Source organism: Kitasatospora sp. NPDC002522, from assembly GCF_053595195.1.
Genome location: NZ_JBSFXE010000010.1, coordinates 55,775 through 109,613, shown reverse-complemented (window position 1 = coordinate 109,613; position 53,839 = coordinate 55,775). Strand labels below are relative to the sequence as shown.

56 protein-coding genes (2 of these 56 cut by a window edge) are annotated in these 53,839 nt (G+C 74.4%); 23 read left to right on the top strand and 33 right to left on the bottom strand.

Annotated elements, in window-relative coordinates; translation table 11 throughout:
* The 3 genes from ACWD4U_RS11195 to ACWD4U_RS11185 all read right to left on the bottom strand — a co-directional run.
* Window positions 1-517, bottom strand: the 5' portion of a protein-coding gene (locus tag ACWD4U_RS11195; protein WP_363457118.1) for a hypothetical protein. The gene continues 194 nt to the left of window position 1, outside the view; the window shows 517 of its 711 coding nt (coding positions 1-517); it begins with the start codon at window positions 515-517; the stop codon falls past the left edge of the window.
* A gap of 160 nt (window positions 518-677) precedes the next feature.
* Entirely contained in the window at window positions 678-1,262 is a 585-nt protein-coding gene (locus ACWD4U_RS11190; protein WP_363457115.1) for a TetR family transcriptional regulator, read from the bottom strand.
* A gap of 10 nt (window positions 1,263-1,272) precedes the next feature.
* Complete coding sequence (locus ACWD4U_RS11185) at window positions 1,273-2,277, bottom strand: aldo/keto reductase (RefSeq protein ID WP_363457112.1); 1,005 nt, start codon at window positions 2,275-2,277, stop codon at window positions 1,273-1,275.
* A 127-nt stretch (window positions 2,278-2,404) separates the two neighbouring features.
* Here ACWD4U_RS11185 and ACWD4U_RS11180 point away from each other — a divergent pair, with 127 nt between their 5' ends.
* Together ACWD4U_RS11180 and ACWD4U_RS11175 are read left to right on the top strand one after the other, a co-directional pair.
* On the top strand, window positions 2,405-2,659 hold the full coding sequence (locus ACWD4U_RS11180; protein WP_363457109.1) for a lipopolysaccharide assembly protein LapA domain-containing protein: 255 nt from the start codon (window positions 2,405-2,407) through the stop codon (window positions 2,657-2,659).
* A 70-nt stretch (window positions 2,660-2,729) separates the two neighbouring features.
* The gene (locus tag ACWD4U_RS11175) at window positions 2,730-3,278 is read left to right on the top strand and encodes an LURP-one-related/scramblase family protein (protein WP_363457107.1); all 549 of its coding nucleotides are present in this window, start codon (window positions 2,730-2,732) and stop codon (window positions 3,276-3,278) included.
* Window positions 3,279-3,325: 47 nt separating this feature from the next.
* On the opposite strand, the gene ACWD4U_RS11170 is transcribed toward ACWD4U_RS11175, so the two are convergent.
* The 12 genes from ACWD4U_RS11170 to ACWD4U_RS11115 all read right to left on the bottom strand — a co-directional run bounded on the left by ACWD4U_RS11170 (window position 3,326) and on the right by ACWD4U_RS11115 (window position 15,722).
* Window positions 3,326-4,426 carry an LLM class flavin-dependent oxidoreductase gene (locus tag ACWD4U_RS11170; RefSeq protein WP_363457105.1) on the bottom strand — a complete coding sequence of 367 codons (1,101 nt, stop codon included), beginning with the start codon at window positions 4,424-4,426 and terminating at the stop codon, window positions 3,326-3,328.
* Window positions 4,417-4,932 (bottom strand): flavin reductase family protein, encoded by a 516-nt coding sequence (locus ACWD4U_RS11165; protein WP_363457102.1) that lies wholly within the window; start codon window positions 4,930-4,932, stop codon window positions 4,417-4,419. Before ACWD4U_RS11165 ends, ACWD4U_RS11170 begins: the two co-directional genes overlap by 10 nt.
* Before the next feature lie 57 nt (window positions 4,933-4,989).
* Entirely contained in the window at window positions 4,990-5,970 is a 981-nt protein-coding gene (locus ACWD4U_RS11160) for an alpha/beta hydrolase (protein ID WP_363457099.1), read from the bottom strand.
* The gene (locus tag ACWD4U_RS11155) at window positions 5,967-7,103 is read right to left on the bottom strand and encodes an LLM class flavin-dependent oxidoreductase (RefSeq protein WP_363457096.1); all 1,137 of its coding nucleotides are present in this window, start codon (window positions 7,101-7,103) and stop codon (window positions 5,967-5,969) included. Before ACWD4U_RS11155 ends, ACWD4U_RS11160 begins: the two co-directional genes overlap by 4 nt.
* A 53-nt stretch (window positions 7,104-7,156) precedes the next feature.
* Window positions 7,157-8,341: an acyl-CoA dehydrogenase family protein gene (locus ACWD4U_RS11150; protein ID WP_363457093.1), complete on the bottom strand. Its 1,185-nt coding sequence runs from the start codon at window positions 8,339-8,341 to the stop codon at window positions 7,157-7,159.
* An 85-nt stretch (window positions 8,342-8,426) separates the two neighbouring features.
* Complete coding sequence (locus ACWD4U_RS11145; RefSeq protein WP_363457090.1) at window positions 8,427-9,383, bottom strand: ABC transporter ATP-binding protein; 957 nt, start codon at window positions 9,381-9,383, stop codon at window positions 8,427-8,429.
* Between the two features lie 72 nt (window positions 9,384-9,455).
* On the bottom strand, window positions 9,456-10,436 hold the full coding sequence (locus tag ACWD4U_RS11140; RefSeq protein WP_363457087.1) for an ABC transporter ATP-binding protein: 981 nt from the start codon (window positions 10,434-10,436) through the stop codon (window positions 9,456-9,458).
* Window positions 10,411-11,310: an ABC transporter permease gene (locus ACWD4U_RS11135; protein WP_363457084.1), complete on the bottom strand. Its 900-nt coding sequence runs from the start codon at window positions 11,308-11,310 to the stop codon at window positions 10,411-10,413. The genes ACWD4U_RS11140 and ACWD4U_RS11135 overlap by 26 nt, the downstream gene beginning before the upstream one ends.
* Window positions 11,307-12,338, bottom strand: a complete 1,032-nt coding sequence (locus ACWD4U_RS11130) for an ABC transporter permease (protein WP_363457081.1) — start codon at window positions 12,336-12,338, stop codon at window positions 11,307-11,309. The genes ACWD4U_RS11135 and ACWD4U_RS11130 overlap by 4 nt, the downstream gene beginning before the upstream one ends.
* Window positions 12,335-13,885, bottom strand: coding sequence for an ABC transporter substrate-binding protein (locus ACWD4U_RS11125; protein WP_363457078.1), 1,551 nt, complete (start codon window positions 13,883-13,885; stop codon window positions 12,335-12,337). Before ACWD4U_RS11125 ends, ACWD4U_RS11130 begins: the two co-directional genes overlap by 4 nt.
* Before the next feature lie 518 nt (window positions 13,886-14,403).
* A complete protein-coding gene (locus ACWD4U_RS11120) occupies window positions 14,404-15,288 on the bottom strand; it encodes a hypothetical protein (RefSeq protein ID WP_363457075.1) in 885 nt (294 codons plus the stop codon).
* Entirely contained in the window at window positions 15,285-15,722 is a 438-nt protein-coding gene (locus ACWD4U_RS11115) for an RrF2 family transcriptional regulator (protein WP_363457072.1), read from the bottom strand. The genes ACWD4U_RS11120 and ACWD4U_RS11115 overlap by 4 nt, the downstream gene beginning before the upstream one ends.
* Window positions 15,723-15,921: 199 nt before the next feature.
* Between ACWD4U_RS11115 and ACWD4U_RS11110 the strand changes: the two genes are divergently transcribed.
* Both ACWD4U_RS11110 and ACWD4U_RS11105 read left to right on the top strand, forming a co-directional pair.
* Window positions 15,922-16,473 (top strand): cupin domain-containing protein, encoded by a 552-nt coding sequence (locus tag ACWD4U_RS11110; protein WP_363457069.1) that lies wholly within the window; start codon window positions 15,922-15,924, stop codon window positions 16,471-16,473.
* Window positions 16,474-16,613: 140 nt separating this feature from the next.
* Window positions 16,614-17,525, top strand: coding sequence for a UTP--glucose-1-phosphate uridylyltransferase (locus ACWD4U_RS11105; RefSeq protein ID WP_363457067.1), 912 nt, complete (start codon window positions 16,614-16,616; stop codon window positions 17,523-17,525).
* Between the two features lie 67 nt (window positions 17,526-17,592).
* Here the strand turns inward: ACWD4U_RS11105 and ACWD4U_RS11100 are convergent, their stop codons facing one another.
* The 3 genes from ACWD4U_RS11100 to ACWD4U_RS11090 all read right to left on the bottom strand — a co-directional run bounded on the left by ACWD4U_RS11100 (window position 17,593) and on the right by ACWD4U_RS11090 (window position 21,034).
* Window positions 17,593-19,002: a hypothetical protein gene (locus ACWD4U_RS11100; protein ID WP_363457064.1), complete on the bottom strand. Its 1,410-nt coding sequence runs from the start codon at window positions 19,000-19,002 to the stop codon at window positions 17,593-17,595.
* A gap of 200 nt (window positions 19,003-19,202) precedes the next feature.
* A complete protein-coding gene (locus tag ACWD4U_RS11095; RefSeq protein ID WP_363457061.1) occupies window positions 19,203-19,865 on the bottom strand; it encodes a response regulator transcription factor in 663 nt (220 codons plus the stop codon).
* On the bottom strand, window positions 19,862-21,034 hold the full coding sequence (locus ACWD4U_RS11090; protein ID WP_363457058.1) for a sensor histidine kinase: 1,173 nt from the start codon (window positions 21,032-21,034) through the stop codon (window positions 19,862-19,864). Before ACWD4U_RS11090 ends, ACWD4U_RS11095 begins: the two co-directional genes overlap by 4 nt.
* A gap of 324 nt (window positions 21,035-21,358) precedes the next feature.
* Between ACWD4U_RS11090 and ACWD4U_RS11085 the strand changes: the two genes are divergently transcribed.
* Window positions 21,359-22,849, top strand: a complete 1,491-nt coding sequence (locus tag ACWD4U_RS11085) for an alpha/beta hydrolase family protein (RefSeq protein ID WP_363457222.1) — start codon at window positions 21,359-21,361, stop codon at window positions 22,847-22,849.
* On the opposite strand, the gene ACWD4U_RS11080 is transcribed toward ACWD4U_RS11085, so the two are convergent.
* Both ACWD4U_RS11080 and ACWD4U_RS11075 read right to left on the bottom strand, forming a co-directional pair.
* On the bottom strand, window positions 22,818-23,486 hold the full coding sequence (locus ACWD4U_RS11080; protein ID WP_363457055.1) for a hypothetical protein: 669 nt from the start codon (window positions 23,484-23,486) through the stop codon (window positions 22,818-22,820). The genes ACWD4U_RS11085 and ACWD4U_RS11080 overlap by 32 nt on opposite strands.
* 177 nt (window positions 23,487-23,663) lie before the next feature.
* A complete protein-coding gene (locus ACWD4U_RS11075; protein WP_363457052.1) occupies window positions 23,664-24,992 on the bottom strand; it encodes a D-arabinono-1,4-lactone oxidase in 1,329 nt (442 codons plus the stop codon).
* A gap of 246 nt (window positions 24,993-25,238) precedes the next feature.
* On the opposite strand from ACWD4U_RS11075, the gene ACWD4U_RS11070 reads away from it, so the two are divergent.
* The 4 genes from ACWD4U_RS11070 to ACWD4U_RS11055 all read left to right on the top strand — a co-directional run bounded on the left by ACWD4U_RS11070 (window position 25,239) and on the right by ACWD4U_RS11055 (window position 28,497).
* The gene (locus ACWD4U_RS11070; RefSeq protein WP_363457049.1) at window positions 25,239-26,432 is read left to right on the top strand and encodes an amino acid deaminase/aldolase; all 1,194 of its coding nucleotides are present in this window, start codon (window positions 25,239-25,241) and stop codon (window positions 26,430-26,432) included.
* Between the two features lie 231 nt (window positions 26,433-26,663).
* A complete protein-coding gene (locus ACWD4U_RS11065) occupies window positions 26,664-27,263 on the top strand; it encodes a TetR/AcrR family transcriptional regulator (RefSeq protein WP_363457046.1) in 600 nt (199 codons plus the stop codon).
* A gap of 10 nt (window positions 27,264-27,273) precedes the next feature.
* Window positions 27,274-27,927, top strand: coding sequence for a hypothetical protein (locus tag ACWD4U_RS11060; RefSeq protein WP_449787163.1), 654 nt, complete (start codon window positions 27,274-27,276; stop codon window positions 27,925-27,927).
* Window positions 27,928-28,020: 93 nt separating this feature from the next.
* The gene (locus tag ACWD4U_RS11055; RefSeq protein WP_363457040.1) at window positions 28,021-28,497 is read left to right on the top strand and encodes a hypothetical protein; all 477 of its coding nucleotides are present in this window, start codon (window positions 28,021-28,023) and stop codon (window positions 28,495-28,497) included.
* Between the two features lie 144 nt (window positions 28,498-28,641).
* Here the strand turns inward: ACWD4U_RS11055 and ACWD4U_RS11050 are convergent, their stop codons facing one another.
* From ACWD4U_RS11050 to ACWD4U_RS11040, 3 genes are all read right to left on the bottom strand, one after another.
* Entirely contained in the window at window positions 28,642-29,334 is a 693-nt protein-coding gene (locus tag ACWD4U_RS11050) for an SMI1/KNR4 family protein (RefSeq protein ID WP_363457037.1), read from the bottom strand.
* A 63-nt stretch (window positions 29,335-29,397) separates the two neighbouring features.
* Window positions 29,398-30,564: a magnesium and cobalt transport protein CorA gene (locus tag ACWD4U_RS11045; protein ID WP_363457034.1), complete on the bottom strand. Its 1,167-nt coding sequence runs from the start codon at window positions 30,562-30,564 to the stop codon at window positions 29,398-29,400.
* Window positions 30,565-30,886: 322 nt separating this feature from the next.
* Window positions 30,887-31,582: a hypothetical protein gene (locus ACWD4U_RS11040; protein ID WP_363457031.1), complete on the bottom strand. Its 696-nt coding sequence runs from the start codon at window positions 31,580-31,582 to the stop codon at window positions 30,887-30,889.
* A gap of 147 nt (window positions 31,583-31,729) precedes the next feature.
* On the opposite strand from ACWD4U_RS11040, the gene ACWD4U_RS11035 reads away from it, so the two are divergent.
* The 5 genes from ACWD4U_RS11035 to ACWD4U_RS11015 all read left to right on the top strand — a co-directional run bounded on the left by ACWD4U_RS11035 (window position 31,730) and on the right by ACWD4U_RS11015 (window position 36,832).
* Window positions 31,730-31,939 (top strand): DUF6011 domain-containing protein, encoded by a 210-nt coding sequence (locus tag ACWD4U_RS11035; protein ID WP_363457028.1) that lies wholly within the window; start codon window positions 31,730-31,732, stop codon window positions 31,937-31,939.
* 196 nt (window positions 31,940-32,135) lie between these two features.
* Window positions 32,136-34,928, top strand: coding sequence for a discoidin domain-containing protein (locus ACWD4U_RS11030; protein ID WP_363457025.1), 2,793 nt, complete (start codon window positions 32,136-32,138; stop codon window positions 34,926-34,928).
* Between the two features lie 117 nt (window positions 34,929-35,045).
* Window positions 35,046-35,717 (top strand): TetR/AcrR family transcriptional regulator, encoded by a 672-nt coding sequence (locus ACWD4U_RS11025; RefSeq protein ID WP_363457018.1) that lies wholly within the window; start codon window positions 35,046-35,048, stop codon window positions 35,715-35,717.
* 152 nt (window positions 35,718-35,869) lie between these two features.
* The gene (locus tag ACWD4U_RS11020) at window positions 35,870-36,070 is read left to right on the top strand and encodes a DUF1918 domain-containing protein (protein ID WP_363457016.1); all 201 of its coding nucleotides are present in this window, start codon (window positions 35,870-35,872) and stop codon (window positions 36,068-36,070) included.
* A gap of 36 nt (window positions 36,071-36,106) precedes the next feature.
* Window positions 36,107-36,832, top strand: coding sequence for a DedA family protein (locus tag ACWD4U_RS11015; protein WP_363459188.1), 726 nt, complete (start codon window positions 36,107-36,109; stop codon window positions 36,830-36,832).
* A 21-nt stretch (window positions 36,833-36,853) separates the two neighbouring features.
* Here ACWD4U_RS11015 and ACWD4U_RS11010 read toward each other — a convergent pair whose 3' ends face one another.
* Window positions 36,854-37,816, bottom strand: a complete 963-nt coding sequence (locus tag ACWD4U_RS11010) for an NAD-dependent epimerase/dehydratase family protein (protein WP_363459186.1) — start codon at window positions 37,814-37,816, stop codon at window positions 36,854-36,856.
* 201 nt (window positions 37,817-38,017) lie between these two features.
* Between ACWD4U_RS11010 and ACWD4U_RS11005 the strand changes: the two genes are divergently transcribed.
* On the top strand, window positions 38,018-38,905 hold the full coding sequence (locus ACWD4U_RS11005; protein ID WP_363459184.1) for a TIGR03619 family F420-dependent LLM class oxidoreductase: 888 nt from the start codon (window positions 38,018-38,020) through the stop codon (window positions 38,903-38,905).
* 102 nt (window positions 38,906-39,007) lie between these two features.
* Here ACWD4U_RS11005 and ACWD4U_RS11000 read toward each other — a convergent pair whose 3' ends face one another.
* Window positions 39,008-39,766 carry a PIG-L deacetylase family protein gene (locus tag ACWD4U_RS11000; RefSeq protein WP_363459182.1) on the bottom strand — a complete coding sequence of 253 codons (759 nt, stop codon included), beginning with the start codon at window positions 39,764-39,766 and terminating at the stop codon, window positions 39,008-39,010.
* Window positions 39,767-39,959: 193 nt separating this feature from the next.
* The gene (locus ACWD4U_RS10995) at window positions 39,960-40,616 is read right to left on the bottom strand and encodes an NADPH-dependent F420 reductase (RefSeq protein ID WP_363459181.1); all 657 of its coding nucleotides are present in this window, start codon (window positions 40,614-40,616) and stop codon (window positions 39,960-39,962) included.
* 350 nt (window positions 40,617-40,966) lie between these two features.
* On the opposite strand from ACWD4U_RS10995, the gene ACWD4U_RS10990 reads away from it, so the two are divergent.
* Both ACWD4U_RS10990 and ACWD4U_RS10985 read left to right on the top strand, forming a co-directional pair.
* On the top strand, window positions 40,967-41,497 hold the full coding sequence (locus ACWD4U_RS10990) for an RICIN domain-containing protein (protein ID WP_363459179.1): 531 nt from the start codon (window positions 40,967-40,969) through the stop codon (window positions 41,495-41,497).
* Window positions 41,498-41,829: 332 nt separating this feature from the next.
* Window positions 41,830-44,076 (top strand): ATP-binding protein, encoded by a 2,247-nt coding sequence (locus tag ACWD4U_RS10985; protein WP_363459177.1) that lies wholly within the window; start codon window positions 41,830-41,832, stop codon window positions 44,074-44,076.
* Window positions 44,077-44,083: 7 nt separating this feature from the next.
* Here ACWD4U_RS10985 and ACWD4U_RS10980 read toward each other — a convergent pair whose 3' ends face one another.
* Complete coding sequence (locus tag ACWD4U_RS10980; RefSeq protein ID WP_363459175.1) at window positions 44,084-44,539, bottom strand: MarR family winged helix-turn-helix transcriptional regulator; 456 nt, start codon at window positions 44,537-44,539, stop codon at window positions 44,084-44,086.
* Between the two features lie 65 nt (window positions 44,540-44,604).
* Here ACWD4U_RS10980 and ACWD4U_RS10975 point away from each other — a divergent pair, with 65 nt between their 5' ends.
* Both ACWD4U_RS10975 and ACWD4U_RS10970 read left to right on the top strand, forming a co-directional pair.
* Window positions 44,605-45,027 (top strand): VOC family protein, encoded by a 423-nt coding sequence (locus ACWD4U_RS10975; RefSeq protein ID WP_363459173.1) that lies wholly within the window; start codon window positions 44,605-44,607, stop codon window positions 45,025-45,027.
* Window positions 45,028-45,055: 28 nt separating this feature from the next.
* Complete coding sequence (locus tag ACWD4U_RS10970) at window positions 45,056-45,661, top strand: DUF6629 family protein (RefSeq protein ID WP_363459171.1); 606 nt, start codon at window positions 45,056-45,058, stop codon at window positions 45,659-45,661.
* Between the two features lie 39 nt (window positions 45,662-45,700).
* Here ACWD4U_RS10970 and ACWD4U_RS10965 read toward each other — a convergent pair whose 3' ends face one another.
* Complete coding sequence (locus ACWD4U_RS10965; RefSeq protein WP_363459169.1) at window positions 45,701-46,015, bottom strand: DUF2568 domain-containing protein; 315 nt, start codon at window positions 46,013-46,015, stop codon at window positions 45,701-45,703.
* A complete protein-coding gene (locus ACWD4U_RS10960) occupies window positions 46,012-46,362 on the bottom strand; it encodes a hypothetical protein (RefSeq protein WP_363459167.1) in 351 nt (116 codons plus the stop codon). Before ACWD4U_RS10960 ends, ACWD4U_RS10965 begins: the two co-directional genes overlap by 4 nt.
* A 59-nt stretch (window positions 46,363-46,421) precedes the next feature.
* Here ACWD4U_RS10960 and ACWD4U_RS10955 point away from each other — a divergent pair, with 59 nt between their 5' ends.
* Window positions 46,422-46,868 carry a MarR family winged helix-turn-helix transcriptional regulator gene (locus tag ACWD4U_RS10955; RefSeq protein ID WP_363459166.1) on the top strand — a complete coding sequence of 149 codons (447 nt, stop codon included), beginning with the start codon at window positions 46,422-46,424 and terminating at the stop codon, window positions 46,866-46,868.
* 45 nt (window positions 46,869-46,913) lie between these two features.
* Window positions 46,914-47,315 (top strand): barstar family protein, encoded by a 402-nt coding sequence (locus ACWD4U_RS10950; protein WP_363459165.1) that lies wholly within the window; start codon window positions 46,914-46,916, stop codon window positions 47,313-47,315.
* On the opposite strand, the gene ACWD4U_RS10945 is transcribed toward ACWD4U_RS10950, so the two are convergent.
* Window positions 47,296-47,703 (bottom strand): hypothetical protein, encoded by a 408-nt coding sequence (locus ACWD4U_RS10945; protein WP_363459163.1) that lies wholly within the window; start codon window positions 47,701-47,703, stop codon window positions 47,296-47,298. The two genes, ACWD4U_RS10950 and ACWD4U_RS10945, sit on opposite strands and share 20 nt — an antisense overlap.
* A gap of 134 nt (window positions 47,704-47,837) precedes the next feature.
* Window positions 47,838-49,262 carry an MFS transporter gene (locus ACWD4U_RS10940; protein ID WP_363459161.1) on the bottom strand — a complete coding sequence of 475 codons (1,425 nt, stop codon included), beginning with the start codon at window positions 49,260-49,262 and terminating at the stop codon, window positions 47,838-47,840.
* Between the two features lie 108 nt (window positions 49,263-49,370).
* Here ACWD4U_RS10940 and ACWD4U_RS10935 point away from each other — a divergent pair, with 108 nt between their 5' ends.
* Window positions 49,371-49,949: a helix-turn-helix domain-containing protein gene (locus tag ACWD4U_RS10935; protein ID WP_363459160.1), complete on the top strand. Its 579-nt coding sequence runs from the start codon at window positions 49,371-49,373 to the stop codon at window positions 49,947-49,949.
* A 22-nt stretch (window positions 49,950-49,971) separates the two neighbouring features.
* On the opposite strand, the gene ACWD4U_RS10930 is transcribed toward ACWD4U_RS10935, so the two are convergent.
* Window positions 49,972-50,820, bottom strand: coding sequence for a polysaccharide deacetylase family protein (locus ACWD4U_RS10930; protein WP_363459158.1), 849 nt, complete (start codon window positions 50,818-50,820; stop codon window positions 49,972-49,974).
* 79 nt (window positions 50,821-50,899) lie between these two features.
* On the opposite strand from ACWD4U_RS10930, the gene ACWD4U_RS10925 reads away from it, so the two are divergent.
* Window positions 50,900-52,003: a calcium:proton antiporter gene (locus ACWD4U_RS10925; protein ID WP_363459157.1), complete on the top strand. Its 1,104-nt coding sequence runs from the start codon at window positions 50,900-50,902 to the stop codon at window positions 52,001-52,003.
* 69 nt (window positions 52,004-52,072) lie between these two features.
* Here the strand turns inward: ACWD4U_RS10925 and glmS are convergent, their stop codons facing one another.
* Window positions 52,073-53,839 carry the 3' portion of a glutamine--fructose-6-phosphate transaminase (isomerizing) gene (gene glmS, locus ACWD4U_RS10920; protein WP_363459155.1) on the bottom strand. Its footprint extends 75 nt past the window's final position, so only the last 1,767 of its 1,842 coding nucleotides appear in the window; its start codon lies beyond the right edge, outside the window; it ends in the stop codon at window positions 52,073-52,075.

Sequence of the window (53,839 nt, the reverse complement as noted above, 5' to 3'; positions counted from 1 at the left end):
AGGTCGACGCCGACGGGCTCGAGTGCTGGCTCGGCGAGGCGCTCGCGGACGAGCTCGGCGAGGCACTGGCGGACGGGCTGGGCGAGGGGCTCGGCGAGGTGCAGTCGACGGTGAAGACCTTGTGCTTGGCCTCGCCCTGCTCCCCGGCGAACGTCCAGTCCAGCTTGTAGTGCCCGCTGGGCAGGCTGTAGTTGGCGGTGTGCCCGACCCCCGTGGTCAGCACGATGCTGCCCGACTGGACGAGCGCGGTGCCGGTGGGCGGCTGCTGGCTGATCTGCCAGCTCACCAGCTGGATGGTGTCGAAGTTGAAGGCGTCCAGGTAGAACTGACACACCTTCGGGTCGTCGCGCTGGTTGTCCACCGCGGTGGTCGAGTCGTGGATCTTCACGTCGCCGTTGTCGCCGGGCGCCGCACTGGCGGGCCCGGCCAGGGCGAGCGGGGCCACCGCCAGGGCGGCGGCACACGCAAGGACCGAGCCCTTGCTGACGCGTCGGCGGGTGGACGAGGCGATGGACATACGGGGCTCCCAGTGGCGACGGCACAACCGGTCAGACGGGTTGCGGCCATCGTCACTCGCCCGGGCCGCCGTCGCCGGACGCGCGGCCCGGGCGGGCCCCACTTTCACCGCTTCGGCCCACCACCGCCGGGTTCTGACGAACCCTCAGCATCCAGCCGGGTCAGCGCGGGGCGAGCCCCGCGAGGATCAGGTCGACGACGGCGTCGAGGTCGGCGTCGTTGCCCGGCAGGGTCCAGTCGGCGGAGTGCGCCGGGTGGTGGAAGCGGGCCGTGGCCTGGAAGACCGCGCGGCCCGCGGTGGCCGGGTCGGCGGCGGTGAGCTCGCCCGCCGCGACGCCCGCCGCGATGATCCGGGTGAGCTGCCCGGCCAGCTCGTCCTCGTGCGCGGTGACGATGCCGGTCTGGTCGCCGACCAGCTGCCGGAACGTGTGGTGCAGCTCCGGGTCGTCGGCGGCGTAGCGGCGCTTGGTCGCGTTGAGTGCGCGGACCCACCGACGCAGCCGCTCGGGGGCCGGGACCGACGCGTCGTCCGCGATCGCGGCCATCGGCACCGAGGTGCGCAGCAGCCAGCGTTCGGCGACCGCCTCGCGCAGTGCGGCCTTGGTGGCGAAGTGCCGGTAGACGGTGCCGTGGCTGACGCCGAGCGCGCGGGCGACGTCCACCACGGTCGCCTTCGCGGGGCCGTAGCGTCGCAGGACGTCCTCGGCGGTGTCGAGGACGCGCTCGGCGGTCAGCTGTTCGGTCATGGCCCCGAGGTTATCGTTCACCGTCTCGTCGTTCGCTGTCGAGCATGCGCATCTGGGCCGGGTCGTAGCGCTCGCCGATCGCGGCGTCCGCGGGGACCGCCGCCTCGATGGCGGCGAGGTCGGCCGGGGTGAGCGATACGTCGAGGGCGCCGAGCGCCTCGGTGAGGCGGTCGCGGCGGCGTGCGCCGATCAGCGGGACGAGGCCGTCGCCGCGGCCGAGCACCCAGGCGATGGCGAGTTGGGCGACCGTCACGCCCTTCTCCGCCGCGATCTTCCGCAGCGCCTCGACGAGGGCGAGGTTGTGGTCGAGGGCGTCGCCGCTGAACCGCGGCAGGTGGGAGCGGAAGTCGCCGGCCGTGGCCTGCGGCTTCCAGTGCCCGCTGATCAGGCCGCGTGACAGCACGCCGTAGGCGGTGACGGCGACGCCCAGCTCGTTCGCGGTGGGCAGGATGTCCTGCTCGATGCCGCGCGAGATCAGCGAGTACTCGATCTGGACGTCGGTGATCGGGTGGACGGCGTGGGCGCGGCGCAGCGTCTGCGCGCCGACCTCGGACAGGCCGATGTGGCGGATCCAGCCCTTGTCGACCAGCTCGGCGAGGGTGCCGACGACGTCCTCGATCGGGAACTCGGGGCTGATCCGGGCGGGCCGGTAGACGTCGATGTGGTCCACGCCGAGCCGCTGCAGGCTGTACGCCACGAAGTTCTTGATCGCGGCGGGGCGCAGGTCGACGCCGTGGAAACCGCCGTCCGCGTCGCGCAGCGCACCGAACTTGACGCTGATGACCGCCCGGTCGCGGTCACGGCCGCGCAGCGCCTCCTGGAGCAGCATCTCGTTGTGCCCCATGCCGTAGAAGTCGCCGGTGTCGAGCAGCGTCACGCCTTGGTCGAGGGCGGCGTGCACGGTGGCGATGCTCTCGGCCCGGTCGGACGGGCCGTACATGCCGGACATCCCCATGAGTCCCAGGCCCAGCCGTGAGACGGACGGACCGGCGGTGCCGAGCTTCGTGTTCTCCATGGCTCCACCGTACGACAATGGACTGACAGATTTCAATATCTGTCAGTCCATCTCTCCTCGAGACCTTCCCGCACGGGCCCCTCCCCTGACCGGGCCGGAGGCGGACATTGCTCACATAATGGTCCGTATGGCTGACAAGACGAGCAGTTCGGGGCGTCCGCCGACGGTCAACGTCCGCGGCCGCGACGTCCGCATCCGCACCATCGCGTTCGCCGTGCTCGCGGTGCTGGCGATCTGGTTCATCGCCGTCAACACCGCCTCGGTGCAGATCCGCCTCTGGATCCCGACCGTCACCCTCCCGCTCTGGCTGGTCCTGCTGGTCACGCTCCTGGTGGGCATGGCCCTGGGCTGGCTGCTCGCCCGCCGCCGCGCCAAGGGCTGACCGCGCCGGCAGCCCGCCGGCCCGGGAACGGGAAGGGGCGCAAGCCCACCGCCGAGGAGAGGACGCCAGGATGTTCGAGGAACGACGGGCCCGTCGACAGGCCAACGACGCGTTCGAGCACGGCGAGGGCGTGACCCGCTACCGGATGCGGCAGAAGGTGCTCGCGATCGGTGACGACTTCTGGATCGACGACGACTCCGGTGACCACGTGTACAAGGTCGACGGCAAGGCGCTGCGGATGCGCAAGACCTTCGCCATCAAGGACCGCACGGGCCACAAGGTCGCCACCGTGCAGAGCCGCCCGCTGCGGATCAAGGACTCGATGGAGATCGAGGACGCCGACGGCCATCGCGTCGCCATGGTGAAGAAGGCCCTGGTCGGCCCGGTCCGCGACCGCTGGCGGATCCAGCAGGAGGACGGCCCGGAGCTGCGGTGCCACGGCAACGTGCTGGACCACGAGTACACGATCGAGCGCGACGGCATCAAGGTCGCCGAGGTCTCGAAGAAGTGGTTCCGGGTCCGCGACACCTACGGCATCGACGTCGGCCCCGACACCGACCACGCGACCGTGCTGGCCGCCGCGATCGCCATCGACACCATGTCCCACCCGGGCGACTGACGGCCGGCCGACGCGGCGGACCGGTCAGCGGTCCGTCAGCGCTCCGGTCAGCGGTCCGCCGCGAGCAGGCCCCGGTCGGCGAGCACCGGGAGCAGGCCCTCGCCGACCCGGTAGGCCTCCTCCAGGTGGGGCACCCCGGACAGGATGAACTCGTCGACGCCCAGCCGGTGGTACTCCTCGATCCGGTCGGCGACCTCCTGGTGGCTGCCCACCAGCGCGGTGCCCGCGCCGCCGCGCACCAGGCCGAAGCCGGCCCACAGGTTCGGGTACACCTCCAGCCGGTCGGCCGACCCGCCGTGTAGTTCCCGCATCCGCCGCTGACCTTCCGACTCGCTGCGGGCGAGGGCGAGTTGGGTCTCGCGGATGCGGTCCGGGCCCATGCCCGCGAGCAGCCGGTCGGCCTCGGCCCAGGCCTCGGCGGAGGTGTCCCGGGTGATGGTGTGCAGCCGGACGCCGAACCGGGGGGTGCGCCCGTGCGCGGCCGCCAGCGACCGGATCCGCTCGTTCTTCGCCGCCACCTGCGCGGGTGGCTCCCCCCAGGTGAGGTACACGTCGGCGTGCCGGGCGGCGACCTGCTCCGCCGCCGCCGACGAACCGCCGAAGTACACCGGCGGCACCGGGTCCGGCAGCCGGGTCAGCCGGGCGCCCGCCACCCGCAGGTGCGGGCCCTCGTGGTCGACCCGCTCGCCGCGCCACAGCCGCCCGGTCACCGACAGGAACTCCCCCGCGCGCGCGTACCGCCCGTCCTTGTCGAGGAAGTCGCCGTACGCCCGCTGCTCCTGCGACTCGCCGCCGGTCACCACGTTCAGCGCCAGCCGGCCGCCGGACAGGTTCTGGTAGGTCGCCGCCATCTGGGCCGCCAGGGTCGGCGAGACCAGGCCGGGCCGGAACGCCACCAGGAAGGTCAGCCGTTCGGTCTGGCCGGTGAGCATCGCGGTGGTCAGCCAGGCGTCCTCGCACCACGGCCCGGTCGGGGTCAACACCCCGGTGAAGCCGAGCTGTTCGGCCGCCCGGGCGATCTGGCCCAGGTAGCCGAGGGACGGCGGCCGGTCCGAGCCGGACGCCCCCGGCGTGGAGCCGTGGCCCCCGCCGACCACCTGGCGGCTGTCGCCGGTGGTCGGCAGGAACCAGTGCACGGTCAGCGCCACGTGCCCTCCCCCGAGGACGGTGCGAACCCGCCGAACCCGCCGTCGTGGTGCAGCAGCGGATCCCCGCCCGGCGCGTCCGCGGCGACCACCTCGCCCACCACCAGCAGGTGGTCGCCGACCTGGTGCAGCCCCACCCGACGGGCCGTCAGCCACGCGGCGGCGCCGTCCAGCAGCGGCGTGCCGTGCGGTCCGGTGCTCCACGGCACCCCGGCGAACCGGTCGGTGCCGCTGCGGGCGAACGCCCGGGCCAGCTCCTCCTGCTCGCGGCGCAGCACGTGCACGGTGAACGCCTCGGCCGCACGCACGGCCGGCGCCGTGGACGCCCCCTCGGCGAGGTAGAAGGAGACCAGCGCGGGCTCCAGGCTCACCGAGGTGAACGAGGTGGCGGTGAACCCGGCCGGTCCGGGCACGGTGATCACCACCACCCCGGACGCGTGCCGGCGCAGGGTGCGGCGCAGCAGGTCGGCGGGCGTCGCGGTGGACGGTCGTTCGTCGAGCGTCGTCATGATCGCGGTCCTTTCCGGGGACGGACGGGGACGGTGGGGACGGGGTGCGGACGGGTGTCAGACGGGCGCCGCGGCCGGGTCGGGGGTGAGCGGGGTGAGCAGGTGGGGCGGGGCGGGCGGCCGGTCGAGGCCGGCCCGCAGCTGCTCCAGCCACAGCACGGTGCGGGCGGCGACGCTGCGGTGGGCGGCGTCGTTGAACACGTCGTGGCGACCGTCGGCCACCACCACCGCGTCCACGAACGGCAGCCGCACCGCGAGTTCCCGCAGCGCGCCGACCGGCGCGACCGGGTCGGCCAGCCCGTGGAACGCCAGCACCGGGACCGCCGGACGGCTCTCCGCCGCCGCGGCGGCCAGCGCGGCGGGCACCGGGTCGAGCAGCGCGCCGGGCCGGAAGGCGGGATCGGCGGCCAGCAGCCCGCGGTGGACGGGGCACGCGGTCCGCGCGGACAGCTCGTCCCCCGTCCAGTCGGACGCTCCGCCTCCCGGCAGCCCGCCCAGCAACAGCCCGTCCGGGCGGACCGCCTCGGCGAGCACCAGCGCGAGCAGCGCCCCGAGATCGGACCCCGCCAGCACCACCGGCCCCCCACCCGCCTGCTCGGCCCGGGCCCGCGCGAACACGGCGGCCGCGCGCCCGGACGCAACGCCTGCCGGGACCGGGACATGACGGTCCGTCGGCGCCGGGCTCCGGGACGCTCCGGGTCGGTGAGCGCGCGCCGCATACGCGGAGCCGGGGCCGGAATCGGAACCGTCCCCGTGGCCCACGCCGGAGCCGGAGTTCTGACGGTCCGTCGGCTCCGTGCCCGACGGGGCGTCGTGGCGCGGGTCCGCCGGGGACGGCCCTGCGGTGGCGGGGACGAGCAGGCGGTAGCCGTCGAAGGCCAGCCGTCGGCCGAACCGGGCGTACACGCCCGGGTGTTCGCCTCGGCCGGGGAGCAGGACCACGGTGCCCCGGACGGCCGTGCCGGGGGCGGGCTCCCAGTGGCCGTCCGGCACCGCCGCCGGGCCGGGCCCGGCGGCGGTGGGAGCGGGCGCGGTCATCGGGCGCCGGCCGTGGCCGGGACGGCGGCGGTCGCGGCGGCGTCCCGGCGGGCGACCTCCTGGCGGACCAGCGGCAGCAGTTCGCGGCCGTAGTCGATCGCGTCGTCCAGCGGGTCGTAGCCGCGGATCAGCAGCGTGGTGGCGCCGATGTCCACGTAGTCCAGCAGGGCCTGCGCCACCGTCTCCGGGGATCCCACCAGCGCGGTGGAGTTCCCGGCGGCGCCGGTGGCCTTCGCGGTGGCCGTCCACAGCGCCCGGTCGTGCCGGTCGCCCTTGGCGGCGGCGGCGAGCAGCCGCTGCGAGCCGACGTTCTGCGGCGCCGCGCCGGGGCCGACCGGCAGCACCGCCCGCAGGCCGCCGAACGCGTCGCCGCGCCGCTCGATGGTGCCCAGGATGCCCCGGGCCCGCTCCCACGCCTCCTCGTCGGTGCGGCCCAGGATCGGCCGGAAGGAGACGCTGATGCCCGGCACGTCCTCGCGTCCGGCGGCCGCGGCGGCGGCCCGCACCCGGTCGATCTGCTCGGCGGTCTCGGCGAGCGGCTCGCCCCACAGCGCGAAGGTGTCGGCGTGCTTGCCGCCCACCCGGTAGGCGGCCTCGGAGGACCCGCCGAAGTACAGCGGGATGCGCGGTTGCTGCACCGGCCGCACCTCGGAGTGGAAGTCGGCGAGCCGGTAGTGGGAGCCCTCGTGGTCGAACGGCGCGTCCTCGGTCCAGGCCTTCTTCACCACCGTCAGGTAGTCGTCGGTGCGGGCGTAGCGCTCGTCCTTGGTCAGGTAGTCGCCGTCGCGGCGCTGCTCGGCGTCGTGGCCGCCGGTGATGATGTGCACCGCGACCCGGCCGCCGGAGAACTGGTCGAGGGTGGCGAAGGTGCGGGCCGCGACGGTCGGGGCGAGGAAGCCGGGGCGGTGCGCCACCAGCAGGCCCAGCCGCTCGGTGTGCGCGGCGGCGAACGCCGCGACCTGGTTGGGGTCCGGGCTGGCCGAGGACTGGGCGATCAGGATCCGGTCGAAGCCGGCCTGCTCGTGCGCCTGGGCGAACCGGCGGGTGTAGTCGACGTCCACCACCGGGCCGGCGGCCGGGCGGGTCTCGGAGACGTCGTGGGTGGAGATCATGCCGACGAACTCGACGGGCATGGCAGTGGTCCTCTCGGTTGATGCGGTTCGGGGGAAGGGAAGTTGGTGGCCGGTCAGACCGGGCGGCTCCGGCCGAGGGCGGTGCGGTCCGCGGCGAGCAGCACCGAGTCGTCCTGCGGGGTGTGGACGCGGGCGCACAGCACGTCGCGCAGGTGGCGCTCCAGCGGGTGACGGCGGGTCAGGCCGTGGTTGCCGACCAGGGCCACCGCCTGCTGGACGGTGTCGATCGCGGCCCGGGTGCCGAGGACCTTCGCGCCGCCCGCCTGCTCGGCGGCGCCGGGCTCGCCCGCGTCGACGGCCGCGGCGAGCACGTCGACCAGCCGGTTCGCTCCGGCCAGCGCGACCTCGATCTCGCCGACGGCGCTATGGAAGCGGGGCAGCGAGGCCAGCGGCGCGCCGAGCGCGCTCGGGGTCCGCTCGTGCAGGAAGCCGAGCAGCCAGTCCCGGGCGGCGCCCGCGACGCCCAGGTACAGCGCGGCCAGGCCGAGGCTGTTCCAGGCGCCGCCGACGGGGTCGCGCCCGCCGTCCGCGCCGGGGCGGGACAGTCCGGCGACCCGGTCGCCCGGGACGGGGACGGCCTCGAACCGGACGTCGTCGCTGCGCGAGGCGCGCAGGCCCAGGTGGTCCCAGACCGGGTCGACGGTGACGCCCGGGCTGCCGGCCCGGACCAGGAACGAGCCGACCCGGGGCCGTTCCTCGTCGGTGGCGGCCCACACCAGCAGCCAGTCCAGCAGGCACGCGCCGGTCGAGTAGATCTTGCGGCCGGTCAGCTCCCAGCCGTCGCCGCGGCGCCGGGCCGTGGTCGCGGGCAGGCCGCCGCGGACCGGGCTGCCGAGTTCGGGTTCCACCCGCAGGGCGTTCACCAGGACCGGGCGGCGCGCGGACTCGGCGAGCAGGTCGGCGAGCGGTCCGGCCGGCCAGTGCGGGGCGCGGGCCTCCGCGGCGTGGGTGAACAGCGTCATCGCGGCGATCAGCGCCACCGCCGGGTCGCCCGCGCCGAGCGCCCGCAGGATCCGCACGGTGTCCGCGAGACCGGCCCCGGGGCCGCCGTGCCGGGCGGCCACCGTCGCGGTCAACAGGCCTGCCCCGTGGACGAGTTCGAAGTCCGCGAGCGGCAGCTCGGCGTCCCGGTCGTGCGCGGCGGCGCAGGCGGCCAGGGCCGCCGTCAGCTCCGGCAGCCGGTCCAGCGCGGGGGCCGGGAACCCGGGCGGGGCGACGGGCGGGGCGAAGACGGTCATCGGGCGGCCCTCCGGGGCGGGGTGTGGGTCGGTGCGAGACGGACGGACTGACGGGCCGTCAGGTACGACGGGGCGGGACGGGCCGTCAGGACGGCAGGTGCGCACGCCAGTCGGCGGCTCGGTGGCAGGCCACGGTCCGGCCCGGGAGCGGGGTGGTGTCGGTCGGGCGGGGTGCGCAGGCGGCGTCGGCGAACGGGCAGCGGTGGGCGAAGGCGCAGGCGGAGCGGTCCGGCCGGTCGGGCGCCGGGCCGCGCAGCACGGCGAGTTCGGCGCGCCGAGCCGCACCGCCGCCGGGGGCGGAGGCCGCCAGCAGCGCCGTGTAGGGGTGCAGCGGGCGGCGCAGGACCTCGGTGGCGGGACCGCTCTCCACGATCCGTCCCCGGTAGAGCACCGCCAGCCGGTCGGCGACGCCGGCCAGTGACTCCAGGTCGTGCGAGATCAGCACCACCGCGAGGTCGAGTTCCCGGCGCAGGTCGTCGAGCAGCCGCAGCACGTGGTTGCGGTTGGACGCGTCCAGTGCGGACACCGGCTCGTCGGCGAGCAGCAGCCGTGGACGGGTGACGATCGCCCGGGCCAGCGCGACGCGTTGGCGCTGGCCGCCGGAGAGCAGTCCCGGCCGGCGGTCGGCGAGCGCGTGGTCCAGGCCCACCAGGTCGAGTGCCTCCAGCACCCGCGGCCGGCGTTCGGCGGCCCGGACGCCGGCCACCGCCAGCGGCTGGCCCACCAGCCGGAGCACCGTCAGGTCCGGGTCCAGCGAGCGCAGCGGGTCCTGGAACATGTACTGCACAGCCCCGGCCCGCCGGACCTCGCGCAGCGCCCGGCCGCGCAGCCCGGCCCGGTCCCGTCCGTCCACGGCGATCCGGCCCGCGACGACCGGCGCCAGCCCCACCACCGCCCGCGCCAGGGTGGTCTTCCCGGAGCCGGTCTCCCCGATCACCCCGAGGATCTCCCCGGCCCGCACCTCCACGTCCACCCCGTCGAGCACGGGCACGCCCCGGTCGAACTCCACTTCCAGGGACCGCACTTCTAGCAACGCAGTCATGACTCGGCACCTCCGGGACGGTTGGGCGGAACGGATCTTGGGGAGCCAGGCCCCGATCTCGCTGACGGGTCCTCACTTCGCGTGCAGACAGCGGACCTTGCGGCCGTCGGCGCGCGGGATCAGGGCGATCGGGGCGAGGCGGCAGGCCTCGGTCGCGTACGCGCAGCGGGGGGCGAAGCGGCAGCCCGGTCCGGCGGTGCCGGGGGCGGGGGGCCGGCCGGGGATGACCGGGAGGTGGCCGCGGGCGTGGCCGCCGAGTCCGGCCACGGTCAGCAGGGCCTCGGTGTAGGGGTGGGCGGGGGCGGCGACCACCTCGGCGGTGGGGCCGTCCTCGACCACCTCGCCGGCGTAGAGGACCAGCAGGCGGTCGGTGGCGTCGGCGACCACCGCCAGGTCGTGGCTGACCAGCAGCAGGCCGAGGCCGCGTTCCTCCCGGAGCCGGGCGAGCAGGTCGAGCACCTCGGCCTGGACGACGGTGTCCAGCGCGGTGGTGGCCTCGTCGGCGACCAGCAGCTCCGGGTCGCCGCTGACCGCGATGGCGATCAGCACGCGTTGCAGCATGCCGCCGGACAGCTCGTGCGGATAGCGGTCGTACACGGTCTCCGGATCGCGCAGCCCCACCGAGTCGAGCAGTTCGACGGCCCGGCGGCGGGCCTCGGCCCGGGACAGGCCACCGACCAGCCGCAACGGCTCGGCGAGTTGCCGGCCCACGGTGAGCGACGGGTTGAGGAACGACCCGGGGTCCTGGAACACGGCGCCGAGCCGGCTGCCGCGCAGCCGCTGCCAGCCGCGCCCGTCCAGGCCGCGCAGGTCGGTCCCGCCCAGCGCGAGCGTGTCGGCGTCGGCCTCGACGCCCGCGACCGGCAGGCCGAGGACGGCCCGGCAGGTCAGCGTCTTGCCGCTGCCGGACTCGCCGACCAGCCCGACGGCCTGGCCGGGGCGGACGGTGAAGGACACCTCCCGCACCGCCTCGGCCCGCCCCCGGCCGACGGTCACCCGCAGGCCCTCGACCTCCAGCACGGGACGCTCAGACCCGGACGGCGCGATGGTCATCGCGGTCCTCCTCGGACTCTCGCAACGGCGCCGGGACGACGGTGTCCGACGGGGCGTCAGGGGTGCGCTCGGCCGGTTCGGCGTCCCGCAGCGCGTCGGCCAGCAGGTTGAGCGCCCCGACGGTGAGCATGATCAGGGCGGTGGGCACGGCCGGGGCCCAGGGCTGCTGGGCGAGGAAGCCCAGGTCGCTGGCGAGCATCCCGCCCCAGGTCGGGGCGGGCGGCTGGACGCCGATGCCGAGGAAGGTCAGCGAGGCGACCGTGAGCAGCGCGGTCGCCAGCGCGTGCGCCGCCGTCACCGCGACCGTCGGCAGGACCTTGCGCCACACGTGGGTGCGCAGCACGGTCAGCCGTCCGGCGCCCATCAGTTCGGCCGCCTCCACGTACTGGGCGCGGTCCAGGCCGAGCGCCGCCGCCCGGGTGACCCGGAAGAACAGCGGGGCGAGCAGCACGCCGAGCGCCAGCATCGCCTGGTGCAGCCCGTTGCCGAGGACGCCGACCGCGGCGATGGCGAACAGCGTGAACGGCAGCGTCATCAGGGCGTCGACGGCGCGCAGCGAGACCCAGGCGAGCGGGGCGGAGAAGCGCACCGAGGCCAGGCCCGGCAGCACGCCGAGCAACAGGGCCGCGCCGACCGCCTCCGCGGCGGCGGCGACCGACAGGCCGGTGCCCGCGAGCAGCCGGCTGAGCACGTCGCGGCCCAGGTAGTCGGTGCCCAACAGGTGGGCGGCGCCCGGTCCTTGGAGCAGGTGTGCGGTGTCCTGGGCGAGCGGGTCGAGCGGGGCGAGCCGGCCGCCGAACAGCGCGAGCAGGGCGACCGCGGCGAGCACCGTCAGCGATCCGCGGACCACCGGGCGGCGCGGCGCCGGGCTCACCGCGCACCCGCCCCGGCCGGGCGCCGGCGGGCGGCGGGGTTCAGCGCCAGCAGTCCGGCGTCGACCGCCAGGTTGGCGACCAGCACCACGGCGACGGTCACCAGCAGGGTGCCCTGGATCACCGGGACGTCGTGCTGTTCGGCGGCGCGCAGCGAGAGTTGGGCGATCCCCGGCAGGTTGAAGATCCGCTCGGTGACGACCGCGCCGCCGATCAGCATCGGCACGCTCATGCCGAGCACCGTCACCGCCGGCCCGGCGGCGTTGCGCAGCACGTGACCGAACAGCACCCGGCGGCGCGACAGCCCGCGCATCGTGGCGCCGGTCGCCCAGTTCTCGCGCAGCGCGCCGACCAGCGAGGTGCGCAGCTGCCGGGCGATGCCGGCCGCCGCGTCCAGGCTCAGTGCCAGTGCGGGCAGCAGGGCGAACCGCAGCCACTGGAGCGGGTCCTGACCGAGCGGCAGGTAGCCGCCCGAGGGCAGCAGCCGCAACTGCACGGACACCAGGGTGATCAGGCCGATGGCGACCACGAACGCGGGCAGCGTGCCGAGCAGGGTGCACAGCGCGGTGACCGCCCGGTCCAGCCGGCCGCCGGGGCGCAGCGCGGCCGCGATGCCCGCGGCCGAGCCGAGCAGCACGGCGAACAGCAGCGCCAGCCCGGCGATCGACAGGTCCACCGGCAGGGCGGCGGCGATCGAGTCCCCGACCGGCAGGGTGGTGAACCAGGACCGGCCCAGGTCGCCCTGCACGGCGTGCCCCAGCCAGCTGCCGAACTGCGCCCACAGCGGCCGGTCCAGGCCGAACTCGTGGTCGAGGCGGGCGATGTCGGCGGGCGTCGCGGTCTCGCCGAGCACCGCCGCCGCCGGGTTGGCGTCGGAGACCGCGCCGAGCGCGAAGGTGAGCAGCGAGGACAGCAGGAACACCGTGGCGGCGGAGGCCAGCACCCGCCCCAGCGACCGGGGTGCCCGCGCCGCCCGGCGGACCACCCACCCGGCGGTGCGCCCGGCCGGTACGGGGAGCGCCGCGCTCATGCGACGCTCACCCCTTCGAACCGCTGCACCACCGTGAACACCGGGATCGGCGACACCGACCGCCGCCGGGCCAGCAGCCGGGGCACGCTGTACAGGAACACGTTCGGCATCGTGCGCACCGCCAGCGCGGTGGCCGCCCGCAGCACCTTCGGGTAGTCCGGCGAGTCCAGCGGGGTCCGCGACACCTGCTGCACGGCGGTCAGCAGTTCGGGCGGAGTGGTGCGGCCCGGGTTCATCAGCCCCTGCTCGCCGAACAGCACCTGGAACGCCTGGGCGGCCGAGTCGCGGCCCGCGAACTGGTCGGTGAACAGCGCCTTGGAGTGCTGCACGTAGACGATCTGGGTGGCCTGCGCCGCCGGGATCACCTCGATGTTCACCCGGATGCCGACCTGCTTCAGCTGCGCCTGCAGCTGCTCCGGGAGGCCCTGGGCGGCGGTGGTGGTCAGCGTGAGGTCGATGCCGTCCGGGTGGCCGGCCTTCGCCAGCAGGGCCCTGGCCTTGTCCGGGTCGTAGCGGAACAGGTCGTCCGACCCGGGGTCGTGGCCGACGTAACCCTGCGGGAACGGCTGGTAGTTGACCTCGCCGTGGCCGAACAGCTGGGTCTTCACCAGCGCCTCGCGGTCGATCGCGTACTTCAGCGCCTCGACCACGTCCGGGTTGTCGAACGGCGCCTTGGTGGCGTTGACGTCCAGCACCGCCACCACCAGGGACGGGATCTCCTGCACCTCCAGCCCGGCCGCCTTCGCCGCCTCCACCTGGCTGCCGGGGATCTGCGCCACGTCGAACTGCCCGGACTGCAGGCCGCTGACCACGGTGGCGGCGTCCGGCAGCGGGTAGACCTCGAAGTTCTCCAGCTTGATCGCCCCGGCGTCCCAGTAGTGCGGGTTGCGGCGCAGCACGGCCTTGCTGTTCTGGACGTACGAGACCAGGCTGAACGGGCCCGCCCCGGCCGGCTTGGAGGCCAGCCCCGCGGCGTCCGACTCGAACGCCTTCGGGTTCACCACCAGCCCGGTCTTGCCGGCCAGCAGGTTCGGCAACTGGTAGTCGGGTGCGGCGAGTTCGAGCACCACCGTGGCGGCGTCCGGGGCCAGCACCCGGGCGACCTGGGTCAGTTGCGGGGCGACCAGCGACTTCGGCTCGGTGCGGCCGCGGTCCAGGCTCTTCTTCACCGCGGCGGCGTCCAGCGGCGAGCCGTCCTCGAAGACCAGCCCCGGCCGCAGGGTGAACGTCAGCTTCGTGCCGTCGGCGCTGTACGTCCAGCCCGTGGCGAGCGCGGGAACCGCCTTGCCCGCCTCGTCGAGCTTGGTGAGTCCGGCGTACACCAGGGACAGCGCGTGCACGTCCCAGCCCGCCGAGGAGAACACCGGGTCCCAGGAAGTGGGCAGCGCCCAGCCCCACTTGAGGGTGCCGGCGGCGCCGGCCGCACCGGTCTGCGCGACCGTGGCGCCGCCGCACGCGGCGAGGGCGAGCGCGGTGCCCGCGCCGAGGCCGAGGCCGAGGAACGAACGTCTGGCGAGGGAGGAGGAGGGCAGGGCGGAGCGAGTCATGGCTGTGCGTCACCTTTCGTGGCGCGGCGGGTGCCCGGGGCGCACCGGAGTCGACGCGGACGGACCGCGGACGGCGGGAGCGGGGCACGGCGGCGCGACAGGACACCGGCAGGGGAGGAAGGTCGGCAGCCGTCGCCGCCCGGTCACGGGCGGGGCGGTGCCTTGGGGAGGAGGCCCGGAGACGGCGGCGAGAGCCAGCCGTCAGGCGCGGCGGGGAACCGCGGTCCGGGGTGCGCGGGCGGCCGTGCCGCCGGCGGAGGGGGCACTCAGAGACAGAGGTCGCTGCTGGTGCGCCGGAAGTCCACGTAGCGGCACACCACGTTGGGGTGCGTCGAAACCATGCCGCCATCCTGTCGGGCGGCAGGGCCCGGTGTCAATGGACACCAAGAGGTGTCCATTCCGCGGCCGGCTGCCGATCCGCCCCGGAGGGCGGTTGCGGACGCCGACTCGCCATCGCCGCACCGGAACTGACGGAGCATCGGAAGCCGGGGGCCGGGTCCAGGAGAGTGCGGAGCGTCTCAGGATGCGGCGAGCACGGGCGACACCGCGGCCTCCTCCGGCGACAGGTGCAGCGGGCTGCCCCCGGTGGCGACCGTCACCGCGCCGGGCGGCGGGCCGCCGGGAACCTCCGGCGCCGTCAGGCTCCCGTAGCGGTGCAGCAGTTCGGCCGGGTCCGGCCCGCCGGGCGGCGACTGCGCCGGGGGCAGCGCCGGGCAGACCGCCCGGGCCGCCGCCAGGTACTCCGCCAGCGGGCGCCAGCCCGGCACCACCCGGCACCCCGCCGGGCCGCGGAACAGCAGCGTGGGCAGGGCGTAGCGGTGCCCGTCCTCGAGTTCCTTCGCTCCGCCCGGATGCGGGCCCGGTCCGCGCAGGCCCAGCACCTCCGGCCGCGGCGCCCGGGTCTCGGCGCGGTCGCGCGCCACGCGCTCCCGCACCGCGGTCGAGGCCGCGGCGACGGCCAGCCGCTCCGGGTCCAGGCCGGGCACCCCGCGCACCGCCGCCGCGATCCGCTCCGGGGTGTCGGCGGGCTCGCCGCGGACGAACGCCGACTCGCGCAGCCGCCGCAGGACCCGCTCGGCCACCTCCGCGCCCTGCTCCTCCGCCGCCGCGGCGGCCAGCGAGGCGGGCCGGCTGCTCGCCGCCACCCAGCGCAGCCGCTCCGGCCGCGGCGCGCCCGTGTGCCCGGACACCCGGGCCACGAACTCCCCGTACCAGGCGGCCTCCGCGGCCGGGTCCGGGGCCGGCTCCTCGTCGTCGTCGAACAGGATGCCGAACACCCGCCGGTGCGCGGCGGCCCCGCCCAGCGCCCGGCGCAGCGCCCGCAGCGTCGGCTCCGAACCCCAGGCCCACGGGCAGAACGGGTCGGTGAACTCCACCACGTCCAGCGCGGCCCCGCCGCTCACACCGCCTCCGCGACCGGTCGGCCCGCCGGACGTCCGGACCGGCGCACCAGCGCGGCCACGGTGGTGCCCGCCAGCACCTGCGCGGCCCGTTCCTCGACCTCGCGCCAGATCCCGGGCAGCGCGTCCGCCGGCCCCGGGTAGGCGAGCCCCGCCAGCGGTTCGCCGCGCAGCGTGATGAGCTCGCCGTCGACGGCGCGGACCACGTCGAGCAGGGTGATCTCCGCGGCCGGGCGGCCCAGCCAGTAGCCGCCCTCGCAGCCGCGCTGGCTGCGGACCAGGCCGGCCCGGCGGAGGTCGCCGACGACGGACTTCAGGAACCGGAACGGGATCTCCTGGGAGGAGGCGATCGCCTCGCAGGTGAGCGGACGCTCCGTGTCGCAGGCCAGTTCGACCAGCGCGCGGGCGGCGTAGTCCGCCTTGGCGGAAATATGCATACCCCCGAGTATCCACCGGGTCGGGCGATCATCAAGTCCCGTTCGGGGCCCGTGGTTCGGCGGCCCCGACGAAAAGACACCTCTTGACATCCTTTTCGGGCCGCGCCTAGCGTTCCTCCCGTTCCGCGTACCCCGCCGCCGTGTCCACCACCCGCCGCGGCCGCCGTGCGCCCCACCGCCGTCCACCCCGGGAGAACCCGTGTCCGCCGAACCGCACCGACCCGCCCCGGCGACCGACGGCAGCGCGCGGACCTGTGCGGGCGAGGGCTTCCACCCGCACCTGCCCGCACCGGACGCCGGCGGCCCGGACGCCGTCCCGCTCCGCGCCCGGCTGCACCACATCCGCGCCGACGCGCTCGACGGCGACACCGCGCAGAGCGGCGGCATGCGGCGCTTCGCGGCGATCAGCGGGCGCACCGTCGGCTCGGAGAAGCTCTGGATGGGCCAGACCCACGTCGCCCCCGCCACCGCCTCCTCCGACCACCACCACGGCGAGTCGGAGACCGCGATCCACGTGATCAGCGGCCACCCGGAGTTCGTCTTCCTCGACCACTCCGCCGACGGCGAACCGGTGGAGGTCAGGCTCCGCACCGGCCCCGGCGACTACATCTTCGTGCCGCCGTACGTCCCGCACCGCGAGGAGAACCCCGACCCCGCGCACGAGGCGGTGGTGGTGATCGCGCGCAGCACCCAGGAGGCGATCGTCGTCAACCTGCCGAGCCTGCACTCCGAGCCGCGCGCCGCCTCCTGACGGAACGTCACTGCGCCGGTGGGGCTTCGCCGTCCCGTCACCTGCGGTCTGCCCGCCGACGGCGACCGGCCATCTCCCGCTGGTACGGTCCTGCCGCGCGGCGCCGGACGGCGCCGCGGCGCACGTACAGGAGAGACCGCATGCCCACCACCATCCGCCGGGCCGTCATCCCCGCCGCCGGCCTCGGCTCCCGCCTGCTCCCGCTCACCAAGGCCACGCCGAAGGAGATGCTGCCGGTCGGCGACCGGCCGGTCATCGAGCACACGGTGCGCGAGCTGATCGACTCCGGGATCACCGACATCACCATCGTGGTCTCCGGCGACAAGAGCCTGATCCAGGAGCACTTCCGCCCCAACCCGGTGCTCGCCGCGCAGCTGCGCGCCGACGGCAAGACCGGCTACGCGGACGCGATCGAGGAGGTGGCGGAGCTCTCCCGCCGCGGCCACATCACCTACCTGTACCAGCACGGCCCGTACGGCAACGGCACCCCGGTGCTGAACGCCGCCCGCAACTTCGGCGACGAGCCGTTCCTGGTGCTGTGGCCGGACGACGTCTTCGTCTCCGAGGTGCCGCGCGCCCGGCAGCTGGTCAGCGCCTTCGACCAGACCAACGCGCCGGTGCTCGCCCTGATGCCGATGGACCCCTCCGAGTCGCACCGCTACGGCGTCCCGGTGGTCAAGGAGGACCTCGGCAGCGGCTCGCTGCGGATCACCGGGCTGGTCGAGAAGCCCAAGCCCGAGGACGCCCCCTCGCACTACGCGGCGATCGGCGGCTACGTGGTCACCCCCGGCGTGGTCGACGAGCTGCGCGAGCAGTACCGCCGCTTCCAGGAGAACCCGGTCGGCGAGCTGTACCTCACCGACGCGATCAACGCCTACGCCGCCCGCCGCGCCGTCTACGGCCAGGTCATCGAGGGCAACTGGTACGACACCGGCAACCCGCTCGCCTACCTCACCGCCCAGTTCGCCCACGCCCTCGCCCACCCCGAGTACGGCCCCGCCCTCCGCAAGCTCGCCCAGGGCCTCGACGAGAGCTCCGCGGCCCTCGACTGACACCGCGTCAGGTCGCGCCGCGGCCGGGGCCCGTCAGGGGGCGCCCCGGCCGACCGCGAGGGCGGCGTCAGCGGCGGTTCCGGGCGCGGACCTGCGGCGCCGGCTCGGTCGGCAGGCCCGCCAGGCGGAGCGCGGCGAGGGCGCTGCGCGAGCGGCTCTCGTCCTGAGCCGCGACGGCGGCCAGCATCGCCCGGTACAACTCGCCGTCGCCGTACACCTCGGCGGCGAACGCACCGATGTCGACGGCCGGACGCAACCGGACCACCTCGCCGACCAGGCCGAGTGCGAGACTCCGCTCCAGCGCCAGCGCCACCGCCGCCACCTCGCCGGTCGGCCGGCCGGCCACCTGCCGGAGCAGGCTGCGGACGTCCGCGGAACGGCCCGACTCCCACAACCGCACCGCCAGATCGGCCAGTTCGCCCGGCGGCGCGGACGCCCACTCCCACAGCAGCGTCTGCCCGTCCGCCGACTGACCGGCCTGCTCCAGCGCGGTCAGCAGCGCGGGCAGCGCCGCCGCCGGCACCGACCACAGCGCGTGGAACAGCACGGCGGCCTCGTCCACCTGCCCGGACCGGCGCAGCTCGGCGAGCGTGCCCGCCGCCTGCCCGGGGGCGCTGTGGGCCACCGACCGCGCCAGGTAGTCGGCCGAACCCGTCGGGCCGCCGGAGCGCAGCAGCTCGACCAGCCGCGCCACGTCCACCGGGGCCAGGGTCACGGCCGCCTGCGCGACGACGGCCGCCGACTCCTGGGCCGCGCCGCGGCGGTGGAGCTCACTCACCCGCTGGGCGAGCGCGCCGAGTTCACCCGGCGAGCGCAGCGGGACCGCCTGCACGGTCGGTGCGGGGGCGGACGGTTCCGCGCGCGGCGGGCCCGGCGGGTGGGCGGGGGCGTCGGAGTGCTGCGGCTCCGGCGACGCGGGCCGGACGCCGCCGAACCGGGCGCCGCGCAAGGGCTGGGCTCCGAGCGGGGGGAGGACGGGCGCGGCCTCGTCCTGGTACACGGTGCCGAAACGGGCGCCGGTGGGACGGGAGCGGGCGGGCTTGGCGGGTCGGCCGGCGGCTGCGGGGGCTGCCTGCGGCTCGGGTCCGGCCGTCGGCGTCGCCGGGGGCCGGTGGTCGGCCTCGGTGCCGCGGCGACCGGCGAAGCCGCCCTCGGACAGCAGCCGGTCCTCCAGCGCGAGCAGCCGGTCGCTCAGTTCCAGGCACCGCACGCCCAGGCCCTCGCGCAGGGTCTGCGCCTGGGTGAGCTGCCGGAGCAGCTCCTGGTCGGGTGGCGGTGCGAACTGGGCGTAGCCGTGGCCCTGGTGAGCGGAACCCTGGCCGTGCCCGTCGTGGACGTTCGACCGGGCGGTGCGGATGGCCTCCGTCAGCCGGCGCTCGCGTTGCGCGGCGAACTGCCGGGCCCGCAGCAGTTCGTCCAGTTCCGTGCGGAGTGACTGGACCTCGGCCGCGGACGGCCCCGGTTCCTGCATCGCCATCGAGTCCCGACCCTGACCTCTCTGGCGAACGGCTCCCGACTGCCCCCCGCCATGGACTGGAGGACATCCTGTCGCCGCCATACGGCGGTCACGTTACGGGCGTGAGTCCGGAGCTTTTCGGAGCACGCCCTCGATTCGCCTCCGCCGTAAGGGTGTTGGCGCATCGACACCGGAGGTCGCGGGGGAGCTCGTCGGCGGCGTCAGGTCGGGTGGACCAGTCGGCTCTCGTAGGCGAAGACCACGGCCTGGATCCGGTCGCGGAGTTCGAGCTTCTGCAGGATCCGGCCCAGGTGGGACTTCACGGTCGCCTCCGCGAGGCGGAGAGTGGCGGCGATCTCGCTGTTGGACAGGCCGCGGCCCACCTCGACGAGCACCTCGCGTTCGCGGGCACTGAGCCGGCCCAGCCGCTCGTCGCCGCGCGCGGTGCGGCCGTCGGGCAGGTGCGGGCGGAGGTTCTCCAGCAGGCGCCGGGTGATCCGCGGGGAGACCACCGCGTCGCCCGCGGCGACGCTGCGGATCGCCGTGAGGAGCTCCTCGGGCCTGGTGTTCTTCAGCAGGAAGCCCGAGGCTCCGGCACCCAGTCCGGCGAAGGCGTACTCGTCCAGGTCGAAGGTGGTGAGGATCAGCACGCGGCTCCGCGGGCAGCTCCTGACGATCTGCCGGGTCGCCTCGATCCCGTCGGTCCCGGGCATCCGGACGTCCATCAGGACCACGTCGGGGCGGAGCTCCCGGGCGAGGCGGACGGCCTGGGCGCCGTCCGCGGCCTCGCCGACCGGCGCCATGTCGGGCTGTGCCTCCAGGACCGTGCCGAAGGCCATCCGCAGCAGCGCTTCGTCGTCGGCGATCAGGATGCGGATCGTCATGCGGACGCCGCTCCGCTGCTGCCGAGGACGAGGCGGGTGCGGACTCCCCAGCCGCCGCCCGGCAGCGGTCCGGCCTCCAGGGTCCCCCCGTAGGCGGCCGAGCGCTCGCGCATGCCGGGGATGCCGTGCCCGGACGGGGCGTTGGCGGCGGCGGGGCGGGGCGGGCGGGGGCCGCTGTCGGTGACGTCGACGGTGACGGTCTCGGTCGAGCAGTCGATCCGCACCCTGGCGCGGGTGCCGGCGGGGGTGTGCTTGAGGGTGTTGGTCAGGGCTTCCTGCACCAGGCGGTAGACGGTGAGTTGCGCGGTGGCGGGGACGTGGGTGTGACCGCCGTGGACCTCCAGCCGGGTCGGCAGTCCGGCGGCGCTCATCTGCTCGGCGAGGGTGCCCAGTTGGGCGATGCCGGGCAGCGGGTGGCGCTCCGCGTCCGGTTCGTCGGTCCGCAGGATGCCCAGCGAGCGCCGCATGTCGGTCAGGGCCTGGCGGCCCGTCTCGGAGATCTGGCGCATCGCGGCGGTGCTCTTCTCCGGCGCGCGGTGCTGCGCGTAGACGGCGGCGTCGGTGAGCGCGACCATGACGGACAGGTTGTGGGTGACGATGTCGTGCATCTCCCGGGCGATCCGCGTCCGTTCCTCGGCGACGGCCAGTCGCGCCCGCTGCTCCCGTTCCTGCGCCAGGCGGGCGGCCCGCTCCTCCAGCGCCGCGAGGTAGGCGCGCGTGGTCCGCACGTTCACGCCGAGGACGGCGGCGGCGACGACCGTCGCCGTGACCGCGACGAAGGGGGTCAGGAAGGCGCCCTCCGGCGCCCAGCGCAGGCAGGCCAGCAGGGCCCCGGCCTCCACGACGGCGCCGGCGACCAGCGCGCCGCGCCGCCCGGCCTGCGCGGCCGCGGTGTACAGCGCCACCAACAGAGCGATGTCCGACGGTAGTTGAACGTCCACCAGCCACTGGACGAAGGCCGCGGCCGCCACCACGCCGAACACCGCGAGCGGGGCCCGCCGCCGCCACACCAGGGGCAGCGCGAGGGCGGCGGTCAACGCCACCGCCACCGGCAACTCCCGCGCCGGGTACGTGGTCAGGGCGTGGACGAGCAGCAGCACCGGCAGCAGCGAGTCCCCCACCACGGACGGCAGCCGGAGTCCCCGGCGCCCGGCGGCGGCCTCGGTCATCACACGCGTCCCTGTCCATCCGGCGTCATGGCGGCCCTGCCACGGTGGGGCCTGTCGTCGAATCCCCGTCCGCCCCACGGAGGCCGGCACGCACGCCCGCCACCACGCCGGGGGTTCGACGACCAACCCTAGGCCGCAGGCCCCGCGGAGCACATGAGTCCACCGTCGGAGGTCGCCCCGCCGAGGTACGACCGCAGGAGGAGTCCCGGCACCTCCCGGGGTCGCAAAGCGCCCGTGCATCCGGCGGGCCGGAGTGCGACTCCGGTGGCACCCGACCCGCCACGGCGGGCGACCCCGGTGGCACCCGGCGGCGACCCGGGGCCGATGCGGCGGCGCCCGCCCCGCGCCGACGATGGCCTGGTGACCGAGATCATCGCGGGACCGTCCGTGTCCCCTCTGGAAATCCTCGCCCTGCTGGGCGCCGTCGCGTTGGTGACGGCGCGTTGGCTTCCGCCCGCCGCCCGCCCCCGCGTCACGATCGCGGCGGCGGCGGTCCTCCTGCCGTCCGCGATCGTGCTCGCCGTGGTGGGGATCCGCTGGCAGCTGCTGCCCGTCCTGGCGGGCGCCGCCCTCGCCGCGCCGTTCGCGCTCGCTCCCCTGCTGCGCCGCCGTAGCGGGCGGACGGCGTGGCGGGCCCGCTGGTGGCTGGCGTTGCCGGGATCGCTGGCCTGCGCCGGACTGATCGCCGCGGGCCCGGTGGCGGCCTGGGCGTTCCCCGTTCCCGTGTTCCCCGAGCCGACGGGCGAGTTCGCGGTCGGCACCCGCGTGGTGCAGTGGACCGACCCCGGCCGACCCGAGACCTTCACCGCCGACCCGAACGACCTGCGCACCGTCGTGGTCCAACTCTGGTACCCCGCTCAGCCGAGCCCCGCGGGCACGCCGCGGGCCCAGTACCTCGGACGCACGCAGGACGAGGCGCGCACCGTCTCCGACGCGCTGGCCCACGGGGTCGGCCTGCCGGGCTTCCTGGTCGACGGTGTTCCGCAGGCCCGCTCGCACGCGGTCTTCGACGCCCCGGTGGCCGGCCGCGAGGGACGGTTCCCCGTCGTCCTGTTCTCCCCCGGGTCGGGCGGCGTGCGCACCCAGAACACCGCGTGGGCGGAGGAACTGGCCAGCCACGGGTACCTGGTGGCCGCCCTCGACCACCCGTACGACTCCGCCGCCGTCGTCCTCGCCGACGGCCGGACGATCACCAGCGCGACCTCCTCCACCGGCGACCGGGACCAGGACGAGAAGCTGGCGGCCGACTGGACCGCGGTGCGGGCCGCCGACCTCGGCTTCGTCCTCACCCGGCTGGAGGGCCTGGACCGCGGTGCGGCCGCCGACCCGCTGACCGGACGCCTGGACACCGGCCGGGCGGCGGTGGCCGGCCACTCCATGGGCGGCGCCGCCGCCCTGCAGGCGGCCCGGCAGGACCATCGGTTCGCCGCCGTCATCGACCTGGACGGCTTCCCGCACGGCCCCACCGAACCCGCCCTCGACCGGCCGGCACTCGCCCTCACCCAGGCCGTCACCCCGGCCACCGACCCGCGCTACCTGCCCCGGCTCACCGAGGTGCTCGACTCCGACACCGCGCCCAGCTACCGGCTCACCATCCCCGGCGCCGCCCACCTCACCTTCATGGACGGCCCGCTGTACCTGCCGCCCGTCCCGTCGATCGTCGGCTCCCTGGGCCGCGACGAGAGCCCGCGCCTCGTCGCCGCAGCCACCCTGGCCTTCCTGGACGCCGTCCTGCGCGACCGCCCCGGCGACCCGGCGGCCGACCTGTCTCGCTACGGCAGCCTCACCGTCCACCACCCGGACACCGTCCGCTGACGGGCCGACCCCCGGGGCCCCGCCTCAGCCCTGGCCGAAGGTGCGCTTGTCGTCGCCGCAGTCGTAGGCGGGCAGGTAGCAGCAGCGGCTGGATCGCGTAGTTCGGCCCGTCGCCGATCACGGAGGGGTCGCAGGTGTAGATCGCCCGCAGCAGCGCCAGCGACAGGTTGCGCGGCAGGGCGCTGTTCGGGGCCAGCGCCACGGTCTCGGCGTCGATCGCGAACGGCACGTACGCCACGGCCGGCGTCCCGAAGTCCGGGGTGGACTGCGGCCCGGGGAACAGCGCGCGGGCGAACTGCGCGCACTGGTCCTGGGGCGGGACGTTCTGCAGGTACTGCATGTTCTGCACGCCGGTCTTCGAGTTCACCGGGCGGTTGTTGAAGGTGCAGGCGGGGTCGGCCTCGGTCTTCACCGGCGTCGGTCCGAAGCCGTAGGAGGCGATCACCTTGGTGCCGTTGATGGTGACGGCGTCGGACAGCGCGTCCATCACCGGCACGGTCAGGTCGGTCCCGAAACCGGGCAGCAGCCGGTACGTCGGCGCGCCGGCCGGGTCCGCCTGGGCCGGCACGCCGCCGAGCAGCGGGGTGACCAGGCCCAGCACCACGGCCAGCGCCAGCCGAACGGCCTTTCCACTCATCGCGAGGTGTCCCTTCGTCAAGGATGCCCGCGGACAAGTGAGTTGGCGTGCAGCACGGGCCGGCCAAGTCTGCGGCCCGCCCGTGTGCTCCGGGTGTCGGCCCGTGGTCCATCGGGGGAACGACCCGGTGCTCCCGGTCCGCCGACGCGCCTGCCTCGCCCGCCCGTCGGCGGACCGTCAGGCGACGACCGCCTTCGCCTGCGGGGCGAGGCCGAGCACCCGGTCGAGGTAGGCGTTGGCGAAGACGCCGGTCGGGTCGAGGGTGTCGCGCAGCGCGGTGAAGTCGTCGAAGTGCGGGTAGCGGGGCCGCAGTTCGGCGGTGCCGAGGTCGTGCATCTTGCCCCAGTGCGGGCGGCCGCCGTACCCGGCGAGGATCCGCTGGCAGGCGTCGAAGTACTTGCGGTACGGCATCAGGTGGTACTGGTGGAAGGCGATGTAGCAGTTCTCCCGGCCGTGCGCGGTGGAGAGCCAGATGTCGTCGGGCGCGACGAACCGGACCTCCAGCGGGAAGATCACCGGCTCGTCGGTGCGCTCGACGAACTGCCGGATCTCCTGCAGGGCCTCGACCGCGTGCTCCCGGGGGATGCAGAACTCGCCCTCCACGAACCGGACGTCGCGCGCCGAGGCGAAGATCTTGTACGAGAGGTCGGTCCACTCCCGGGCGGACATCGCCTTGGCTGCGAACTTGGCGATCGGCCGGACGGTGCCGGGGAACCGGGTGCCGACCCGGCACAGCGCCTCGTACGCGGGCCCGCTCACGAACTCGTCGACCCGGCGGGAGAGGTTGCCGATCGGGTGCAGCTCGGCGGTGCCGGGCAGCCGGGTGAACCGGCGGGTCAGCGCGGTCTCGCTGTAGGGGAACCAGAAGAACTCGAAGTGGTCGTTGTCGTCGGCGAGTTGCTGCACGTTCTCGAGGACCTCGGCGACCGGCACCGCGGTGTCGCGGGCGTGCAGGGCGAAGCGCGGGACGCACTGCAGGGTGACCCGGGTGAGCACGCCGAGCGCGCCGAGGCCGACCCGGGCGGCGGCGAACAGCTCGGGGCGTTCGGTGGCCGAACAGGTCGTCACCGTGCCGTCGGCGAGCACGAGTTCGAGGGCCCGGACCTGGGTGGCGATGCCGCCGAAGCGGGTGCTGGAGCCGTGGGTGCCGGTGGAGATGGCGCCGGCGATGGTCTGCCGGTCGATGTCGCCGAGGATCTCCATCGCCAGGCCGTGCTCGGCGAGCAGCGGGTTGAGCTTCCACAGCGGCATGCCCGCGCCGACGGTGACCAGGCCGGTGGCCGCGTCGACCTCGATCAGCGCGTCCAGGTGGTCCAGGCGCAGCTGGACGCCGGGGGCGAGGGCGGCCGGGCTGAAGGAGTGGCCGGAGCCGATCGCCTTCACCCGGTGGCCGTCCCGGACGGCGGCGGTGACGGCCTCGGCAACCGCGGCGGTGTCGCGCGGGGCGAGGGTCCGGGCCGGCCGGATCTGCTCGTTACCCGCCCAGTTGCGCCATGCCTCTGTCATGCCCGCGTCCTCCTGGTTCGGTGAATCGGCGCCCCGCTCGATGGGTGCCTCTGCCGACTCGATCGGTGTCTCGATGATCTGTCGGCGCGACGCGTGGCGGCTCGGTGAATGGACGGAAGAATGAACTTGGTCGAGCGTCCAAGTCAACCGTCCGGAACACTTGACTTGGACATCCGACCAAGACAAGGTGACGACCCACCGGCTCCCACCGAGCCGACCTCCCGCCGAGCCGAGGAGAGGACCGCCGTGACCATCGAGCACCTGCACCGGGCGACCGCCGAGCTGCGCCCGCCGTTCGCCGTCGTCGACCTCGGCGCGCTGCGCCAGAACACCGCCCAGCTGGTCCGCCGCGCCGCGGGCAAGCCGATCCGGCTGGCCAGCAAGTCGCTGCGCTGCCGCGCCCTGATCGACCAGACGCTGAGCGTGCCCGGCTTCCACGGTGTCCTCGCCTTCACCCTGCCCGAGGCGCTCTGGCTGGCCCGCACCCTGGACGAGGAGCGCGGCGACATCCTGGTCGGCTACCCGTGCGCCGACCTGGCGACCCTGCGCGAACTCGCCGCCGACGAGCAGGCCGCCGCCCGGGTCGCGGTGATGGCCGACAGCGTCGAGCACCTCGACCTGATCACCGCCGCGATCGGCCCGGACGGCCCGCCGATCCGGGTCTGCCTCGACCTGGACGCCTCGCTGCGCATGCTCGGCGGCCGGGTCCACCTCGGCATGCGCCGCTCCCCCCTGCACTCCCCCGAGGCCGCCGCCGCCCTCGCCCGCGCGGTCGTCGATCGGCCGCGGCTGAAGCTGGTCGGCGTGATGTCGTACGAGGGCCAGATCGCCGGACTCGCCGACAACTCGCCCGGCGCCCCGCTGCACCGCGCCGGGGTCCGGCTGATGCAGCGGCTCTCCACCCGCGAGCTCGCCGCCCGGCGGGCCGCCGCCGTGCAGGCCGTACGACGGGTCGCGCCGCTGGAGTTCGTCAACGGCGGCGGCACCGGCAGCCTGGAGCAGACCGCCGCGGAGCACGCAGTCACCGAACTGGCCGCCGGCTCCGGCGTCTACGCGCCCACGCTCTTCGACCACTACCGGGTCTTCACCCCCCGCCCGGCCGCGTTCTTCGCCCTCACCGTTACCCGCCGCCCCGCGCCCGGCATCGCCACCGTCCTCGGCGGCGGCTGGACCGCCTCCGGCCCGGCCGGCCGCGACCGCCTGCCCACCCCCGTCTGGCCGACCGGCCTGCGGCTGATCGCCCAGGAGGGCGCGGGCGAGGTGCAGACCCCGCTCACCGGCCACGCCGCGGACCGGCTGCGCCTCGGCGACCGGGTCTGGTTCCGGCACGCGAAGGCCGGCGAGCTGTGCGAACGCGTCGACTCCCTCCACCTGGTCGACGGCGGCCGGATCGTCGACGAGGTCCCCACCTACCGCGGCGAAGGCCTCGCCTTCCTCTGACCCACGCCCGCCGCGCCCCGCCCCGCCGGCCGACCCGCCGGGCCCTGGGCTCGCCCTCCGCCGAGCGCGCCCTTCGTCCCTCCGTCCCTTCGCCCCTCCATCCCCTCGGTCCGCCCTCGGCCTGGCGTTACGGTCGGCCCCCGGCGCTCGGGTAACCTGCCGGGCGCCGGTCGTGATCTTCCCGCGACCGGGCACGACCGTCCCTCGCCCCTCAACCTGCTGGAGCCCGCCATGAGCCGTCGTTCGGCCGACGAGCGCCGCGAGGAGCTGATCGAGGCGGCGATCCGGGTGATGATCCGCGAGGGCGTCGCCAAGGCCACCACCCGCGCCGTGGTCGCCGAGGCGGGCCTGCCGCTCGGCGCCTTCCACTACTGCTTCCGCTCCAAGGAGGAGCTGCTGCAGAGCGTCATCGAACGGATCATGGCCCGCTCGCTGACCCCCGCCACCGCCGGCCTGCGCGACGCCCCGCCCGCCGAGGCCATCCGCACCGGCCTGCACACCTACTGGGAACTGATCCGCCGTCACCCCGACGAGCACCTGCTGACCTACGAGCTCACCCAGTACGCGCTGCGCCAACCCGGCCTCGCCGAACTCGCCCGCCGCCAGTACCGGCAGTACCTCGCCTCGGTCCACACCACCCTGCAGACCCTCTCCCACCTCGCCGACATCGACTGGACCGTGCCGCTGCCCGTCCTCGCCCGCTACGGCCTGGGCGTCCTCGACGGCCTCACCCTCACCTGGCTGATCGACCGCGACGACACCCTCGCCTACGCCGCCCTCGACGAGTTCGCCGACTACCTCCTGTCGGTCGCCCGCCCCCGCCGGGGCTGAACACCCGCCCATGCAGCAGCAGGTGACACTCCATCAGCCCCGCCTCGGCGCCACCGCCTACCGCGTCCTGCGGTCCGCCACCGCCCCGGGCCGCCTCACCCTGCACGACGACCACCACTGGCTGTCGCTGTACGCCGACCGCGAGGGCACGGCCCGCCTGGTCGCCCTGTGGTCCCTGGCCGCCCGCTCGCCGCACTCCCTCATCCACCTCCCGCTGCGCACCGCCCCCGCCCCGGACACCCTCGACCTGGTCCTCGCCCACCACAGCCTCCAGTTCCGCCCCGCCGACTGGAAGGCCCTGCGCGCCCGACTCGGCCCCGGCCGCCCGCACACCACCGGCACCCCCGACCACGACTTCCGCACCGGCCCGAACGCCCACGAACGCCGCCACCACCACGACTTCCGCGACCACCTCGCCTTCGACCTCGCCGCCCACACCCTCTTCGTCACCGGCAGCGCCACCGCCTTCCGCGACACCGGCTCCGCCCTGGCCACCCTCCTCGCCGACGCCCCCGCCGAACACCACCGCCACCACCGCACCCCGTCCCACGGCACCCACGCCTGCACCGAACTCACCACCGGCCCGCGCTGTTTCCCCCACCCACCACAGCGAAACGCACCGGGTGTCCTCCACGTCCAATACGTCCCCGACCGAACCGCCTGAGCCGTCGATAGCCGATCCTGCGCGCTCGGCCACCTGCGGCGAGCCAGGCTGCCCGTGCACCCGCCTGTCGTGGTCGGAACGTAGGCTACGGCCGTGACTGTGCCTGACCTGGTTCCCATTCGGCACGAGCCGGACTACCGGACACCCACCATCGGACGGTGGGATGGCGGCCAGTTCTTCGCCCACGTCAGCGGGGTCTTCGTAGGCCGCGACGACGACGGCCGGGTGGTGCGACGGTGGTACTCCGTCCTGCACGAGTTCGATGCCGCCGGTCAGCACCTGAACTCCCGTATCAGGACAGCGGGAACGACCCCCGACGGGCCGGCGAAGGCCCCGACGGTGGAAGCCGCGCAGCAACTCCTGACAAAATGGTTGGACTCGCTGCCCGGTCGCCGCTTCACCGACATCGCCGTCGCCCCGTTCTCCGTGGAGGTCGACGGCACACTGTTCGGCCTGGTCCGTGAGTGCCACGGCGAGTATCCAACGGGAGAGGAACGCTTCGACTGGGCCGAGTTCCACCCGACCGGGCTCGGGTTCAGCGCACCGTGGGACGGCTCGTACGACACGTGAGGGAGTTGCACTCCACCACCCACCGCTTGGGCTGGGCCCGGAAGCCACGCGGGCCACGGTCCTTGCGGACGATCTCCACATCGCGGCCGAGGATCTTGGCGGGAGCCCCGAGCCCGTCCTCCGCTGTCCGAGGAATTCGTGTGCTCAGCCCTCCAGCAAGTCTCCCGGCACCGAGTCCCGCAGCTGTTCCAGGGCCTCTTCCGTACGGGCCCGGACATTCAGGCAGAAGCCGTCGAGTTCACGGAGCAGGACATCATCACCCGCGAACCAGCGCATCCCGCGTCCCACACGTGGAAGCTCCTGAAAGAACCGTCCCAGTCCGACCTCCTCGGCGTCCGCCTCCAGGAAGTCGGTGAGCCCGTCCCCGAACAGGACCACCTCGGACATGACCATCTCGATGCAGGCGACCGTCAGACTCGGCTCCCAGGCCTCCCATCGCTCCTGCGTCCTGTCGGCGAGATCCGCACGCATCACTGTGCCGGGGTCGTCCCGGTCCAGGTCCTTCAGCAGGACGCCCCAGGAGGCAGCGCCCTGGTTCTCCACCCGGTACACGAGCGCGCCGTCGGCCACATACAACTCGTCAGGCTTGAGCAGCCTGTCGTGATTGCTGGTGAGGTCGCTCCGCCGCCCGAGGAGCAGGTAGGCCTCACGAAGCGCTGCTGGTAGGACCAGGCCCAGACGTCGCTCGGCCGCCTCGATCTCGACGCTGCTCCAGCCGTCGCCCGGCTGGACCGGTTGCTGCCAGTAGGCCGCGAAGTCGGCGACGAATCGCCAGGCTCTTGTACGGTCGTGCAACGCCTCGGACAGCCGGGTGTGAATGTCGAAGGTCTCAGTCATGCCCGCACCCTACGGCGGGACACGGACACCGCCTGTTCGCGGGGTTGAGGTCGAACAGCGAGCTCAGAGCCAGTCGCGCTTCTTGAAGATCAGGTACAGGCTGGCGCAGACCACGCCCATCAGGCCGATGGCGAAGGGGTAGCCGAAGGCCCAGTGGAGTTCCGGCATGTCGTCGAAGTTCATGCCGTAGACGGTGCCGATCAGGGTGGGGGCGAAGAGGATGGCGGCCCAGGAGGAGATCTTCTTGATCTCGTCGTTCTGGGCGTGGCCGGCCTCGGCGAGTTGCTTCATCTCCTCGTTCTGCGCCTGCGAGACCAGGGTGGCGTTGACGGTGAGGATGTTCTGGAGCATCTGGCGGAAGCCGTCGACGCGTTCGGCCGTGTAGGTGGCGTGGTCGGCGACGTCGCGCAGGTAGCGCTGGAGTTCCTCGTCGGTGCCGTACTTCTGGAAGCCGGCTTCCAGGCTGCGCATGATCTCCAGCAGGGGGCCCGTGGCGCGCTGGAGTTCGATGACCTCGCGGGAGAGTTCGTAGATGCGGCGGGAGACCTTGGGGTCGCCGCCGAAGACCTCGGTCTCGATCTCGTCGATGTCGTGCTGGAGCCCGGCGATCACGGGGGCGTAGCCGTCGACGACGGCGTCCAGGACGGCGTAGAGGACGGCTTCGGGGCCGAGGGCGAGGAGGTCGGGGTCGGACTCGAGGCGGCCGCGGACCATCGAGAGGTCGGGCGACTGGGAGTGACGGACCGTCAGGACGAAGTCGGGGCCGACGAAGAGGTGGATCTCGCCGAAGTCGACCTCCTCGACGTCGTCGAGGTAGCGGGCGGCGCGCAGCACCACGAAGAGGGTGTCGCCGTAGCGTTCCAGCTTGGGGCGCTGGTGGGCGACGATGGCGTCCTCGACGGCGAGTTCGTGCAGGTCGAAGCGTTCGGCGGCTTCCAGCAGCTGGGCCTCGGCGGGGCGGTAGAGGCCGATCCAGGCCATCGTGCCGGGCTTGCCGGGCAGCTCGCGGTAGATCTCGGCGAGGCTGGAGGGGGTCTCTATCCGGTGGCCGCCGCGGTAGACGCCGGCGTCGACGACGGAGCGCTCCAGCGAGACGCGGGTGGGGTCGGGCTTGGGTTCGGGCCGCGGGTCGAGCGAGTGCTCGGGCGCGTCGGCGTGGCCCTCGGCGCGGGCGGGCCGGGTGAACGGACGCTTGCTGGCGCGCACGGCGCGCACTCGCCAGTCGGACATGGCGGGAACCTCCACGGGTCAGGGTCCGCCGCGCCCTCCCGCGCGTGGGGCGCGGGGTTCGGAGACGGGACGGCGGGGCGCCCGAGGAGCGGAGCACGCGTACCGCTGCCCGTTCGGCGGGCGGGGGTGCGGGGCTACCGGTACCGGGGGCCCGGAGCGGGTGAGAACATCCCGGAGCGGGGCCGACTTCGGCCCGGACTACTGCACTCCACCGCTCCCACCTCCTCTTTCTCCGGTCGCGCCGAGGCGTCACGACCGGGGCAAGTGTAGTCCCGCCGGGCCCGCGGCCCGGCCCGGGGTGACCGCCACCCGCCGACGGCGGTCACCCGAAGAGCCGCCCGACGGCTGCCGGCCGAGCCGACGGACCGTCAGCCCACGTTCCACGGCTGGATCTTGGCGACGTCCGCGGGATCGGCCTGTACGGGCGCACCGGCCGCGTTGGCGGCGGTGAGCAGCAGTCCGGTGGCGGCGTTGCGGATGGTGACAGGGCGGGTGGCCGGGTCCTGGGTGATCCGCCATTCCTGCCAGGGGTTGCCGGGGGCGACGTCGAGCAGGTAGGCGGGGTCGCCGGGGTTGGTGCCGGCGGCGAGGACGCTGTGCTGCTGGGTGGGCGCGGCAGGAGGTGTCCGGAGGTGGGGTCGTTGCCGGTGCCGTCGGTGCCGCTGACGGGGTTGCCGTGGTCGTCGTAGAGCTGCATCGCCCCTTCCGGGGTGCGGACGATGTCGCTGCTCTGGCCGTCGCGGTGCCACAGCGACCAGCCGTCGTCGACGGTCACGGTGTCGTAGCCGGCCGCGACCAGGCCGTTGGCGGCCTTGTGGTCGATGGTCCGGACGACCTGCTGCAGGGTGATGTTCGGGCCGAAGGTGTTCCAGGAGTTCCAGCCCATCGGCGGGGTGAGCGCCAGGCCGTTGTCGAGGGCGGCGGCGGGGGTGGGGGCGGCCAGGACGGCGGCGGCGAGGGCGGGCAGGGTGAGTGCCAGTGCGGCGAGTGCGCGGACCAGGCCGGTCGGGGTGCCCATCCGGAGTCCTTCGGGGTGTTGACGCGGCGTCAGGTGGTGCCGGCGGACGGGTGGGGGGGGGCCGGCAGGCACCGGCGTTCGGCGGCGCGACCATCCGAAGATCACCCCGGCGGTGCGGGCGCCGGCCCGCGATGGTCAACTTGGACGGTGAGTGACGATCAGAACGCCGCCGAGCCGCCCCTGCCCGGCACCGCCGTCGAACGCCGCCCCGCCCCGGTCGTCCGCTGCCGGCGCTGCGACCGCCCGCTACGCCGCCCGGAGTCCCGCTGGGAGAAGCTCGGCCAGCACTGCGCCGGCGCCCCGGATCGCGCTCCGCTCGTCTACCGGATCGACCAGGACGAACTCCCCGGCATCTGACGCGCGGCCACCCTGACGCCCCGTCAACTCCCCCACCCTTCTCGACTGCACCGCTCATGCGCGATCGTGTCGATGATTTTCATGCACTGCGCAAAGCATTGCGGATTCATGTCAACGGCATTACGTTCGCTGCGGCTCCGCCCCCGGCTCCGCGCTTCCGCGGACCGCGGCTCGTGCACGCCCAGGAAGGGATCCGATGAGACTTCGACCCAGCGCCGGCCCGCGGGCCTGGACGGGACTGGTCGTCACCGCCTTGATCGCATGCGGCACGCTGGTTCCGGCGCTCGCCCCGACCGCGACGGCAGCCGCCCCGGCCGGCGCCGGAGCCACCCTCCCGTTCACCGAGTTCGAGGCCGAGGCGGGCACCCTGACCGGCGGCGCGACCGCCGTGGCCCTGACCGCCGCGCCCACCACCCCGTACGCCAGCGCCGCGCTGGAGGCGTCCGGCCACGCGTACGTGCACCTCGCCGCGACCGGCCAGGGCGTGCGGTGGACCAACACAACCGGCGGGCCGCTCACCGCGATCAACGTCCGGGAGAGCATCCCGGACTCCGCGACCGGCGGCGGCACCACCGCCACGCTGAACCTGTACGTGGACGGGGTGTTCCGGCAGGCGCTGAACCTCAACTCCAAGCAGAGCTGGTTCTACGAGGGCGGCAGCAACCACTACAACGGCAGCGACCAGAACCCCGCCGACGGCAACCCGCGGGACTTCTTCGACGAGTCGCACACCTTCGTCAGCGGCGCGCCGATCGCCGCCGGCAGCACCATCGAGCTGCGCAAGGACGCCGCCAACTCAGCCGCGTTCTACGACATCGACGTCCTGGACGCGGAGAACCCGCCCGCTCCGCTCCCCCAGCCCGCCGGTTCGCTCTCGCTCACCGACTGCGGCGCGGTCGCCTCCACCGCGCCGACCAACGGCTCGGCCGCCCCCGGTGCGGTCGACAGCACCGCGGCGATCCAGAACTGCGTCAACCAGGCCCAGGCCCAGGGCCGGACGCTGTGGATCCCGGCCGGCACCTTCTACCTCCGGGGCACCACCGGCCTGAACGCCCAGGGCATCACGATCGCCGGCGCCGGCATGTGGTACAGCACGATCTACCGCGACGTGCCGCTGCCCAACAACACGCCGCTGGCCGCACTGTTCAACCTGACGTCCTGTCACGTCCGGGACTTCCGGCTGGACTCCGACGCCACCAGCCGCGAGATGGTCGACGGCGGCGGCGGCGCGATGGACACCACCGGCACCAACTGGTCCTCCGACAACATCTGGAGCCGGCACGTCGAGTCCGGCTACTGGGCCTCCGGCACCGGCGGCGCGGTCCGCGGCGCCCGGGTCACCGCGGTGTGGGCGGACGGCATCAACATCAACAACGTGTCGCTGAACAACGGCACCGGCAACGACATCACCGCGACGAACAACTTCGTGCGCGGCACCGGCGACGACGGCATGGCCATCAACTCCGTGGCGTACAACACCGATTCGGGCGGCAACAAGACGTACTACACCGCCATGTCGCACATCACGATGACCCACAACACGGTCATCGCACCGTGGGGCGGCAAGGGCATCGGCATCTACGGCGGCAGCGGCCACGACGTGGAGGGCAACTACATCGCCGACACCGCCCGCTACATCGGCCTCGGCGCGGGCCGGTTCGGGGTCAACGGCAGCGACCTGCTGGGCGCCACCGTCAGCGGCAACACCGTGGTCCGCTCCGGCGGCAACGGCTACAGCCAGGGCCAGCCGGCGCTGCACGTCGGCAACGGCGGCGACGGGCAGAACGTCGGCGTGGTCGACCACGTGACGGTCACCGACAACACCGTGCTGAACTCGCTGTACGACGGGGTGGGCCTGTCCGCCTCCACGAACACGCTGCTGCAGGGCAACACCGTCACCTCGCCGGGCCGCAACGGCTTCGTCGTCGCGCCGCCCTTCTACCCGGCGCCCAACGGCTCGGCCACCCTCACCGCGAACACCGTCACCGGCCTCGCCGTCGGCGCGTCCGCCTTCCTGAACAACTCGGCCGCCTTCACCGTCTCCGGCAGCGGCAACAGCTGGAACGGCGGCGGCCCCAACCCCGAGGCCCCGTACGGCGGGACGCCCGCCGCTCTGCCCGGCCCGGTGCAGGCCGAGAACTACGACACCGGCGGCCCCGGCGTCGGCTACTTCGTCAACTCGGTCAACGGCACCGGCAACGGCTACCGCGCCGACGGCGTCGACCTGGAGGCCACCTCCGACACCGGCGGCGGCTACAACCTCGGCTGGACGTCGAACGGCCAGTGGCAGCGGTACACCGTCGACGTCGCCACCGCCGGGACGTACACGGTCACCCTCCGGTACGCGGCCCCCGCCGCCGTCACCGGCGCGCTGCACCTCGCGGACGCCGCCGGCGCCAACCTCAGCGGCTCCGTCGCCCTGGCCGCCACCGGCGGCTGGCAGACCTGGGGCAACGCCACCGCGCAGGTCACCCTGCCCGCCGGCCGCCAGGTGCTGACCCTCGCCCAGGACAACGGCGGCTGGAACCTCAACAGCCTCCAGTTCACCGCCTCCGGCGGCGGCACCCCGCCCCCGCCGACCAACCTCGCGGCCGGCCGGCCCACCGCCGAGTCCTCGCACACCGACGTCTACGCCTCCGCGAACACCACCGACGGCAACCAGGGCAGCTACTGGGAGAGCGCCAACAACGCCCTCCCGCAGTGGGTGCAGGTCGACCTGGGCTCGGCCCGGCAGGCGAGCCGGGTGGTGCTGCAGCTGCCCGCCGGCTGGGGCGCCCGCACCCAGACCCTCGCCCTGCTCGGCTCCACCGACGGCAGCGCCTTCACCACCCTGAAGGCTTCGGCGGCCTACGTCTTCGACCCGGCGTCCGGCAACACCGTCACCGTCTCCTTCCCCGCCGCCTCGGCCCGGTACGTGCGGGTCGCGGTCACCGCCAACACCGGCTGGCCGGCCGGCCAGCTCTCCGAGTTCCAGGTCTGGGACCAGTGACCCACTGACCCGGGCGGGGCGGTTCCGGTGACCGGGACCGCCCCGCCCGCGCCGCCGACCGGACGCCTCGCGGGGGTCGTTCGGCGCCCGCCGAGCCGATGCGGCAGAGTATCCGCCATGACCCCGCAGCCCGCCCCCAGTGCCCCCGCCTCCCGCGCCCCGGCGGCCGGCGCGCGCCGCCGACCGGTGCAGCAGCGCAGCCAGGAGCGGTACGAACGGCTGCTGGACGCCTGCGCGGGAGTGCTCGACGAGGTCGGCGCGACCGGCCTGACCACCAAGGAGGTCGCGGCCCGCGCCGAGGTGCCGATCGGCACGCTCTACCAGTTCTTCGCCGGCAAGGAGGGCCTGCTCGCCGCCCTCGCCGAACGCAACCTGGCCTGCTTCCTGGACCGCCTCGCCCACCGCGCCGAGCAGGCGCGGGCACTGGACGTCCCGGACTTCGTCGACCTCGCCGTCGAGGAGTTCGTCGCGATGAAGCGCGCCGTCCCCGGCTTCGGCCACCTCGACTTCGGCCTGGTCGACGCCACCCCCGCCGAGGTCAGCGACGACCTCCACCTGCTCGACGCCGAACTCGACAACAACGCCGCCGTCGCCGTCCGGCTGCGCGCCATCGGCGGCGAGCTGTTCGCCGCCCCCGGCTACGCGCTGGCCCTGCGGGTCGCGATGGAGTGCGCCGACGCCGTCCTCAAGCTGGCCTTCCGGATCGCCCCCGACGGCGACCCCGCGCTGATCGCCGAGTGCAAGCGCCTGGTGCGCCACTACCTCGCCGACCCGCCCGCCGCCGGCTGAGCCCCGTCCGGGCACCGAGCCCGGCCGGGCGCCGGACCCGCAGCGCGCCGCCGGGCGTCCGGTTCCGCCATTGCACCGCCCGGACGGCCGCCGCACAGTGGAAACAAGGGTTCTCCCCCGTCCCACCGGTCCGCCGTCCCGCAGGAGCAGACATGCAAGCCACAGTGGGTGACCACGTCCACATGTACAGCAGGTCGGTCGGCATGATCGACCGCAAGGGCGAGATCGTCGAGGTTCGCGGCAGCAACGGCGAACCCCCGTACCTCGTCCAGTTCGAGGACGGGCACAGCAGCCTCGTCTACCCCGGCCCCGACTGCGTCGTCGAGCACCAGCTCGCCGAGGAGCAGCGCTGACCCCGGGCCGCGGCCCGGTAGGAGGAGCGAACACCTTTGCCCCCGCCCCTGCCGGGCCCGCTGGCCCACCTCGCGCCGCTGCTCGACGACTACGGGTACCTCGCGGTCGGCGTCCTGGTCTTCCTGGACAACTGCGTGATCCCCGTGCCCGGCCAGACCATCCTGACGCTGGCCGCGGTGTACGCGGGCACGGGGCAGCTGTCGCTGCCGGTGGTGCTCGTCGTGGCGGTGCTGGCGGCCATCCTGGGTAACGCCGCGGCGTACGTGATCGGCCGCACCGGCGGCCTGGCGTTCGTCCACCGCTGGGGCCGCTACGTGCGGCTCACCCCGGAGCGGATGGAGCGCGCCGACGCCTTCTTCCGCCGCCGCGGCGCCCTGGTGGTCACCGGGGCGCGCTTCGTGGACGGCCTGCGGCAGACCAACGGCCTGGTGGCCGGCACCACCGAGATGCCGTGGAAGCGCTTCATGGCGGCCAACACGGCGGGCGCCGTGCTGTGGGCGGGGGTGTGGGCGTGCATCGGCTACTTCGCGGGCAGCAACATCGACACCCTGTACCGGCAGGCCGTCCGCTACCAGGTCTACCTGCTGGCCGCGCTCGGACTGGTGGTGGCCGCGCTCGCCGTCCGCGCCTACCTGCGCCGCCGCTCGCGCAAGGCCGGCAACGGGGGTTCCCAAGGTGGGGGACCCGACGACGGCGGGGGCCCCGATGACGGCTCGGGATCGCCCGGGAACGTGTCGACCGGCGGGCACGACCGCGACTGACCCACCGTCAGCCCGCCGGCCTCACCCCGCCAGCTCGCGCAGCAGCCGCTCCTCCTCCAACGCGCCGAGGCCCTCGGTCTCGGGGCCGCCGCGGGCGGTGTCCCACGCGAGGGTGTCGGCCAGCGTCTCGGCGAGCGGACGGAGCGTCAGCCCCGCGGCCAGCGCGCGGGAGACGTCGACCCGGTTGATCGCGGCGCACTCCGGGTCGGCGATCCACATCGGCACGCCCATCCACGGGTCCACCCCCGCCGCCAGCAGCCGCTCGCTGGGGATCCACACCGACTCGACGGGCCCCGCGGCCAGCGCCCGGCAGGCGTCGATCAGCTCGCCGAACGGCATCGGCCGCCCGGTGGTGTTGTACACCCCGGCCCGGCCCGCACCGAGGCAGTCCAGGATCCACCCGGCGAGGTCGCGGACGTCGATGAACTGCGCGTCGTCCGCCGGATCGCCGGGCAGCAGCACCCGGCCGCCGCGGGCGAACCGGCGCGGCCAGTACGCGAACCGGTCGGTCGGGTCGTGCGGGCCGACGATCAACCCCGGCCGGACGATCGTCGCCCGCTCGCCGAACCCGTCCCGCACGATCCGCTCGCAGGCGGCCTTCCGTGCCCCGTACGCCAGGTCCTCCGGCAGGTCGGCGGTGAGTTCGAGCACCGCGCCGTCCTCGTCCTGCGGGGTGGCCTGGTCGGCGAGGACGGAGAGCGTGGAGACGAACAGGTACCGCCCGACCCGGCCGCGCAGCGCCTCGACCGCGAGCGCCGCCACCTCCGGCTGGTAGCAGGCCACGTCGACCACCGCGTCCCACCGACCGTCGGCGAGCGCGTCCAGGCTCACGGTGCGGTCGCCGACGACGGTGCGCGCCGACGGGAACAGCCCGGGATCGGTACGGCCCCGGTTGAACAGCGTCACCCGGTGCCCCGCGGCCAGCGCGGCCTCCACGACGGCGCGGCCGAGGAAGCGCGTCCCCCCGAGTACGAGCAACTCCACGACGACTCTCCCCCACCTCGACACACCACGGCGCCCGCACCCTACCCACGGCCGCCACCTCCCGCATGCGGTTTTCCCACGGACCGTCAACGCCCCCTGACCGGGCGGGATGAAACGGGGGCCGTGCGGGGGTTGGGAGTGGCGACAGGGCGGTCGGGTGATCGTCGTGTCGCCGTCGGACTGCCACCGAAAGGCACACTCATGTCCCTGCTGCGCCTCGGCGTCTCCCTCCAACCGCGCTGGCCGCTCGACGACGGAGCCCGCGTTCTCCACGCCGCACGCCGTGCCGAGGATCTGGGCTTCGACCACGTCGCGGTCGGCAACCGCCTGCTGGACAGCGGGTTCGGCCTCGACACGGACCCGCTCGTCCTGCTGGCGGCCGTCGCGGGGGCGACGACGCGCCTGCGGCTGCTGACGTCCGTACTCGTCGCGCCGTACTACCCGGCGCTGGTGCTCGCCAACCAGGCGGCCACGCTGGACGTCGTGTCCGGCGGCCGCCTGGTCCTGGGCGTCGGCACCGGCTGGAACCTCGACGAGTTCGCGGCCGTCGGCGTACCCGCCCGTGAACGCGGTGCACGTACCGACGACCACCTCGCCGCCGCCAAGGCCCTGTGGACCCGGCGGCCCGCAGACTTCGAGGGACCGTTCACGACCCTGCACGAGGCGCGCCTGGGCGTGCCTCCGGTCACCGCGGGCGGTCCGCCCGTGTGGATCGGCGGCCACAGCGCCGCCGCCCTGCGTCGTGCGCTGCGGTTCGGCGACGGCTGGTACGGCACCGGCGTCGACGCCGCGGAGGTCACCGACGTCCGCCGCCGCCTGCACGACCTCGCCGGCGACTCGGAGAACGCCGACCGCCTGACGCTCGCCGCAGCCGCGTTCCTCACGCCGCCCGGCATCCCCGCGGTGGTCCCGTCGCCGGGACGACCCCTCGGCGGTGCCGTACCCACCGCCGCGAGCGTCGCCGACGAGCTCGGGCAACTCGCCGAGGCAGGGCTTGCCGCTTGCACCCTGTGGCTGCCCGTCGCGGCCGAGCATGTCGAACAGGCGATGGAGTGGGTTGCCACCGAGGTCGCCCCGCGACTCACCTGACGCCGTGGCCCGGAGGCCACCGGGCCGATCGAGCTCCCGTGTCCAGGCGTCCAGGGGGCGACCGCCACGGCTGGCGCCCGTCTCGCTGCGGACGCGAGAGCACTAGCCGTGGAAGTCGATCACCTCGAAGGCCGCCGCGTAGCGGGTGCCCAGGCGGGTGCCGGCGGCGCGGCCCGCGGACTCCAGGAACTCGGCGGCGTTGGCCATCTCGCCGCCGAGGCCCGCCAGGTAGGCGCGGTGGGCCTCCAGCGAGGCGACGCCGGTGGCGAAGGTGTCGGTGGTGTCGACGGCGTGCCGGCCGTCGGGCGAACCCGCCGCCCACAGCTGCCGGACGCCGTTCCACGGCTGGTGGCCCTCGGCGGTGAGTTCGCGGAAGACCCACCGGTTGCCCGCGTCCCGGACGGCGTCCAGCGCGGCCCGGCCGACCGCGATGTGGTCGGCCTGGTTGGGGAAGACCCCGCCGTAGGTCTCCCGGAAGTTGACGGTGATCACGATCTCCGGGCGGTGCCGACGGATCGCCCGGGCCAGGTCGCGGCGCAGCGGCAGCCCGTACTCGACCACCCCGTCCGGGTAGCCGAGGAACTCCACCGTCCCGACGCCGACCAGCGCCGCCGACTCCACCTGCTCGCGTTCGCGCACCGGGCGGCACTGCGCGGGCTCCAGGCCGTCGATCCCGGCCTCGCCGCTGGTCACCATCAGGTAGCTGATCCGCTTGCCCTGCCCGGTCCAGCGGGCCACGGCCGCGGCCGCCCCGTACTCCATGTCGTCGGGGTGGGCGACGACGGCGAGCGCCGTCTGCCAGTCCTCGTCGACCGCCTGGTACGGAGGCGGTACCTGCTCGGTCTCGGCGGTCCCGGTCATCTCGCACCCTTCCTACTCCGGAGCCTCTCCGCCCCGGCCTCGGTCTTCCGTGGCGACCCGCGTGTTCCGTGGCGACCCACGCCGCCGACCCGCCGTGCCATCCGACCTGCCGTGCTACCCGGCCCGCCGTGCCACCCGACCCGGCGGCTCCCCGCGCGCGGGGTGCGGCCGCCGGGCCGGATCGCTCGCGGCGTCAGTTCGCGGTGCGGATCGCGTAGTTGAAGTCCGCGTGCCCGTAGTGCTGCATCACCCGCAGCCAGAACGGCATCAGCATCTCCATGCCGCGGGCGGCGTCGATCCCGCCGAGGTCGAGGATCGCCTCGGCCGGCCAGCCGAACTCCTCCAGCAGCGCCTTGACCTTGGCCTTGGCGTCGACGTCGTCGCCGGCCACGAAGAGGTTGTGCTCGCCGGGGATCCGGCCGGGGTCCACCATCACCGGGGCGGTGACGGTGTTCAGCGCCTTCACCACGGAGGTGTCCGGCAGGGCGCGCTGGAGCTGCTCGCCGACGCTGTCGTTGTTGACCGGGTCGAGGGTCAGCTCACCGGTCGGCGAGAAGACCAGCGGGTTGGACACGTCCAGCAGGGTCTTGCCCGCCAGCCGCTCCGGACCGGCCATGCCGATCGCGGACAGGGCGACGGTGCCGCTGGTCGCGTTGATCACCAGCTCGCCGAAGTCGGCGGCGTCGGCGAAGGTGCCGGCGTGGCCGTACGGGCCGGCCCGGTCGGCCCAGTCGTTGGCGGCGGCGTTCTCCTTGGTGCGCGAGCCGAGGGTCACCTCGTGCCCGAGCGAGATCAGTTTGTTGGCGAGGGTCTGGCCGACCGTTCCGGTCCCGATGATTCCGATCCGCATTGTGCTGCTCTCCGTCCCCACGTCAGATCGACAAGCCGCCCGCACCATATCCGAGGCCGGTCCCTGACTAGCGGTCAGCTCCCGGTCCCGCCCGGCCACTCCTCGCCGGGGCGCGGCCGCCCACTCCACCGTAGCCCCACGGTCGAGCCCCCGGCGCGCTCACCCGGCGGACGGCACCCCGCGAGTCCTCGGCGGCCGCGGCGCCGCGAAGTGCGGGATCCGGTTCCGCCAAACGCAAAACGAACGCCATGGAGCACCTCCGGGCGCTCCAGCAGAGTGGTCGTCGTGCCAACCGGGCCCGTCGCGAACGGACTTCGGGCCCGTGACCACCGAACCGGAGGATCGCGATCATGAAGAAGTGGATAGCAGCCGCGGCCGGCAGCGTCGCCCTCGTCGGCTCGCTCACGTCGGGCGCCGGCAGCGCGAGCGCCGCGACCGCCCAGCCGTCGGCCCAGCGGGCCTCCTTCGCCCCCGGCGGCACGTGGGTGCTGAAGTCGGCGGCCACCGGCCAGTGCATCGACGACAGCAACTACGGCCTGCGACACTTCGGCTGTCAGAACCAGAGCGGCCCCTACGCCGCCTTCCAGCAGTTCCGGATAGTCGGACAGCCGAACGGCACCGACGTGCTGCAGAACGTCGCCACCGGCCAGTGCATCGACGACAGCAACTACGGCCTGCGGCACTTCGGCTGCCAGGACCAGAACGGGCCCTACGCCGCCTTCCAGCAGTTCGTGATGTACCTGGAGCCGAACGGCTCGGTGGTGCTGCAGAACGTGGCCACCGGCAATTGCATCGACGACAGCGGCTACGGTCTGCGCGACTTCGGCTGCCAGGACCAGAACGGCCAGTACGCCGTGTTCCAGCAGTTCTGGCTGAGCTGACGAACGGTCCGGCACCGCACCGACGGGGGACGGTGCCGGACGGCGGGGGACGGTGGGGCGCGGGTCACCGCGCCCCACCGCGGCCTTCCGGGCCACCGACCCCGTCCTCACCACTGCGCGCGTGCACCAGGACCTTCACCCGTCGGCCGGTCCCACCAGGTCGGCGGGGTACAACAGTTGGCTCGGCATGACGGTCCGTCAGGACCGGCGTGACCGGATTGACTTGTCCTTGCCATTCCGTGGGCCCGCTCGTAGGGTCACCTCCGGGGGAGGGGGTCGCTGCGCGTTCGCGAGCGACCGCATGGGGTGACCTTCTCCAGGGGGAGGTCACGGTGGGTGGGTTCGGGGAGCTGCTGCGCGGGTGTCGGCTGGCGGCGGGGTGGACGCAGGAGGACCTGGCGGAGCGGGCGGGGGTGTCGAGCCACGCGATCAGCATGCTGGAGTCCGGGCGGCGCGGGCCGCGGCTGTCCACGGTCGCGCGGCTGGCCGACGCGATGGGTCTCGGTCCGGACGACCGGCAGCGGCTGATCGCGGCCGTCACCGGCGACGACCCGCCGGAGCGGACCGCCGGGCCCGGCCCGGCCGGGCGGCTCACGCCGGCCGAACTCCACGCCGACCTGCACGACTTCACCGGCCGGGCGGCCGCGGTCGAGCGCCTCGTCTCGCTGCTGTCGGGCGCGCCGGGTGGACCGGCGGCGCCGGTGCTGCTGTCGGCGGTCAGCGGGACGGGCGGCGTCGGCAAGACCACGTTGGCGGTGCACGTCGCGCACCTCGTGCTGCGGCACTTCCCGGACGGGCAGCTCCAGGTCGACCTGCACGGCGCCGATCCGCGGCCCGCCGACCCGCACGACCTGCTGGGCCGGTTCCTGCGCTCCCTCGGCGTCCCGCCGGAGCACCTGCCCGCCGACCCCGAGGAGCGGGCAGGGCGCTGGCGCAGCCTGCTCGCCGAGCGGCGGATGCTGATCCTGCTGGACAACGCCCGCGACGCCGCCCAGCTCCGCCCGCTGCTGCCCGGGACCGGCGCCAGCCGCGTGCTGGTGACCAGTCGCAGCACCCTGCCGGGCCTGGACGGCGCGGCCCGGGTGACCCTCGGCATGCTGGACGCCGACGAGGCGTCGACGCTGCTGCGGCGCATCGTCGGGGCCGAGCGGCTGGCCGCCGAACCGGACGCGGCGCAGGCGGTGCTGACGGCCTGCGCGGGGCTGCCGCTGGCGATCCGGTTGGCGGGCAGCCGACTGCTGGCCCACCCGGACTGGTCGGTGCGCCACCTCGCCGAGCTGCTCCGCGACGAGGCCGGGCGGCTCAGCGTGCTCAGCGTCGAGGACCGCGCGGTGCGGGCGAGCTTCGCGGTGAGCCACCGCAACCTGCCGCCCGACCAGGCCCGTGCGTTCCGCCTGCTGGGACTCGGCCCCGGTCCGACCATCTCCGTGGGGGCCGCCGCCGCGCTGTTCGGCGCACCGGAGGCGGAGGCCGCGGCGCTGCTGGACGCCCTCGTCGCGGTGCACCTGGTCGAACCGGCCGGCCCCGGCCGCCACCGGCTGCACGACCTGATCCGGGTCTACGCCGCGGAGTGCGCCGCCGAGCGGCCGCCGGCCGAACGCGAGGCGGCCGTCGAGCGGCTGCTGCGCTGGTTCCTGCACAGCAACGCGTCCGCCTCCCGCCGGCTGCGCCCCGAACGCCGCCACCTGGACCTGGCCCCGCCCGCTCCGCCGCTGCGCCCCTTGGAGTTCACCGAGTTCGACGCGGCCCTGGCGTGGTCCGAGCAGGAGGGCGACTGCCTGGTCGCCGCGGTCGCCGCCGCCGCCGAGTCCGGACGCGACGAACTCGGCTGGCAGCTCGCCCACACCATGTGGGACCTGTTCGACCTGCGCGCCGCGCAACCCGGCCGGATCGGCACGTACCGGCACGCGCTGGCCGGCGCCCGCCGCCTGGCCGATCCGAAGGCCGAGGCGTGGGCGCTGAACGCCCTCGCGGTCGCCTATCAGGCGGCGCGCCGGCTGGCCGAGGCCGAGGAGTGCCTGCTGGACGCGCTGGCGATCCGCCGCCGCCTCGGCGACCTGCACGGTGAGGCGTCCGTCCTCGGCAACCTGGGCTACGTGCGGATCGACCGGGGCCGCCCCGCCGAGGCGGTGGCGCTGCTGGAACGGACCACCGACATCTTCCGCGGGCTCGGCCAACTGCGGGCCGAGGCGGCGTCGTTGGAGAACCTCGGCGAGGCGTACAAGCTGATGGGCCGGTTCGAGGCCGCGCTCGACCACTACCAGCAGGCGCTGGTGCTGTTCGAGAAGAGCGGCGCGGAGCGGTTCCGGCTCGGCCGCTCGCTCAGCAACGTCGCCGAGACGCTGCACCTGCTAGGCCGGCACGAGGAGGCCGTCGTGCCGGCGACCGAGGCGTACGCAGCCAACCGCGAGGCCGGCAACCGCATCGACGAGGCCATCGCCCTGGAGGTGCTCGGACACAGCCACGCCGTCCGAGGCGATCGCGAGGCAGCCCGCGAGGTCTGGGAGCGGGCGCTGCTGATCCTGCTCGACCTGGGCCACCCGCGCGCCGCCGACGTGCAGGCCCTGCTGAAGAGCTGACCGACCGTCAATTCCCGTTTCCGGAACCGCCGTACAGCCGGAGCAGCAGCGCGTGCAGCTGAACCCGCTCGGCGGCGTCCAGCGGCGCGAGCAGCTCCGCCTGCACCGCCTCCGCCTCGGCGGTCAACTCGGCGAGGCGGGTGCGGCCGGCGGTGGTGAGGGTCAGGGTGAGGCGGCGGCGGTCGGCCGGGTCGCGGGTGCGGTCGAGGTGCCCGGCGGCGGCCAACTGGTCGGCGGCCTTGGCGAGATCGCTCGGGTCGAGGCCGAGGCGGCGGGCCAGATCGCGCTGGGTGTGCGGACCGAAGTCGGCGAGCGCGGCCAGCATCGCCAGGTGGAACAGCCGCAGCCCGTCGGCAGCCAGCCGCTCGGCGAGCCGGCCGCGGGCGGTCTTTCCGACCCTGGACAGCAGATAGGCCGTCAACTCCAGGAGCGAGGGCGGCGCGGCGGTCGGGTCGGTTTCCATGGCCCCAATCCTAGGTCTCCCCCTATAGTGGGTCCACACCCACGATTATTCGCCGGAGGCCTTCCGTGGACGCGCTCCACCCCCGCCTGCTCGTCGCCGACTTCACGGCCTGCTTCGACTTCTACGACGCCGTCCTCCCGCCCCTGTGCGGGGCCCACCTGGTCAAGGGCACCGCCGACGGCCCCTACGCCAACTGGGACGTGGCGGACGAGGGCGTCCTGGTCCTGTTCGACCGCGCCGCGATGGCGGCCGTCCTCGGCGCCGAGCCCGCCACCGACCCCGCCGCACCCGCCGCGCCCTCCGCACCCACCGACGCCGTGATGTTCGTCTGCCGGGTCGACGACGTGGACGCCGCGTACGCGCTCTGCCTCGCGCACGGCGCGACGGCCGTCCTGCCGCCCATCGACCGCCCCGCATGGGGACCGAACCTCCGCACCGCCCACGTCCGCGACCCCGACGGCACGCTGATCGAACTTCAGTCCTACTGACAGACCGTCAGTTCAGTACGCTGACTCCGTGTGCTGGAGCGCCGAGGCGGATCTGATCATGGGCAGCACCATCTCGGCGGTGGGCGTCGTCGCGATGGTGCGGGCCGGAGCGAGCCGGCGGCTGCCGATGGCGGCCCTGCCGCTGCTGCTCGGGGTGCACCAACTGCTGGAGGCCGCCGTCTGGTCCGACTGGGGCCAGTGGACCCGCACCGCGTGGGCGGTGATCGCCCTGCCGCTGCTGCCGCTGTACGTCCCGGCGGCGGTCTGGTGCGCCACCCGCCGCCGTTCGGCCGCCTGGCTCACCGCGCTCGGCGCGGCGGTCGCCGTCCCGCTCGCGGTCACCCTGGCCCGTCACCCGGTCGGCGCCCACGTCCACGGACACACCGTCAGGTACGCCATCGGCGTCCCCGCCGGCACCCTGCTCCTGGCCGGCTACCTGCTCGCCACCCTCGGCTCCCTGCTCCTCTCCGGCGACCCCCACCTCCGCCTCCTCGGCTGGCTCACCACCCTCGGCGCCCTCGCCTGCGCCCTCCTCTGGCAGCTGGCCTTCATCTCCACCTGGTGCGCCCTCGCCGCCCTCGCCAGCCTCGTCCTCCTCCACTGGGCCAAACCGCCCGCCCCACCCTCCACTTGACGCCACCTCCGGGGCCCGGACGAACGCCGCCTCTCACCCTCACCCTCGCCCGGCGCCCGCCCGGTCACGGCGCCGTTCCCGCGCGCCCGCGGTCGCGGCGCGGTACGCGGCCGTCGCGCCCGCGCCGAACCAGCAGGCCTCGAACGCGGCGCGGGCCGCTCCGTGCAGCGGGTGGTCCGCGGTCGGCGCGGCGAACTCGCCCCACAGCACGGCGAGTCCGACGACGGCCGCCACCGCGAGGACCAGTCGGACGGCGGGGCGACCGGGCCGACGCCAGGCCCACCAGGCGGCCGCCGCGTAGACGGCCAGCTCGGCGAGGAACGCCGCCACGTCGACGACCGTCAGCCCGCTCATCGGGCCACCCACCAGGCGGAGACCAGGTGCAGCACCGCGAACGCGCCCGCACCGAACGCCATACCGAGGTTCCGCTGCCGGAACCCGATCGCCGAGTCCCCCACCTGGGCCAGCCCCGACACCAGCAGCATCGGCCACGCCACCGCGGCTCCGCCCGCCGTCACCGCCACCGCCGTCGCCACCCCCAGGGGCACCGCCCGTACCGCGTACGCCCGGGCGTACACGTGCGCCCCGAGCGTGACCGGCTCACCCGCGGGCAACCCGAGACCCGGGCGCACCACCCCCGCCACGCTCGATCCCGCGCTGACCAGCGCGGCCAGCGCGTTGACCGCCGACAGAACGTCCATTCCAACCCCCCGTGAATCATTCGAGCATTGAACGATATGAGGACGGTATCATTCTGCCCATGAGCGATGTCAAGGGAGCGGCCGCGCTGCGCGCCACACTCGTCTTCAACCTGGGCACCCTCGGCGCCCTGGCCTCCGACCGCTTCGCCGCCCGGGTCGAGGCGCTCGGGCTCAAGCCCAAGCACGCCGGCCTGCTGGCCGCGCTCGACGCCGGATCGGCCGCCTCCCAGCAGGAGTTGGCCACCCGCCTCGGCGTCGCCCCCAGCCTGATCGTGGCCCTCGCCGACCAGCTCCAGGAACTCGGCGCGGTCGAACGCGTCCGCGACCCCGAGGACCGCCGCCGCCAGGTCCTCACCCTCACCGCCGGAGGCCGACGCCTCCTCACCCGCTGCGCCGAAGCCGCCGAAGCCGCCGACACCGAACTCACCGCAGGCCTCACCGAGGCCCAACGCACCACCCTCGCCCACACCCTGCGCACCCTCGGCGACCAGCAGGTCCCGCACTAGCCACCAGACCTGACGGTCGCTCAGCCGCTCACGAGGAACCCGGGGATGACGGACCACTACTGGACTGGCGAGGCGCCGTGGGTGCACCACTCGGCGGAGGACGCCCGGCACCCGGCGTTCCTCCTGCCGCCGCCGGGGACCAGCTACGTGGGTTGGCTGGATGGCGCCGACATGGGCGACGCGCAAGGGGTCTTCGAACAGATGAGTGCCCGGCTACGGCTTCCGGCCTACTTCGGCTGGAACTGGAACGCCCTCTCGGACTGCCTTCGCGACATGGGGTGGGCGCCCGCCGACCATTACCTGATCGTCATCGAGCGGTCAGCCCTCATGCTGCAGGAGTCCGCCGAAGGCCGCGAGACACTCCTCGAGATCCTCAACCACGCAGGTCGCCATTGGGGTCACAACCCGGACCGGCCGGGCAAGTCCTTCAATTCACTGCTGCTGTAGGCGCGGACGCCGGTGCCGACACGGGGCGGCTGTTGCCGGTGTGGGCAGCCGCGGCCTGGGGCCCGGCCACCCGGGCTGCCAGGTGCGCGAGGAACCCGTCCAGCAGGGACCGGTCGGCGTTCGGGACCATGTAGTGGCGGAAGACGCCGCCCTCGGCGGTCACGGTCGAGCGCACCCAGCCGAGCGACTCGAATCTGGCACGCAGGTAGCCGTCTCCCGAGGCGACAACCTCCGAGCCCTCGGGTGACACCACCACCAGGTGGGTGGCGCCACATCCACACTCGACGCACACCAGCGGGATCCCGCCCATGCCCGCGAGGCGTTGCAGGGCCGCCGGGTAGGCGAGTTCACGACCGGGACATACCGCCACGCTCAGAAGGCTCGACATCGGCACAGGCTAGGGTCTCAACCTCCGAACGGGACAATCGATTGCATTCTGCGGACCGATCTTGGCGGCGCCGGCCCACTGGTGGGGGTGAGGCGGTCGACCACGCCATCCGATTTGTCGAACTCTGGGGGCCCTCAGCCGCGACGCGCATCACCACCTGACGCCCGCTCAGGTGCAGTCGTCCAGCGGGCCAGGGCGATCAGCAGGGCTCCGCAGGCTGTGATCAGGAGCCAGCCTGGGCGGGCGGCGGTGGCGAGGGTGGCGGGGGTGGTGTGGGCGACCAGGCCGCCGGCGGTGGCGATGCCTAGGGCGGAGCCGAACTGGCGGGCGGTGGAGGTGAGGGCGCCGGCGACGCCGGCGCGGTCGGCGGGGAGGGAGTTGACGGCGGTGGTGGTGATCGGGGCGTTGGCGAAGCCGAAGCCGGTGCCGATCAGGAGGTAGGCGACGAGCAGCAGGGCGAGCGGTGTCGTCCGGTCCAGGGCGAGCAGCAGGAGGCCGCCGGCCGCCAGGAAGGCGCCGGCCAGTGTCAGCGGGAGGCCGGGCCCGCGGCGGCCGACCAGGCGGCCGGACCAGGGGGCGCAGACGGTGGCGCCGAGGGCCATCGGCAGCGTCGCGGCGCCGGCGGCCAGCGGGCTGAGGCCGCGGGTGTGCTGGAGGTAGAGGGTGGAGAGCAGCAGGGTCAGGCCGAGTGCGGTGAAGAGCGCGACGGCCGCCAGCACCGCGCCGCCGAACCTGACGTGCCGGAAGAGCCGCGGGTCGATCAGCGGCTCCTCCCGCCGTACCTCGACCAGGCCGAACGCCACGGTCGCGGTGGCGGCCAGCAGCGCGCCGACCAGCGCGGTGGGCGAGGTCCAGCCGATCCGCGGGCCCTCGATGGCGAGTGCGACCCAGCCGCCGATCACCGCGATCAGCAGCAGCTGCCCGATCCCGTCGAGCCGCCGGTCGCGCGCGCCGCGCGACTCGGGCACCAGCAGTGCGGTGAGCAGCAGCGCGAGCAGGATCACCGGGACGTTGGCCCAGAACAGCGCCCGCCAGCCGAATCCGCCCAGCAGTGCCCCGCCGACCACCGGCCCGACGGCCATGCTGAGGCCGAAGACGGACGCCCAGACGCCGATCGCCTGGGCCCGTTCGCGCGGGTCGGGCATCGCGTTGACCACGATGGCCAGCGCCACCGGGCTGAGCATCGACGCGCCGACGCCCTGCAGCGCACGGGCCGCCACCAGGGTGCCGGCGCCGGGGGCGAGCGCGCAGAGCAGCGACGCGGTGCCGAACAGCGCCAGCCCGCACTGGAAGACGCGGCGCCGCCCGAAGCGGTCGGCGAGCGCGCCGGAGGTGATCAGCAGGGCGGCCAGCACGATGGTGTAGGCGTCGACGGTCCATTCCAGGCCGCGGGTGTCGACGCCGAGGCTGCGGCCGATCTCGGGCAGGCCGACGTTGACCACGGTGGTGTCGAGGCCGACCAGGAACATGCTGAGGCAGCAGACGGCGAGCACCGTCCAGCGTCTGCGTCGGCCGAGTTGCGGGGCGGCGGGCTGAGCCGCCGTCAGAACGGAGGTCATCGGAGGTCCCTTCTCCAGGAGGTGCAACGGTCCTGGTCAGGGTGCGGCGGGGCGGCCTCTGCGGGCCACGATTCTTGCGACAATCGCAAAATCCGTCAGAGTAGGTGGGTGGACCCTGACCTGCAGCACCTCCTCGACGCCATCGGCCCCCGGCTGCGCACCCTGCGCCGGGAGCGCGCCCTGACCCTGGAGGCATTGGCCGAGGCGACCGGCCTGTCGGTGAGCACCCTGTCCCGGTTGGAGTCCGGGCACCGCCGCCCCACCCTCGACCTGCTGATCCCGCTGGCCAAGGTGCACCACGTCACCCTGGACCAACTGGTCGCCGCCCCGGCCACCGGCGACCCGCGCGTCCACCTCACCCCGGTCCCCCGCGCGGGCGGCGGTGTCCTGGTGCCGCTCACCCAGTACCCGGGCCGGGTCCAGGTCTTCAAGCACGTCCTGCCGCCCCGCGAGCCGAAGCTGGTCAGCCACGAGGGCTACGAGTGGCTGTACGTGCTGGCCGGGCGGCTGCGCCTGGTGCTCGGCGAGCGGGAGTCGCTGCTCGGCCCGGGCGAGGTCGCCGAGTTCGACACCCGCGAGCCGCACTGGTTCGGCCCGGCGGACGGGACGGCGGTGGAGATCCTGCACATGTTCGGCCCGCACGGCGACCGCCCGAAGGCTCCGAGCCCGACCACGCACGGAAGTTGACGGTTGGTCAGGTGATGGTCGGTCAGTCGTCGGACAGCCGGCGGAAGCGACGGCCCGCGTCGAGCAGTGCGGGCAGCGCTGCGGCGAAGCCCGGGGCGGTGCCGGAGCCGGGGTGGTTGACGTGGCCGATGACGATCGCGCCGGGCCCGGCGGCGGCGACGGTACGCCGGACCTGCTCGGCCGTGAAGGTGGCCCCGGCGTCGCCGTTGACGCTGAAGCCGGCCACGCCCTCGCCCAGGTCGGCGACGATCCGGGTGGCAATCTCGTCGTAGTGCGCGGTGCCGGAGCGGAAGTACCGGGGCGGGCGGCCGAGCAGGGCGGTGAGCTTGGCGTGGTTGCCCGCGACCTCGTCGTAGACGGCGCCGGCGTCCGCGGTGCCGGTGATCCCGTACGCGGCGCGGCCGGTGACGGAGAGCGGGCGGTGCGCGGTGCCGTGGTTGCCGAGTTCGAACAGGGGGTCGGCGGCGAGTTCGTGGAACGGGCCGGGGTTGGCGTCGATCCACCGCGCGTTCAGGAAGAGCGTCGCGGGCACCGCGAGTCGGCGCAGCACGCCGATCAGCTCCGCGTCGTAGCCGTCCCCGCCGGGGCCGCCGCAGGCGTCGAAGGTCAGCGCGAGCGCCGTCCCCGAGGTCGTCGTCCGCACCCCGGTCACCTCGGTGCCCCACTGCGCCGGCGCCAGCCCCGCGTACCGGGCCACCACCGCCGCCCGGTCCGGGGGCGCGCTCGACGACGCACCGGGCGGCGCAGCGGAGGCGGGAGCCGAGGACGCAGGCGGGGTGGCTGACGGTTGGTCAGTCCGGGTGGCGGGCGCGGCGCAGCCGGCCGTGGCGAGGCCGAGGACGGCGCCGAACAGCCTGCGGCGTTCGAGCATGGACGTCTCCCTCCGGCGTGAGGTCTGCCACGAGTGTCACTTCCGGGCGGCGCGTCGGCCATCTGCCAAGCTCGGCCGTATGGCTGCCTCCCCTCGACCGCACTACCTGCAGTGGACGTCCGTCGCCCCCGTGATGGCGTTCCTGCTGCTGTTGACCACCTGGAAGCGCGATCTGCCGTGGCCGGTGGTGGCGCTGGTGGCGGTCTTCCTGGCGGTGTCGGTGGTGGCGGCCGTGCACCACGCGGAACTGATCGCCCATCGGGTGGGTGAGCCGTACGGATCGCTGGTGCTGGCGGTGGCGGTGACCATCATCGAGGTGGCGCTGATCGTGACGCTGATGGCGGACGGCGGCGACAAGAGCGCGGGGCTGGCCCGGGACACCGTCTTCGCCGCGGTGATGATCACCTGCAACGGGATCCTCGGACTGTCCATCCTGGTCGGCGCGCTCAAGTACCGGGTGGCGGTGTTCAACGCGGAGGGCACCGGCGCCGCGTTCGGCGCGATCGCCACCCTGGCGACACTCAGCCTGGTGCTGCCGACCTTCACCACGTCCACGCCGGGCCCGCAGTTCAACACCACGCAGTTGGTCTTCGCGGCGACCGCCTCGATCGTCATCTACGGCCTGTTCGTCTCCACCCTGACGGTCCGTCACCGCGACTACTTCCTGCCGGTGACTCCGGCCGGCGAGGTGGTCGACCCGATGGACGACCACTCCGAGCCGCCGAGCCGGCGCGAGACGCTGGTCAGCGTGGCGCTGCTGTCACTGGCCCTGGTGTCGGTGGTGGGCCTGGCCAAGGGCGTCTCCCCGACCATCGAGCGCGGCGTCGCCGCGGCGGACCTGCCGAACGCGGTGGTGGGCGTGGTGATCGCGCTGCTGGTGCTGCTCCCGGAGTCGATCGCCGCCGTGCGGGCGGCGATCCGCAACCGCGTCCAGATCAGCCTCAACCTGGCGCTCGGCTCGGCGCTCGCCTCGATCGGCCTGACCATCCCGGCGGTCGCCGTCGCCTCCGCCTGGCTCTCCGGCCCGCTCGAACTCGGCCTCGGCGCCACCCACATGATCCTGCTGGCCCTGACGGTCGCGGTCGGCACCCTGACGGTCATTCCGAAACGCGCCACCCCGCTCCAGGGCGGCGTCCACCTGGCGATCCTCGCGGCCTACCTGGTGCTCGCGGTCAGCCCGTGACGCGCGGACGCCCCGCCGGGGGTTCCCGACGGGGCGTCCAGGGCGACGGGGCGTCCAGGGCCGGGCGGACTACTCCACCGTCACGCTCTTCGCCAGGTTGCGGGGCTTGTCGACGTCCCGCCCGAGCGAGACCGCCGCGTGGTAGGCGAGCAGCTGGAGCGGGATGTTCAGCAGCAGCGGGTCGAGCTCCGGCTCGCTGCGCGGCACCAGCACGCAGTGGTCGGCCAGCTTGGCGTCCACCTCGCGGTGGGCGACCGCGAGCACCCGGCCGGAACGGGCCTTGATCTCGCCGAGGGTGGTGAGGTTCTTGTCCAGCAGCTCGTCGTCCGGCACCAGCGCGACGGTCGGCAGGTCGGGGTTGATCAGCGCCAGCGGACCGTGCTTCAGCTCGCTCGCCGGGTACGCCTCGGCGTGCACGTAGCTGATCTCCTTGAGCTTCTGCGCGCCCTCCCGGGCCACCGGGTAGCCGCGGACCCGGCCGATGTACATCATGCCCTCGGACTCCGCGTACGCCTCGGCCAGCTTGGCGATGGCGTCGCCGTTCGCGAGCACCTCGCGGATCTGGTCGGGCAGCGCCTTCAGCGCGGCGACGATCCGGCGGCCGTCGGCCGGGGAGAGGTCGTGGATCCGGCCGAAGTGCAGGGCGAGCAGCGCGAAGGCGACCACGGTGGAGGTGAAGGCCTTGGTGGAGGCGACCGAGATCTCCGGGCCGGCGTGCAGGTAGATGCCGCCGTCGCACTCGCGGGCGATCGCCGAGCCGACGGTGTTGACCACGCCGAGCACCCGGCCGCCCTTGCGCTTGATCTCCTGGACGGCGGCCAGCGTGTCGTAGGTCTCGCCGGACTGGCTGACCGCGACGTACAGGGTGTCGGCCTCGATCACCGGGTTGCGGTAGCGGAACTCGGAGGCGGGCTCGGAGTGGGCGGGGATCCGGGACAGCTCCTCGATCAGCTGGGCGCCCATCTCGCCGGCGTAGTACGCGGAGCCGCAGCCGAGGATCTTGACCCGGCGGATCTCGCGCAGCTCGCGGGCGTCCAGGTTGAGGCCGCCGAGGTGCGCGGTGGCGAAGCGCTCGTCGAGCCGGCCGGAGAGGGTGCGCTCGACCGCGGCGGGCTGCTCGTGGATCTCCTTGAGCAGGTAGTGCGCGAAGCCGCCGGTGTCGTAGGAGCCGACCTCCCAGTCGACGGTGGACGGCTGGCGGGTGACGGTGCGCGCGTCCTCGGTGAAGGTGCGGAAGCCGTCGGCGCGGACGGTGGCCAGCTCGCCGTCCTCCAGGTGCACCACCTGGCGGGTGTAGCGGACCAGGGCGGCGACGTCGGAGGCGGCGAACATCTCCTTCTCGCCGATGCCCAGCACGATCGGGCTGCCGTTGCGGGCCACCACGATCCGGTCGGGCTGCTCGGCGTCCAGCACCGCGATGCCGTAGGTGCCGACCACCAGCTTGAGCGCGGCGCGCACCGCGTCCTCGAGTTCGCCGGCCTCGGCGCGGTGCGCGGCGATCAGGTGGGCCAGCACCTCGGTGTCGGTCTCCGAGCGGAAGACCGCGCCCTCGGCGGTGAGCTTGGCGCGCAGCTCGTCGGCGTTCTCGATGATGCCGTTGTGGACGACCGCGATGCGCTCGGCGTTGTCGGTGTGCGGGTGGGCGTTGGCGTCGGAGGGCACGCCGTGGGTGGCCCAGCGGGTGTGGCCGATGCCGACCGAGCCCTTGAACCGGGCGGGCACGGCGGCCGCGAGGTCGGCCACCCGGCCCTTGACCTTGCAGACCCGCAGCTTGGCCGGCGCGGCCTTGGTCGCCGGGGCGAGCACCGCCACGCCGGCCGAGTCGTAGCCGCGGTA

Coding starts and splice junctions, on each gene's coding strand:
- ACWD4U_RS11190 (WP_363457115.1), bottom strand. CDS start 1,262: ATGACCGAACAGCTGACCGCCGAGCGCGTCCTCGACACCGCCGAGGAC.
- ACWD4U_RS11185 (WP_363457112.1), bottom strand. CDS start 2,277: ATGGAGAACACGAAGCTCGGCACCGCCGGTCCGTCCGTCTCACGGCTG.
- ACWD4U_RS11180 (WP_363457109.1), top strand. CDS start 2,405: ATGGCTGACAAGACGAGCAGTTCGGGGCGTCCGCCGACGGTCAACGTC.
- ACWD4U_RS11175 (WP_363457107.1), top strand. CDS start 2,730: ATGTTCGAGGAACGACGGGCCCGTCGACAGGCCAACGACGCGTTCGAG.
- ACWD4U_RS11165 (WP_363457102.1), bottom strand. CDS start 4,932: ATGACGACGCTCGACGAACGACCGTCCACCGCGACGCCCGCCGACCTG.
- ACWD4U_RS11160 (WP_363457099.1), bottom strand. CDS start 5,970: ATGACCGCGCCCGCTCCCACCGCCGCCGGGCCCGGCCCGGCGGCGGTG.
- ACWD4U_RS11155 (WP_363457096.1), bottom strand. CDS start 7,103: ATGCCCGTCGAGTTCGTCGGCATGATCTCCACCCACGACGTCTCCGAG.
- ACWD4U_RS11150 (WP_363457093.1), bottom strand. CDS start 8,341: ATGACCGTCTTCGCCCCGCCCGTCGCCCCGCCCGGGTTCCCGGCCCCC.
- ACWD4U_RS11145 (WP_363457090.1), bottom strand. CDS start 9,383: ATGACTGCGTTGCTAGAAGTGCGGTCCCTGGAAGTGGAGTTCGACCGG.
- ACWD4U_RS11140 (WP_363457087.1), bottom strand. CDS start 10,436: ATGACCATCGCGCCGTCCGGGTCTGAGCGTCCCGTGCTGGAGGTCGAG.
- ACWD4U_RS11130 (WP_363457081.1), bottom strand. CDS start 12,338: ATGAGCGCGGCGCTCCCCGTACCGGCCGGGCGCACCGCCGGGTGGGTG.
- ACWD4U_RS11125 (WP_363457078.1), bottom strand. CDS start 13,885: ATGACTCGCTCCGCCCTGCCCTCCTCCTCCCTCGCCAGACGTTCGTTC.
- ACWD4U_RS11115 (WP_363457072.1), bottom strand. CDS start 15,722: ATGCATATTTCCGCCAAGGCGGACTACGCCGCCCGCGCGCTGGTCGAA.
- ACWD4U_RS11105 (WP_363457067.1), top strand. CDS start 16,614: ATGCCCACCACCATCCGCCGGGCCGTCATCCCCGCCGCCGGCCTCGGC.
- ACWD4U_RS11100 (WP_363457064.1), bottom strand. CDS start 19,002: ATGGCGATGCAGGAACCGGGGCCGTCCGCGGCCGAGGTCCAGTCACTC.
- ACWD4U_RS11095 (WP_363457061.1), bottom strand. CDS start 19,865: ATGACGATCCGCATCCTGATCGCCGACGACGAAGCGCTGCTGCGGATG.
- ACWD4U_RS11090 (WP_363457058.1), bottom strand. CDS start 21,034: ATGACCGAGGCCGCCGCCGGGCGCCGGGGACTCCGGCTGCCGTCCGTG.
- ACWD4U_RS11085 (WP_363457222.1), top strand. CDS start 21,359: ATGCGGCGGCGCCCGCCCCGCGCCGACGATGGCCTGGTGACCGAGATC.
- ACWD4U_RS11080 (WP_363457055.1), bottom strand. CDS start 23,486: ATGAGTGGAAAGGCCGTTCGGCTGGCGCTGGCCGTGGTGCTGGGCCTG.
- ACWD4U_RS11075 (WP_363457052.1), bottom strand. CDS start 24,992: ATGACAGAGGCATGGCGCAACTGGGCGGGTAACGAGCAGATCCGGCCG.
- ACWD4U_RS11065 (WP_363457046.1), top strand. CDS start 26,664: ATGAGCCGTCGTTCGGCCGACGAGCGCCGCGAGGAGCTGATCGAGGCG.
- ACWD4U_RS11060 (WP_449787163.1), top strand. CDS start 27,274: ATGCAGCAGCAGGTGACACTCCATCAGCCCCGCCTCGGCGCCACCGCC.
- ACWD4U_RS11050 (WP_363457037.1), bottom strand. CDS start 29,334: ATGACTGAGACCTTCGACATTCACACCCGGCTGTCCGAGGCGTTGCAC.
- ACWD4U_RS11045 (WP_363457034.1), bottom strand. CDS start 30,564: ATGTCCGACTGGCGAGTGCGCGCCGTGCGCGCCAGCAAGCGTCCGTTC.
- ACWD4U_RS11040 (WP_363457031.1), bottom strand. CDS start 31,582: ATGGGCACCCCGACCGGCCTGGTCCGCGCACTCGCCGCACTGGCACTC.
- ACWD4U_RS11030 (WP_363457025.1), top strand. CDS start 32,136: ATGAGACTTCGACCCAGCGCCGGCCCGCGGGCCTGGACGGGACTGGTC.
- ACWD4U_RS11025 (WP_363457018.1), top strand. CDS start 35,046: ATGACCCCGCAGCCCGCCCCCAGTGCCCCCGCCTCCCGCGCCCCGGCG.
- ACWD4U_RS11020 (WP_363457016.1), top strand. CDS start 35,870: ATGCAAGCCACAGTGGGTGACCACGTCCACATGTACAGCAGGTCGGTC.
- ACWD4U_RS11005 (WP_363459184.1), top strand. CDS start 38,018: ATGTCCCTGCTGCGCCTCGGCGTCTCCCTCCAACCGCGCTGGCCGCTC.
- ACWD4U_RS11000 (WP_363459182.1), bottom strand. CDS start 39,766: ATGACCGGGACCGCCGAGACCGAGCAGGTACCGCCTCCGTACCAGGCG.
- ACWD4U_RS10995 (WP_363459181.1), bottom strand. CDS start 40,616: ATGCGGATCGGAATCATCGGGACCGGAACGGTCGGCCAGACCCTCGCC.
- ACWD4U_RS10990 (WP_363459179.1), top strand. CDS start 40,967: ATGAAGAAGTGGATAGCAGCCGCGGCCGGCAGCGTCGCCCTCGTCGGC.
- ACWD4U_RS10980 (WP_363459175.1), bottom strand. CDS start 44,539: ATGGAAACCGACCCGACCGCCGCGCCGCCCTCGCTCCTGGAGTTGACG.
- ACWD4U_RS10965 (WP_363459169.1), bottom strand. CDS start 46,015: ATGAGCGGGCTGACGGTCGTCGACGTGGCGGCGTTCCTCGCCGAGCTG.
- ACWD4U_RS10960 (WP_363459167.1), bottom strand. CDS start 46,362: ATGGACGTTCTGTCGGCGGTCAACGCGCTGGCCGCGCTGGTCAGCGCG.
- ACWD4U_RS10955 (WP_363459166.1), top strand. CDS start 46,422: ATGAGCGATGTCAAGGGAGCGGCCGCGCTGCGCGCCACACTCGTCTTC.
- ACWD4U_RS10950 (WP_363459165.1), top strand. CDS start 46,914: ATGACGGACCACTACTGGACTGGCGAGGCGCCGTGGGTGCACCACTCG.
- ACWD4U_RS10945 (WP_363459163.1), bottom strand. CDS start 47,703: ATGTCGAGCCTTCTGAGCGTGGCGGTATGTCCCGGTCGTGAACTCGCC.
- ACWD4U_RS10940 (WP_363459161.1), bottom strand. CDS start 49,262: ATGACCTCCGTTCTGACGGCGGCTCAGCCCGCCGCCCCGCAACTCGGC.
- ACWD4U_RS10930 (WP_363459158.1), bottom strand. CDS start 50,820: ATGCTCGAACGCCGCAGGCTGTTCGGCGCCGTCCTCGGCCTCGCCACG.
- ACWD4U_RS10925 (WP_363459157.1), top strand. CDS start 50,900: ATGGCTGCCTCCCCTCGACCGCACTACCTGCAGTGGACGTCCGTCGCC.